At 74.4% G+C, this 48014-nt stretch carries 47 protein-coding genes and 1 tRNA gene (1 of these 48 running past the window's edge); 30 read left to right on the forward strand and 18 right to left on the reverse strand.

Annotated elements, in window-relative coordinates:
• The 3 genes from ACWDBE_RS29475 to ACWDBE_RS29485 form a co-directional block, all read left to right on the forward strand.
• Positions 1 to 1637, forward strand: the 3' portion of a protein-coding gene (locus tag ACWDBE_RS29475) for a threonine/serine exporter family protein (protein WP_449788345.1). 118 nt of this gene lie to the left of the window's left edge; the window shows 1637 of its 1755 coding nt (coding positions 119–1755); the start codon falls outside the window, past its left edge; the stop codon is at positions 1635 to 1637.
• 88 nt (positions 1638 to 1725) lie between these two features.
• On the forward strand, positions 1726 to 2808 hold the full coding sequence (locus tag ACWDBE_RS29480) for a hypothetical protein (protein WP_449788344.1): 1083 nt from the start codon (positions 1726 to 1728) through the stop codon (positions 2806 to 2808).
• A 309-nt stretch (positions 2809 to 3117) separates the two neighbouring features.
• Positions 3118 to 4392, forward strand: a complete 1275-nt coding sequence (locus tag ACWDBE_RS29485) for a C40 family peptidase (RefSeq protein WP_449809543.1) — start codon at positions 3118 to 3120, stop codon at positions 4390 to 4392.
• An 89-nt stretch (positions 4393 to 4481) separates the two neighbouring features.
• On the opposite strand, the gene ACWDBE_RS29490 is transcribed toward ACWDBE_RS29485, so the two are convergent.
• Positions 4482 to 4808: a hypothetical protein gene (locus ACWDBE_RS29490; protein ID WP_449788342.1), complete on the reverse strand. Its 327-nt coding sequence runs from the start codon at positions 4806 to 4808 to the stop codon at positions 4482 to 4484.
• Between the two features lie 127 nt (positions 4809 to 4935).
• Here ACWDBE_RS29490 and ACWDBE_RS29495 point away from each other — a divergent pair, with 127 nt between their 5' ends.
• On the forward strand, positions 4936 to 5457 hold the full coding sequence (locus ACWDBE_RS29495) for a GNAT family N-acetyltransferase (RefSeq protein ID WP_449788341.1): 522 nt from the start codon (positions 4936 to 4938) through the stop codon (positions 5455 to 5457).
• Positions 5458 to 5498: 41 nt separating this feature from the next.
• Positions 5499 to 6779, forward strand: a complete 1281-nt coding sequence (locus ACWDBE_RS29500) for a GNAT family N-acetyltransferase (RefSeq protein WP_449809544.1) — start codon at positions 5499 to 5501, stop codon at positions 6777 to 6779.
• 62 nt (positions 6780 to 6841) lie between these two features.
• Here the strand turns inward: ACWDBE_RS29500 and ACWDBE_RS29505 are convergent, their stop codons facing one another.
• A complete protein-coding gene (locus ACWDBE_RS29505; RefSeq protein ID WP_449788339.1) occupies positions 6842 to 7654 on the reverse strand; it encodes a TetR family transcriptional regulator in 813 nt (270 codons plus the stop codon).
• A 180-nt stretch (positions 7655 to 7834) separates the two neighbouring features.
• On the opposite strand from ACWDBE_RS29505, the gene ACWDBE_RS29510 reads away from it, so the two are divergent.
• Entirely contained in the window at positions 7835 to 8407 is a 573-nt protein-coding gene (locus ACWDBE_RS29510) for an N-acetyltransferase family protein (RefSeq protein WP_449809545.1), read from the forward strand.
• Between the two features lie 21 nt (positions 8408 to 8428).
• Here ACWDBE_RS29510 and ACWDBE_RS29515 read toward each other — a convergent pair whose 3' ends face one another.
• A complete protein-coding gene (locus ACWDBE_RS29515; RefSeq protein WP_449788336.1) occupies positions 8429 to 8908 on the reverse strand; it encodes a macro domain-containing protein in 480 nt (159 codons plus the stop codon).
• Positions 8909 to 8917: 9 nt separating this feature from the next.
• A complete protein-coding gene (locus tag ACWDBE_RS29520) occupies positions 8918 to 10201 on the reverse strand; it encodes an MFS transporter (protein ID WP_449809546.1) in 1284 nt (427 codons plus the stop codon).
• 115 nt (positions 10202 to 10316) lie between these two features.
• Between ACWDBE_RS29520 and ACWDBE_RS29525 the strand changes: the two genes are divergently transcribed.
• Positions 10317 to 11306, forward strand: a complete 990-nt coding sequence (locus ACWDBE_RS29525) for a LysR family transcriptional regulator (RefSeq protein WP_449788334.1) — start codon at positions 10317 to 10319, stop codon at positions 11304 to 11306.
• 103 nt (positions 11307 to 11409) lie between these two features.
• Here ACWDBE_RS29525 and ACWDBE_RS29530 read toward each other — a convergent pair whose 3' ends face one another.
• The gene (locus ACWDBE_RS29530) at positions 11410 to 12024 is read right to left on the reverse strand and encodes a YceI family protein (protein ID WP_449788333.1); all 615 of its coding nucleotides are present in this window, start codon (positions 12022 to 12024) and stop codon (positions 11410 to 11412) included.
• A 182-nt stretch (positions 12025 to 12206) separates the two neighbouring features.
• On the opposite strand from ACWDBE_RS29530, the gene ACWDBE_RS29535 reads away from it, so the two are divergent.
• From ACWDBE_RS29535 to ACWDBE_RS29570, 8 genes are all read left to right on the forward strand, one after another.
• Positions 12207 to 15383 carry an SNF2-related protein gene (locus tag ACWDBE_RS29535; RefSeq protein ID WP_449809547.1) on the forward strand — a complete coding sequence of 1059 codons (3177 nt, stop codon included), beginning with the start codon at positions 12207 to 12209 and terminating at the stop codon, positions 15381 to 15383.
• Positions 15380 to 15586, forward strand: a complete 207-nt coding sequence (locus tag ACWDBE_RS29540; RefSeq protein ID WP_449788331.1) for a hypothetical protein — start codon at positions 15380 to 15382, stop codon at positions 15584 to 15586. Before ACWDBE_RS29535 ends, ACWDBE_RS29540 begins: the two co-directional genes overlap by 4 nt.
• 41 nt (positions 15587 to 15627) lie before the next feature.
• The gene (locus ACWDBE_RS29545) at positions 15628 to 16575 is read left to right on the forward strand and encodes an RNA polymerase sigma-70 factor (RefSeq protein ID WP_449788330.1); all 948 of its coding nucleotides are present in this window, start codon (positions 15628 to 15630) and stop codon (positions 16573 to 16575) included.
• Positions 16572 to 17726, forward strand: a complete 1155-nt coding sequence (locus ACWDBE_RS29550; protein ID WP_449809548.1) for a DNA polymerase III subunit beta family protein — start codon at positions 16572 to 16574, stop codon at positions 17724 to 17726. The genes ACWDBE_RS29545 and ACWDBE_RS29550 overlap by 4 nt, the downstream gene beginning before the upstream one ends.
• Positions 17727 to 17787: 61 nt before the next feature.
• On the forward strand, positions 17788 to 18591 hold the full coding sequence (locus ACWDBE_RS29555; protein WP_449788328.1) for an alpha/beta fold hydrolase: 804 nt from the start codon (positions 17788 to 17790) through the stop codon (positions 18589 to 18591).
• 138 nt (positions 18592 to 18729) lie between these two features.
• Positions 18730 to 19137 (forward strand): helix-turn-helix domain-containing protein, encoded by a 408-nt coding sequence (locus ACWDBE_RS29560; RefSeq protein WP_449788327.1) that lies wholly within the window; start codon positions 18730 to 18732, stop codon positions 19135 to 19137.
• Between the two features lie 2 nt (positions 19138 to 19139).
• A complete protein-coding gene (locus ACWDBE_RS29565; RefSeq protein WP_449788326.1) occupies positions 19140 to 19655 on the forward strand; it encodes a hypothetical protein in 516 nt (171 codons plus the stop codon).
• A gap of 199 nt (positions 19656 to 19854) precedes the next feature.
• Complete coding sequence (locus ACWDBE_RS29570) at positions 19855 to 20124, forward strand: DUF2516 family protein (RefSeq protein WP_392868765.1); 270 nt, start codon at positions 19855 to 19857, stop codon at positions 20122 to 20124.
• A gap of 127 nt (positions 20125 to 20251) precedes the next feature.
• Here ACWDBE_RS29570 and ACWDBE_RS29575 read toward each other — a convergent pair whose 3' ends face one another.
• Positions 20252 to 21748, reverse strand: coding sequence for a PP2C family protein-serine/threonine phosphatase (locus tag ACWDBE_RS29575; RefSeq protein ID WP_449809549.1), 1497 nt, complete (start codon positions 21746 to 21748; stop codon positions 20252 to 20254).
• A 234-nt stretch (positions 21749 to 21982) separates the two neighbouring features.
• Between ACWDBE_RS29575 and ACWDBE_RS29580 the strand changes: the two genes are divergently transcribed.
• Positions 21983 to 22546, forward strand: a complete 564-nt coding sequence (locus tag ACWDBE_RS29580) for an O-acetyl-ADP-ribose deacetylase (protein WP_449788324.1) — start codon at positions 21983 to 21985, stop codon at positions 22544 to 22546.
• A gap of 259 nt (positions 22547 to 22805) precedes the next feature.
• On the opposite strand, the gene ACWDBE_RS29585 is transcribed toward ACWDBE_RS29580, so the two are convergent.
• Positions 22806 to 23639, reverse strand: coding sequence for a class I SAM-dependent methyltransferase (locus ACWDBE_RS29585; RefSeq protein ID WP_449788323.1), 834 nt, complete (start codon positions 23637 to 23639; stop codon positions 22806 to 22808).
• A 214-nt stretch (positions 23640 to 23853) separates the two neighbouring features.
• Between ACWDBE_RS29585 and mshA the strand changes: the two genes are divergently transcribed.
• Together mshA and ACWDBE_RS29595 are read left to right on the forward strand one after the other, a co-directional pair.
• Positions 23854 to 25227, forward strand: a complete 1374-nt coding sequence (gene mshA, locus ACWDBE_RS29590) for a D-inositol-3-phosphate glycosyltransferase (RefSeq protein ID WP_449788322.1) — start codon at positions 23854 to 23856, stop codon at positions 25225 to 25227.
• Positions 25228 to 25298: 71 nt separating this feature from the next.
• Complete coding sequence (locus ACWDBE_RS29595; protein WP_449809550.1) at positions 25299 to 25832, forward strand: YbjN domain-containing protein; 534 nt, start codon at positions 25299 to 25301, stop codon at positions 25830 to 25832.
• Positions 25833 to 25841: 9 nt separating this feature from the next.
• Here the strand turns inward: ACWDBE_RS29595 and ACWDBE_RS29600 are convergent, their stop codons facing one another.
• Positions 25842 to 27131: an MDR family MFS transporter gene (locus tag ACWDBE_RS29600; RefSeq protein ID WP_449788320.1), complete on the reverse strand. Its 1290-nt coding sequence runs from the start codon at positions 27129 to 27131 to the stop codon at positions 25842 to 25844.
• Between the two features lie 148 nt (positions 27132 to 27279).
• On the opposite strand from ACWDBE_RS29600, the gene ACWDBE_RS29605 reads away from it, so the two are divergent.
• Both ACWDBE_RS29605 and ACWDBE_RS29610 read left to right on the forward strand, forming a co-directional pair.
• Entirely contained in the window at positions 27280 to 28038 is a 759-nt protein-coding gene (locus ACWDBE_RS29605) for a phosphoglyceromutase (RefSeq protein WP_392867897.1), read from the forward strand.
• A gap of 276 nt (positions 28039 to 28314) precedes the next feature.
• Entirely contained in the window at positions 28315 to 28911 is a 597-nt protein-coding gene (locus tag ACWDBE_RS29610; protein WP_449809551.1) for a lytic polysaccharide monooxygenase, read from the forward strand.
• Between the two features lie 84 nt (positions 28912 to 28995).
• Here ACWDBE_RS29610 and ACWDBE_RS29615 read toward each other — a convergent pair whose 3' ends face one another.
• The gene (locus tag ACWDBE_RS29615) at positions 28996 to 29175 is read right to left on the reverse strand and encodes a hypothetical protein (protein ID WP_030288526.1); all 180 of its coding nucleotides are present in this window, start codon (positions 29173 to 29175) and stop codon (positions 28996 to 28998) included.
• A 237-nt stretch (positions 29176 to 29412) separates the two neighbouring features.
• Positions 29413 to 30102: a phosphate signaling complex protein PhoU gene (phoU, locus tag ACWDBE_RS29620; protein ID WP_449788317.1), complete on the reverse strand. Its 690-nt coding sequence runs from the start codon at positions 30100 to 30102 to the stop codon at positions 29413 to 29415.
• A 306-nt stretch (positions 30103 to 30408) separates the two neighbouring features.
• On the opposite strand from phoU, the gene ACWDBE_RS29625 reads away from it, so the two are divergent.
• Together ACWDBE_RS29625 and ACWDBE_RS29630 are read left to right on the forward strand one after the other, a co-directional pair.
• Positions 30409 to 31794, forward strand: coding sequence for a sensor histidine kinase (locus ACWDBE_RS29625; protein ID WP_449788316.1), 1386 nt, complete (start codon positions 30409 to 30411; stop codon positions 31792 to 31794).
• A 2-nt stretch (positions 31795 to 31796) separates the two neighbouring features.
• The gene (locus tag ACWDBE_RS29630) at positions 31797 to 32492 is read left to right on the forward strand and encodes a response regulator (RefSeq protein WP_392867887.1); all 696 of its coding nucleotides are present in this window, start codon (positions 31797 to 31799) and stop codon (positions 32490 to 32492) included.
• 101 nt (positions 32493 to 32593) lie between these two features.
• Here the strand turns inward: ACWDBE_RS29630 and ACWDBE_RS29635 are convergent, their stop codons facing one another.
• Positions 32594 to 33250 (reverse strand): DUF461 domain-containing protein, encoded by a 657-nt coding sequence (locus ACWDBE_RS29635; protein WP_449788315.1) that lies wholly within the window; start codon positions 33248 to 33250, stop codon positions 32594 to 32596.
• A gap of 427 nt (positions 33251 to 33677) precedes the next feature.
• Between ACWDBE_RS29635 and ACWDBE_RS29640 the strand changes: the two genes are divergently transcribed.
• From ACWDBE_RS29640 to ACWDBE_RS29670, 7 genes are all read left to right on the forward strand, one after another.
• Positions 33678 to 34160 carry a CarD family transcriptional regulator gene (locus ACWDBE_RS29640; protein WP_014136563.1) on the forward strand — a complete coding sequence of 161 codons (483 nt, stop codon included), beginning with the start codon at positions 33678 to 33680 and terminating at the stop codon, positions 34158 to 34160.
• Between the two features lie 297 nt (positions 34161 to 34457).
• Entirely contained in the window at positions 34458 to 35213 is a 756-nt protein-coding gene (gene ispD, locus ACWDBE_RS29645) for a 2-C-methyl-D-erythritol 4-phosphate cytidylyltransferase (protein ID WP_449809559.1), read from the forward strand.
• A complete protein-coding gene (gene ispF, locus ACWDBE_RS29650; protein ID WP_449788314.1) occupies positions 35203 to 35733 on the forward strand; it encodes a 2-C-methyl-D-erythritol 2,4-cyclodiphosphate synthase in 531 nt (176 codons plus the stop codon). The genes ispD and ispF overlap by 11 nt, the downstream gene beginning before the upstream one ends.
• A gap of 141 nt (positions 35734 to 35874) precedes the next feature.
• Positions 35875 to 36270, forward strand: coding sequence for a PPOX class F420-dependent oxidoreductase (locus ACWDBE_RS29655; RefSeq protein WP_449788313.1), 396 nt, complete (start codon positions 35875 to 35877; stop codon positions 36268 to 36270).
• 94 nt (positions 36271 to 36364) lie between these two features.
• The gene (gene cysS / locus ACWDBE_RS29660; RefSeq protein WP_449809552.1) at positions 36365 to 37759 is read left to right on the forward strand and encodes a cysteine--tRNA ligase; all 1395 of its coding nucleotides are present in this window, start codon (positions 36365 to 36367) and stop codon (positions 37757 to 37759) included.
• Between the two features lie 137 nt (positions 37760 to 37896).
• A complete protein-coding gene (gene rlmB / locus ACWDBE_RS29665; protein ID WP_449788311.1) occupies positions 37897 to 38889 on the forward strand; it encodes a 23S rRNA (guanosine(2251)-2'-O)-methyltransferase RlmB in 993 nt (330 codons plus the stop codon).
• A gap of 204 nt (positions 38890 to 39093) precedes the next feature.
• Positions 39094 to 40755 (forward strand): DoxX family membrane protein, encoded by a 1662-nt coding sequence (locus ACWDBE_RS29670; RefSeq protein ID WP_449809553.1) that lies wholly within the window; start codon positions 39094 to 39096, stop codon positions 40753 to 40755.
• 169 nt (positions 40756 to 40924) lie between these two features.
• Here ACWDBE_RS29670 and ACWDBE_RS29675 read toward each other — a convergent pair whose 3' ends face one another.
• The 3 genes from ACWDBE_RS29675 to ACWDBE_RS29685 all read right to left on the reverse strand — a co-directional run bounded on the left by ACWDBE_RS29675 (position 40925) and on the right by ACWDBE_RS29685 (position 43613).
• Positions 40925 to 41716 carry a nucleotidyltransferase family protein gene (locus ACWDBE_RS29675; RefSeq protein WP_449790973.1) on the reverse strand — a complete coding sequence of 264 codons (792 nt, stop codon included), beginning with the start codon at positions 41714 to 41716 and terminating at the stop codon, positions 40925 to 40927.
• 139 nt (positions 41717 to 41855) lie between these two features.
• Positions 41856 to 42311, reverse strand: a complete 456-nt coding sequence (locus ACWDBE_RS29680; protein ID WP_392867866.1) for a hypothetical protein — start codon at positions 42309 to 42311, stop codon at positions 41856 to 41858.
• 210 nt (positions 42312 to 42521) lie between these two features.
• On the reverse strand, positions 42522 to 43613 hold the full coding sequence (locus tag ACWDBE_RS29685; RefSeq protein ID WP_449790974.1) for an ABC transporter ATP-binding protein: 1092 nt from the start codon (positions 43611 to 43613) through the stop codon (positions 42522 to 42524).
• A 283-nt stretch (positions 43614 to 43896) separates the two neighbouring features.
• On the opposite strand from ACWDBE_RS29685, the gene ACWDBE_RS29690 reads away from it, so the two are divergent.
• A tRNA-Thr gene (locus tag ACWDBE_RS29690) sits at positions 43897 to 43970 on the forward strand.
• A gap of 63 nt (positions 43971 to 44033) precedes the next feature.
• Here ACWDBE_RS29690 and ACWDBE_RS29695 read toward each other — a convergent pair.
• The 4 genes from ACWDBE_RS29695 to ACWDBE_RS29710 all read right to left on the reverse strand — a co-directional run bounded on the left by ACWDBE_RS29695 (position 44034) and on the right by ACWDBE_RS29710 (position 47888).
• Positions 44034 to 45239: a sensor histidine kinase gene (locus ACWDBE_RS29695; protein ID WP_449809554.1), complete on the reverse strand. Its 1206-nt coding sequence runs from the start codon at positions 45237 to 45239 to the stop codon at positions 44034 to 44036.
• Complete coding sequence (locus tag ACWDBE_RS29700) at positions 45236 to 46060, reverse strand: response regulator (RefSeq protein WP_449809555.1); 825 nt, start codon at positions 46058 to 46060, stop codon at positions 45236 to 45238. The genes ACWDBE_RS29695 and ACWDBE_RS29700 overlap by 4 nt, the downstream gene beginning before the upstream one ends.
• Positions 46057 to 46944 (reverse strand): hypothetical protein, encoded by an 888-nt coding sequence (locus tag ACWDBE_RS29705; protein ID WP_449809556.1) that lies wholly within the window; start codon positions 46942 to 46944, stop codon positions 46057 to 46059. The genes ACWDBE_RS29700 and ACWDBE_RS29705 overlap by 4 nt, the downstream gene beginning before the upstream one ends.
• A 212-nt stretch (positions 46945 to 47156) precedes the next feature.
• Entirely contained in the window at positions 47157 to 47888 is a 732-nt protein-coding gene (locus ACWDBE_RS29710; protein WP_449809557.1) for a class F sortase, read from the reverse strand.
• Positions 47889 to 48014 lie beyond the last annotated feature (126 nt).

Raw genomic sequence — 48014 nt, forward strand, 5'->3', positions numbered from 1 at the left:
CCCCCGAGCCCGAACCGGTGCCCGCGTCGGCGGCCCGCCCCGAGACCGGCCGGACCGAGACCGGGCGGGCCGAGGCCGGACGGACCGAGGCCGAGCGCCCGGTCCGCCGCCGCTCGGTCGCCGAGGACACCCTCACCCCCGAGGAGTGGCGGGCGGCCGGCTACACCCCGCCCACCGGCATCCCCATACCGGAGCTGACCGCCGGCGCTCCCGGCGAGGCGCCCTGGCCGGACCGGATGCGCACCCTGCTGCGCACCCCGATGTCCGAGCGGCCCGCCTTCGAGCGCACCGCCCGCGAGATGCACCCCTCCTCGGGCGTCACCCGCAACGTCCCGCGCATCCTCGACCTCACGCTGCGCATCGGCGAGCTGCTGCTGGCCAGCGGCGAGGCCGCCGAGGACGTCGAGGCGGCCATGCTCGGCATCGCGCACGCCTACCGGCTGGACCGCTGCGAGCCGCAGGTCACCTTCACCCTGATCGGCATCTCGTACCAGCCCTCGCTGGTCGAGCCGCCGGTCACCGCCGACCGCGTGGTGCGCCGCCGCACCTCCGACTACACCCGGCTCGACGCGGTGTACGAGCTGGTCGCGGACATCACCGCGGAGAAGGTGACGGTCAACGACGCCTACCGCCGGCTCGCGGTGATCCGCCGCAACCGGCACCCGTACCCGGCCTGGTTCCTGGCCCTGACCACCGGCCTGCTGGCCGGTGCGGCGACCTTCCTGGTCGGCGGGAAGATGGACGACAAGGGCTGGCTGGTGTTCGCGAGCGCCTTCGTCGCCGCCGTCCTCGGCGACCGGCTGGCCTCCGCGCTGGCCAAGCGCCGGCTGCCGGAGTTCTACCAGTTCGTGGCGGCCGCGATGCCGGCCGCCGCCTCCGGGATCATCCTCTCGCTCAACGACTGGGGCCTGCGCGGCTCGGTCGTGATCACCGGCGGCCTGTTCGCCCTGCTGCCCGGGCGCGCCCTGGTCGCCGCCGTGCAGGACGGCCTGACCGGCTTCTACATCACCGCCGCCGCACGCCTGTTGGAAGTGGTCTACCTGGTCGCGGGCATCGTGATCGGCGTGATGGTGATCCTCTACCTGGGCGTCGGCTTCGAGGCGAACCTGCGCCCGGACGAGAGCCTGGTGGGCGTCAACTACCCGCCGGTCCAGATGGTCGCGGCGATGGTGCTGACCCTGGCCTTCGCGACACTGCTCCAGACCGACCGCCGCGCCCTGGCCCTGGTCACCGTCAACAGCGGCATCGGCTGGGCCAGCTACGGCGCGCTGGTGTACAACGCGGGCGTCAACCCGATCGCGGCGACCGGCGTGGCGGCCGGCCTGGTCGGCCTCTTCGGCCAGCTGATGGCGCGCTACCGCAACGGTTCGGCGCTGCCGTACGTGACCGCCGCGATCGGCCCGCTGATGCCCGGTTCGGCGCTCTACCTCGGGATGCTCGCCTTCGCCCAGGGCCACTCCAGCGCCGGCCTGGTGTCGGTCTTCCGGGCGGCGGCGATCGCGATGGCGCTGGCGGTCGGGGTGAACCTGGGCGGGGAGATCGCCCGGCTGTTCATGAAGCTGCCGGTCGGCGCCGAGCTCCCGTCGCTCTACCCGGCCATGCCGCGCCGGGCGGCCAAGCGCACCCGAGGATTCTGACCTGACGTCGGCCGGTGTCGGGGGCGGGTCGGGCCCCGGGCCACGTCACGTCAGGCAGGACGCAGGACCAGGAACGAAGGTAAGACCCATGACGACACTGCTGGACGGCTACCGCGAGCACATCGTCGCCGCGCACAAGCAACCGCTGTTCCTGCTGTTGGTCGGATTCATCACCTCCTTCGTCTGCATCCGGTTCAGCGTCCGGATGATCCGCGCCCAGGTGCGCTGGTGGCCGGGCAACGTGACCCCGGGCGGCCTGCACATCCACCACATGGTGTTCGGCCTGGGCTTCCTGCTGCTCGGCGGCATCGGGGTGTTCGCCACCTACGGCGGGCACCCGTGGATCAACTGGTTCGGGCTGGCCTTCGGCATCGGCTGCGGCCTGGTGCTGGACGAGTTCGCGCTGATCCTGCACCTGGACGACGTGTACTGGAGCGAGCAGGGCCGCAAGTCGGTGGACGCGGTGATCTTCGGCATCCTGTTCACCTCCCTGCTGCTGGTCGGGTACGTGCCGCTGGGCGTGGTGCCCGGCGAGGAGACCAGATGGGGCCTGGTCACGATCCTCTCGGTGAACGCGCTGGCCTCGGTGATCACCCTGATCAAGGGGAAGGTGTGGACCGGCCTGCTCGGGATCATGGTCCCCGGCCTGTCCTGGATCGGGGCGATCCGGCTGGCCCGCCCGAGTAGCCCGTGGGCCCGCTGGCGGTATGCCACGCGCCCCCGCCGACGGGCGCGCGCGCTCCGGCGCGAGCGCCTGCTGCACCGGCGCGCGGACCTGGCCCGCACCTGGCTCTTCGACCTGATCGCCGGGGCTCCCGACAAGGTGCCGGCCAACCACCCGGCCGCGCACCGGGTGGCCGAGCGGATGGCCGCCCGGGCCACCGCCCACCTCGACGCGCACGCCGCCCGGGCGCTGGCCCGCCGACAGGCCCGGCTGGTCGACCGCCGCTCGGCGGCCGCGGCGGGGGCGGGGGACCGGCGCCCGGGCGCGGTGGACCCGGCGCCCGGGGTGGCCGAGGCCGGTCCGGCCCGCTCCCGCCAGGCGCAGCAGCGCCGCCGTACCGTCCGGGCCGGGCGCAGCCGGGCCTTCGCCGTCGCGCCGGCCGGGCCGGAGAGCCGGCCCGAGCGGCAGCCCCGGCTGCGGAAGCACACCCGACGGATCGGCCGGTAGCCCGCGGCGCTCCGCGCGCGCCGGGTGCCGGTGCGACGGCCCGGCGTGCCCGGCTGTTCGCTCGGTTGTCGCGCTGGGCCTGTTCGCTCAGCCAATGGCGAGATTAGTCAGATCATCTGATAGTCACCCGACCCGCCGAGCATTTTCCAGGTGTGAAGGCCGCCGGAATTGAGAACATGAGCGCCATGTGACCGTTCTGTCACGTGATGGGATGATTCATCGGACCTCCCGCCGCCCCGGCCGCCGTCCACCCGCGGGCCGCGCACCGTCCGACGCCGTCCCCTCCGGACCCGTCAGAAGGGATGCCGCGTGGCGCGCAGGATCCTGCCGGCCCTCCTGTTGTCCCTCACCGCCCTGCTCGGGCTGCTCCCCGCCGCCCAGGCCGCCCCCGCGGCCCCCGCGGCCCCCGCGGCCCCCGCGCCGACGGTCGGCCGGGCCGCGGACGAGGACCCGTACCCGACCACCGAGGAGATCGACCGGGCCGGGGCCGAGGCCGAGGGCAAGGCCTCCTCGGCCGCCGCCCTGGAGGCCGCGCTCACCGCCGCCCGGGCCGACCTGGACCGGGCCGGACGCGCCGCCGAGCAGGCCGTCGAGGCCTACAACGGCGCCCAGCTCGCACTCGCCCGGGCCCGCGCCGAGGAGGCGGCCGCCGTACGGCGCGCCGCCACCGCCGAGACCGAGCGGGCGGCCGCCGCCGATGACGCGGCCCGGCTCGCGGCCGAGACGTACCGGCAGGGCGCGGGCGCCGAACTCTCCGCGCTCAACGCGCTGCTCGGCTCCCACGGTCCGCGCGAGGCGGGCGACCGCGCCGCCGCGATCGGCCAGGTCAGCGAACGCACCCGGCACGTCCTGGACGCCGCCACCTCCACGGCCGCCGCCGCCCGCAGTGCGTCCGCCGCCGCCGGGGCCGCCACCGAGGCCGCCGGGCGGGCCGCCGCCGAGGTCGGCGCGGCCGAGGTCCGGGCGGAACAGCGGCTGGCGGCCCAGCAGGCCGAGGTGACGGCCGCGGCGCAGCGCCGCGAGCAGCTGCTCGTCGAGCTGGCCGCCGCCCGGGACACCACCGTCGAGCTGGAGCGCCAACGCCGCGAGGCCCTGGAGGCGATCGCCGCCCGCGAGGCCGAGGCCGCCGCCCGGGCCGCCGCCGAGCAGGCCGCCCGGGAGGCGGAGGCCGCCTCGGCCGGCACCAGGACCCAGACGCCGCCCTCCCGTCCGTGGTCCGCCGAGGGCGCGGCCGCCGCCGTCGCCTTCGCCAGGTCCAAGATCGGCCTGCCCTACGTCTGGGGCGGTGAGGGCCCGGGCGGCTACGACTGCTCCGGGCTGACGATGATGGCCTGGCGCGAGGGCGGCCGGCAGCTCAACCACTTCGCCGCCGACCAGTACGCCCAGAGCACCCCGATCGGCTACCGCCAACTGCGCCCCGGCGACCTGGTCTTCTGGACCGACACCGGGCGCGCCGCCGACATCCACCACGTCGGGCTCTACATCGGCGACGACCAGATGATCGAGGCCCCGCGGGCCGGCATGCCGATCAAGCAGGCCAGCCTCTGGATCATGGGCACCCCGAACTTCTACGCCAGGCCGTAGCGCCTGTCCTCGAACTCGCGTCCGCGGGGCGCCGCCGGGCCCCGCGGCGTCGGGTCCGCGGTGTCGGGTGCCGCGGCGGCGCGGGACGGTCAGCGGCCGTTCAGGGCGGCGGCCAGCTCCTTGCGGCTGTCGCGCAGCCGCAGGACGGCCCAGCCCCAGGCGGCGGCGAGCGGGAGCGACACCAGCAGGACGGCGACCGCGCCGCCGATCCGGCCGATCATCTCGGAGTCGCAGGCCTCCTGCATGTGGAAGCCGGTCGGCTCGTAGAAGGCCGGCGAGCCGCAGAGCCCGTTGCCGGGGACGAAGACCAGCCAGAGCGCCCAGAGCCAGCAGGCGACGGCCAGCGCGCCGACGAGCTTCGCGGTCGACGACCGGCCCTCGTACTCCTTCAGCTTGCGGAAGTACTCGTCCTCCATGGATTCCCCCCGGGATGCGGATCGTCTGTGCCTGAACCGGCACGAGGATGCCAGCCCGGGCCGTCCGGACGCCACTGTCGGTGGGCCGCGCTAGCGTGGCCGCTCGGACCGGTGCTGAGGAGGCGTCATGCGGTTGCGGGATGTTCGGGCGGGGGACGTCGAGGCGTACGTCCGGATGCGCTGCGACCCGGTGATGATGGCCGAACTGGGCGGACCGCTGCCCCGGGAGCGGGTGGAGGCGCGGCTGTGCAAGGACCTCTCCCTGGTGGCCGCGGACGTCTCCTGGATCAGGATGATCGTGCCGGACGGCGCCGCGGACGACGAGGCGGTGGGCACGGTCACGCTCTGGTCGGACCAGGACGGCGGTGTGACGGTCTCCGAGATCGGCTGGATGGTGCTGCCCGGGTACCAGGGCCGCGGCCTCGCCAAGGCGGCCGTGCGCCAGGTGCTGGACGCCGCCGCCGAGGACGGCCGCTGGGGCGAGGTGCACGCCAACCCGGGGGCGGGCAACGGGCCGTCCAACGGGATCTGCCGGGCGCTCGGCTTCCGGCTGCTCGGTGAACGGGACCTGGACTTCGCGGACCGCGTCCTGCGCACCAACCACTGGGTGGTGGTGCCGGGTGAGCACCTGGGATCGGGTACGGATTAATTCGGATGCCGCCCCGGGAGGGCCGCCGTACGGTGGCCCGCATGGGCAACAGCATCGATCACGCGGCCGTCGACACCGTGAACGGGATCCTGGTCCGAGCCGTCTCCCAGGACGAGGTGGAGGCCTGGGACAAGGCGCTCGCCTTCGGGTTCCTGCGCCCGCACCTGCCCCCGGCGACGGACATCCGCCGTCGGCAGTGGCAGCCGGGTCGGCTGCTGGCCGGTTTCGACGGCGAGCGCCAGATCGCCACCTTCCGCAGCTTCGACACCGAACTGACCGTCCCCGGTGGGGTCGCCGTCCCGGCCGACGCCATCACCAACGTCACGGTGAGTGCCACCCACCGCCGCCGCGGCCTGCTCAGCGCGATGATGCGCCGGGACCTCGCGGCCGCCGCCGAGCGCGGCAGGGCGGTCGCCGTCCTGATGGCCGCCGAGTACAACATCTACGGCCGGTTCGGCTTCGGCCCGGCGACGTGGGGCGGGGGCCTGCACGTCAACCTGCGCCGCACCCGGGGCCTGCGCGACGGCCTGCCGGGGGTCCCCGGTGGCCGGATCGACTTCGTGGGCGTGACGGAGCTGCGCGAGCTGGGCGCGGACCTGTACGAGCGCTGGCGGCGCACCCAGCCGGGCGCGATCGAGCGCGACGAGCTGTGGTGGCTGCGCACCACCGGCGAGGTCCGGACGCCGGGCGTCGACTTCAAGGAGCCGTTCGCCGCCGTCCACCGGGACGCCGACGGGACGGTCACCGGCCTGGTGCTCTACCGGGTCGAGAGCAAGTGGGACGGCGCCTACCCCGACTGCACGCTCGAGGTGAGCGAGTTCATCGCGCTGGACCTGCCCACCGCGGTCGAGCTGTGGCGCTTCGTGCTGTCCGTCGACTGGGTGGGCCGGGTCACGGTGCCCAGGCTCGGCCCGGACGACCCGCTGCCGCTGCTGCTCCAGGATCCGCGCGCGGCCACCCCGTACGAGGGCAACGGCGACGAGCTGTGGCTGCGGGTGCTGGACGTCGAGGCGGCGTTCGGCGCCCGGACGTACAACACCTCCGGCCGGGTGGTGCTGGAGGTCGACGACAAGCTCGGCTACGCGTCGGGGCGTTGGGCCCTGGAGGTGGCGCAGGACGGCACCGGTCGCTGCGCCAGGACCACCGACGAGGCCGATCTGGCGCTCGGCGCCTCGGAGTTGGGCTCGCTCTACCTGGGCGGGCAGACCGCGTCCGGGCTGGCCGCGGCCGCCCTGGTCGCCGAGCTGCGCCCGGGCGCGGCGGCCGCCGTCGACCTGCTGCTGCGCACCCCGGTCCAGGCCTGGACGCCGACCGAGTTCTGAGCCCCGCTGCGACGGGAAGGGCCGGCCCGTCCGCGGGCCGGCCGTTCCCGTCCGCCCGGGCGCTACTTGACCGCGGTCTTGCCGATGGTGGGCAGGATGAAGTCCTGGATCAGGCCCTTGGCGTCACGGACGATCGGGCGGAAGACCCGGTAGCGGGACAGGTTGATCACCCGGGCCGCGAGCGGCGTCGAGCGCCGCACGAACTCCCTGGTGCGCTCGGTGTCCGGGGTGCGGTCGAAGACCCAGTAGAGCACCACGATCATCAGGTACAGCCAGAGCACGTCGGGCAGCAGCTCGACGAGTTCGGCGTCCAGCTTGGGCGCCAGCTCCGAGCCCTGGAGCACGTCGCGGAACAGCTCGACCGCCGTGGCCCGGGCCGGGTGGGACTCGTTGGAGAACGGGCTCAGCGAGCTGGTCGGGTCGGCGGCGGTGCGGAAGAACTGCGCGGAGAACTCGTGGTACGGCGCGGCCGTGTCGAGCCAGGAGGTCAGCGCGATCTGCAGCCGCTCGGAGAAGTCCCGGGTGTGGGCCATGCGGCGCTTGGCGTCGGCCGCGTGCTCGTAGGTCATCCGGTCGTAGAACCCCTGGATCAGGAATTCCTTCGCCGAGAAGTAGTAGTACGCGTTGCCCACCGACACGCCCGCCTCGGTGGCGATGGCGCGCATGGTGGTCTTCTCGTAGCCCCGTTCCTGGAACAGCCGCATGGCCGTTTCGAGGATCAGGGCCCGGGTGGCCTCACTCTTGTCGGTCTTCGGCTTGGCCCGGCCACCGGGCAGGGCCTCCGGCCCGGGCCCGCTCTCCGGCCCGGGCACGGCCGAAGCCTCGGCCGTGCCGTTCCCGCCGTCCGTTCGGTTCGTCGCTGCCAGGTCGTCCACGGGCACGAGCCTAGCCGGAGACGACGTTCCATCCGGTGTCGGTGTTCGTGGTACCGGATGACCCCTCCGCACCCGGTGCCACGATGACCGCCATCGTTTCGAACGCGTTCAAAAGCTGGACAGCACTGTAGACGTATCGGTTGAACATGTTCAACTCCATCTCTGTGGGAGGCTGGTCACATGATCAGTTCAGGGCGGACCGTCATCCGGCGCGGCGGAGTGCAGGACGCCGAGTCCATCGCCGAACTGCACGCCGCCAGTTGGCGCACCACCTACCGGGGGATCGTCCCGGCGGAGGGGCTGGGCGACGGGATGGTCGCCCAGCGGCGTGAGCTGTGGAAACTGCGGTTGGAAGTCGACTACGGGGAGCCGGAGAACACGCCCGAGCTCCTGGTGGCCGAACAGGCCGGGGCGATGGCCGGGTTCATCTATCTCGTCCCGCAGGCGGACGGCGGGGTACTGATCGACAACCTGCACGTGCGCCCCGGCCTGAACGGGGGCGGCATCGGCCGCGAGCTGCTGACCGCCGGCCGTGCCCATGTCGCCGAGCGGCACCCCGGGGCCGGACTCTCCCTGGAGGTGCTGCGGGACAACGCCCGGGCGATCGCCTTCTACGAGCGCGAGGGCGCCGAGCGGGTCCGGGCGCAGGAGGGTGAGTTCCCCGGCGGATTCCTGCTGCCCGAGTACGTGTACGCCTGGCCGGCCGGGCGCGTGGCGCCCGGTCCCGACCGGCCGGAGCCGGTGGATCGGTGAAGTGGAAGTGGTCGGGTCGGGTCAGTCGACGTCGTAGACCGTCACCGGTACGCCCCGGGCCGTCAGCCGGGCGGTGACCAGCGGCTCGACCCGCTCCCAGCGCCCGCCCGCCAGGCCGCAGCCGATCCGCGGCATGTGGACGGAGGCGCCGAGCCGGAGAGCGTGCTCGCCGAGTGCGGCCAGCCCGGTGTCGATCGCCTCGTACCGCACCGGCACCCCGGTGGAGCGCCCCGTGCGGATGCCCCGCTGGCCGACCAGGTTGGCCACCCAGAGGTGCGGATCGACCGGGACCAGTTGGACGGCCCCGAGGCCGAAGTCGTTCTTCGCCCGCTCCCGGTGCCAGCGCCGGTACGCCGCCTCGGGCTCGGGCCAGCGTCTGGAGAGCGCGAGCACGAAGCCCCTGCCCCAGCCGCCGAGATCGTTGCAGACGTGCGCGATCACCTTCACGCCCTTGCCCTGGGGCGTGGTGGCATCGCCTCGGACGTAGGTGATTTCCCCCATGCCTCGACGTTAGAGGGTGCCACTGACAATCTGCTCGGCATTTTCCGCCGCGCTGTCGCCCGGCGAACCCGCCGCCGCCTTCCGCACCGTCAGGTGCCGCCGCCCGGCCAGCGCGATCAGCAGCGCGAGCCCGGCGGCCGCGGCGGGCAGGGCGTAGCCGGTGCCCGGAGCGGCCTGCTCGGCGACCGTCCCGGCGAGCGCCGCCCCGGCCGAGATGCCGACCACGATGCCGGACACCGCCATCGCCATGCCCTCGTTGAACTGCCGCTGCGGCAGCAGCTCCTGGACCAACGTCATCCCGGTCACCATGGTCGGCGCGGTGGCGGTGCCGGCCGCGAACAGCGCCACGCCGAGTGCCCCGAGCCCGGCCCCGCCCAGTCCGGCGGCGAGCGGCGGCAGCAGCACCGCGGCCATCGCCGCGGCGCAGAGCAGGAAGCGGGGGCCCGGAGCCCGGCGCGGCGTCAGCAGGCCGAACAGCAGCCCGGCCGCGCAGGAGCCGCCCGCGACCAGGGCCAGCAGCAGACCGGCCGTCGCCTTGTGGCCGAGCGCGTCGGCGTACGCCACGGTGGTGATCTCGGTCGCGCCGAAGACCATGCCGGTCGCCAGGAAGGTCAGCACCAGCACCCGCAGCCCGGGTGCCCGCAGCGGCGAGCCGTGCCGCCGCTCGGTGGATCCCCGGACGGCTAGCGGGGGTTCGGTGCGGCGCTGGGCGGCGAAGAGCAGGGCGCCGACGGTGCCGAGGGCGCCGGTGGCGATCATCCCGGCCTCCGGGGCGAGCGTCGTGCAGAGCAGCATCGCGAGCACCGGCCCGGCCATGAAGCAGAGCTCGTCCAGCGCCTGCTCGAAGGAGTTGGCCAGGTGTCGCGCGGCCGGGTCGTCCCGGTAGAGGTGCGCCCAGCGGGAGCGGGCCATGCCGCCGAGGTTGGGCGTGGCCGAGCAGGCCGCGGAGCTGAGGAACAGCGTCCAGTCGGGCGCGCCGAGGTGCACGCAGAGCAGCAGGGCGGCCATCGGAACGGCGCTGTACAGCGCGGCCGGCACCGTCACCCGCGCCTGCCCGTAGCGGTCCACCAGCCGTCCGATCAGCGGCATCCCGATCGCGCCGAAGACCAGCCCGGCCGCCGAGACCGCCCCGGCCAGCCCGTACGAGCCGCGCCGCTCGGAGAGCAGCACCACCAGCGAGACGCCGTACATCGACAGCGCCAGCCGGCCCAGCAGCCCGGCCAGGGTGAAGGCGACGGCGCCGGGGGCCGCGAACAGCCGCCGGTAGGAGGCGAGGAGGGCGGGCGAGGGCATGGTGCTCCTGTGAGCGGGGGAGGGCGGGGGTTCCCACAGCCTGGCGCCGTCGGCGGGCGGGCGTCCAACACCTGTTTCGCCGCACTCACGACACGCCGTTGTTAATCTGCCGCCCATGCCCCGTGACCTGCACCCCCGACTGCTGCGCGGCTTCGTCGCGACCGCCGAGACCCTGCACTTCGGCCGGGCCGCCGAGAGGCTGCACATCGCCCAGCAGGCGCTCAGCCGGGACGTCCGGAGCCTGGAGGGGCTGCTCGGCGACGCGCTGTTCGCCCGCACCACCCGCAGCGTCGAACTCACCCCGGCCGGGCGGCGCCTGCTGCCCCGGGCGCGCCGGTTCCTGGCCCTGCACGACGAGATCCTCGCGGAGGCGGCGACCGGAACCGGGGCCGGTGCCCGGCCGCTGCTGATCGACCTCAACAGCGACGTCACCGGTCCGGACCTGACCACCGACCGGGTGCTCGAACGGGCCCGCGCGGCCTGGCCGGAGGGCGAACTGCTGGCCCGCTTCCACGGCGGCCTGGCCGCGGCCGCCGCCGAGCTGCTGGCCCACCGGCTGGACGCCTCCTTCGGCCGCTTCGCCGGGCTGCCCGCCGGGGTGCGCGGCCAACTCGTCCAACTGCCGGTGCGGTTGGAGCGGATCTCGGTGATGATGGCGGACACCCATCCGCTGGCCGACCGCCGCGCGCTGCGCCTGGCCGATCTGACCGGGCACCCCGTGGACGTCTGCGCGGGCAACCCGGCCACCACCGAGTGGGCCGACCTCGGCGCCCGGCTGCTGCGCGAGCACGGCCTGACGGCGGCGGCGCCGTACGTGCCGCCGGTGGGTGTGGACGAGACCGCCCGTTACCTCGCCCGGCACGGGGACCCGATGCTGACCACGGTCGGCGGCCCGCGGATCCCGGGGACGGTGAACGTGCCGCTGGTGGAGCCGGTGCCGCTGAGCCTGGTCAGCCTGGTGCACCGGCCCGGCGACCGTCATCCGGGGCTGCGGGCGCTGGCCGCCGCGGCGGGCGCGCTCGGCGCGGCCGAGGGCTGGCTGCGCCGCCCGGCGGGCTGCTGGCTGCCCGCGGCGGACGCGGCGCTGCTGCCGCCGCCGGGGTAGGCGGCCGGAGGCCGTCGGGGTGCGGTGCGGCGGGGGGAAACGTTGGAAACCGCCCCTGCCCCGGGGGGAAGGGCAGGGACGGTGCTCCTGGGGGTCAGGCGGCTCAGGCCGCCTTGACGGCGGAGATGTCGAAGCTGAGCTTGACCTTCTCGCCGATCAGCACGCCGCCGGTCTCCAGCGCCGCGTTGTAGGTCAGACCGAAGTCGGTGCGGTCGACGACGGCCTTGCCCTCGAAGCCGACCCGGTTGGCGCCGTACGCGTCGGTGGCGCTGCCGGTGTACTCCAGGTCCAGCACGACCGGGCGGGTGGTGCCCTTGATGGTGAGGTCGCCGGTCATCCGGTACGAGTCGCCGTGGACCAGCTGGGCGGAGGTGCTGCGGAAGTGGATCTCCGGGTGGGTGTCGACGGAGAAGAAGTCACCGGTGCGCAGGTGCTCGTCGCGCTGGGCCTGGTTGGTGTCGATGCTCCCGACCTTGATCACCAGCTCGGCCGAGGAGTTGCCCGGGTGGGTCCCGTCCAGGTGCAGCTTGCCGTCGTACTCGGTGAAGCGGCCCTTGACGTTGGTGACCATCGCGTGGCGGACGGAGAAGCCGATCTCGCTGTGGGTGTTGTCGATGGTCCAGTCGCCGGTCAGGTGGGCGAGGTCCGGGCCGGCCGGGGTCTGGACGGCGGTCGCGGCGGGGGCGGTGACGGTCTTGGTGCGGTTGAACAGGCCCATGGCTTCCTCCTTGGTTCGAAGCCAGTTGTTTAGGCTTCAACTTGTTGGGTCCACCATAGGGCAATGTCGTTCAACTTTCAACCACAACTTCCCGGCTTCCCCCGAACGGCTCGACGGACCGGTCTGTCGGCCCTCCCGGTTAGGCTGCGAAGGACGGTCCCAGTACGCCCGGAAGGCCCCCGATGTTCGTCCTCCACGCGCTCTGGCGGGCGGACGGGCGGCTGGCGCTCTGGGCCGAGGACGCCCGCGCCCACCCGGGCGCCGCCGCCCCGCGTCCCGACCGCCCCGCGCCGCGCGCCCACCCCTACGTCTGCCCGGCCGCCGAACTGGCCGCCGTGCTCGGCGGCATCGGCCCGGGCCTCGGCTGGCTCGCCGGGCAGGCCCCCGAACGCTGGGCCACCCTGCTGCTGCCCACCGTCGGGGTCGTCCCCGCGCCCTCGCCCGACCTGCCGGTCACCCCGCCGCGCGGCGGTGCCGTGCTCGCCCCCTGGCGGGTGCCGGCGCTGCTGTTCGACGCCGGGGCCGCCGCCCAGCTGCTCGGCGAGGTCTTCGACCCGGTCTGGGCCGTCACCGGCACCGACCTGCCCGGAGCCGGGCGGGTCGAGGTGGTCCACGGCCCCTCGCTGCGCTGGCTCACCGGGGTGCACGACCTCGCCTGGCGGACGGTCGGCCGGGGCCGGGTGCTGCCGGTGCCCGTGGCCGCCGCCGACGGCCGGCCGCAGGCCCGGTGGCTGCCCGACCTCACCCCCGCCGGGCGCCACGAGGCCGCCGCCCTGGCCGCCGGCTGCCCGCCCGTCCTGCTGGGGGAGTGGCCGCACGGGCCCGGCAGCGGCGAGGCGCTGCTGGACGCCGCCCTGGGCGCGCTGGTGGACGCCGAGGCCCGCGCCGCGCTGGCCGACACGCCCTTCCCGCCGCCCGGTGGGGCCGGGGCCGCCGCCGAGCGGTGGCTGCACGCCCTCACCGCCCCCGACGCCGGGCTCGACGGCGCCCAGCCCGAGGAGTTCGCCGAACTGCGCCGCCGGCTCGGCGCCTGGTACGCCGCCGCCGAGCCCGTCGATCCGGCGCTGCGGCTCTGCTTCCGGCTGGTCGAGCCGCTCGGCCCCGACCCGGACGACCCCGAGGGCAGCCCCTCCGACGACGCCTGGCGGCTGGAGTTCCTGCTCCAGGCCGTGGACGAGCCCTCCCTGCTGGTCCGCGCCGCCGACCTGCTCGAAGGCGGCGCCGCCGAGGCCGCGCTCGCCCGCAAGGCCGCCGACCCGGTCGACGTCCTGGTCGCCGAACTCGCCCGCGCCGCCCACCGCTGGCCCGCCCTGGACGGGCTGCGCCACCGCTCCCGCCCGTCCGCCCTGCCGCTCGACCGGGCCGGCGCACTGGACTTCCTGCGCACCGCCGCGCCCGCCCTCGCCGAGGGCGGCTTCGGGGTGCTGCTGCCCGCCTGGTGGCGCCGCCGCCCCAGGCTCGGACTCGCCCTGCGCGCCACCACCCCGCCCGCGCCCGGCTCGCTCGCCGTCACCAGTCAGGTGGACCGGGACGCCGTGGTCGCCTTCCGCTGGCAGGCCGCGCTCGGCCCGGAGGAGAGCCCGCTCACCGAGCAGGAGCTGGCCGAACTCGCCTCCGCCAAGCAGGGGTTGGTCCGGCTGCGGGGCACCTGGCTGGAGGCCGACCCGGCCCAGATCGCCGCCGCCCTCGCCTTCCTCGCCGACCGGCGCGAGGGCGTGCTCGCCACCGGCGAACTGCTGCGGCTCGCCCTGGACCCGGCGGCGACGGTCGCCGGGCTGCCGGTCACCTCGGTGTGCGCGGACGGCCCGCTCGGCGAACTGCTCGCGGGGCGGGCCGGTGCCGCCCCGGCGCCCGAGCTGCCACCGGACTTCCGGGCCGAGCTGCGCCCGTACCAGGAGCGCGGGCTGGCCTGGCTGAGGACCATGTCCGGGCTCGGCCTCGGCGCCGTGCTGGCCGACGACATGGGCCTCGGCAAGACCGTCCAGACCCTCGCCCTGCTCGCGTCCGAGAAGGCCTCCGAGAAAGCCCCCGAGGAGGACTCCGAGGAGGACTCCGAGCGGCCCGCCGGCCCGACCCTGCTGGTCTGCCCGATGTCCCTGGTCGGCAACTGGCAGCGCGAGGCCGAGCGCTTCGCCCCCGGCCTGCGGCAGTACGTCCACCACGGCGCCGGCCGCCTCGGCGCGGAGCGACTCGCCGCAGCCGTCAGGGGCGTGGACCTGGTCATCACCACCTACGGGCTGGTCCAGCGCGACCTCGCGGCGCTGCGCGCGATCCGCTGGCGCCGGGTGGTCGCCGACGAGGCCCAGCACATCAAGAACACCGGCACCGCGCAGTCCAGGGCGATCCGCTCGCTGCCCGTCACCCGGCACCGGATCGCCCTCACCGGCACCCCGGTGGAGAACCGGCTCTCCGAACTGCACGCCGTCCTGGACTTCGCCAACCCCGGCCTGCTCGGCCCGGCCGAGCGCTTCAAGGAGCGCTACGCGATCCCGGTCGAGCTGCACCGCAGCCCCGAACGCACCGCCGAACTCCGGCGCCGCACCGCCCCGTTCGTGCTCCGCCGGGTCAAGTCCGACCCAGCCGTGGCGGCCGAGCTGCCGGCCAAGCAGGAGATGACCGTCTGGTGCAACCTCACCGCCGAGCAGGCCGGCCTCTACCAGGCCGTGGTCGCCGACCTGCTGCGGCGGGTCGAGGGCATCCGGGGCGTCGAGCGGCGCGGCACCGTGCTGGCAGCGATCGGCAAGCTCAAGCAGGTCTGCAACCACCCGGCCCAACTGCTGCACGACGGCTCGGCGGTGGGCGGGCGCTCGGGCAAGGTCGCCCGGCTGGCCGAACTGCTGGAGGAGGCACTGGCCGAGGGCGACCGGACGCTGGTCTTCACCCAGTACGCCGAGTTCGGCGCGATGCTCCGCCCGTACCTGCGGCGCCGGCTCGGCGAGGAGGTGCTCTACCTGCACGGCGGACTGTCGCGGGCGCGCCGCGAGGAGCTGGTCGAGCGCTTCCAGTCCCCGGACGGGCCGAGGGTGTTCCTGCTCTCGCTGCGGGCCGGCGGCACCGGACTCAACCTGACCGCCGCCAACCAGGTGATCCACCTGGACCGTTGGTGGAACCCTGCGGTCGAGGAGCAGGCCACCGACCGCGCCTTCCGGATCGGCCAGCGCCGGGACGTCCAGGTACGCCGGCTGGTCTGCGTCGGCACCGTCGAGGAACGGATCGACGAACTGCTCACCGCCAAGCGCTCGTTGGCCGAGACGGTAGTGGGGGAGGGGGAGCGCTGGCTCACCGACCTGCCGGTCGAGGCGCTGCGCGAACTGGTCGCCCTCACCCGGGAGGACGCCGTGGCCGAGGAGGACGCGTGACCGACGAACCCAGACCGCCCGTGGTCAACGTCGCCGCCTACTGGCGCGGCGACTTCACCCTGCGGCCCGCCCCGGCGGAGGACGAGGACGAGAACGGTCCGGACGAGCCCTCGCTGCGCCGTCTCGGCCGCTCCGGCATCACCGTGCACGGCCGCGACCTCGCCACCGTGCTCGGCCCCGCCTACGAGGCCTTCCGGAGCTGAGCACCCGAGCGCCGTGGCTACCATGCGGTAACGTCGCGAGGGTGACCGACACCCACGAGACCGGCACCCGGCTGGCCGACTTCGAGCAGCACCGGCGGATGGTCTTCGGCATCGCCTACCGGATGCTCGGCAGCGTCGCCGACGCCGAGGACCTGGTCCAGGACACCTGGCTGCGCTGGAGCGGCGTCACCGGCCCGGTCGCCAGCCCAGGCGGCTTCCTGGCCCGTACGGTCACCAACCTCGCGCTCAACAAGCTGGACTCGGCCGCCGTCCGCCGCGAGTCCTACGTCGGCCCCTGGCTGCCCGAGCCGCTGGTCGCCGAGCCGGACGCGACCGACGGCGTCGAGCGGGCCGAGACCGTCTCGCTGGCCCTGCTGGTGGTGCTGGAGAGCCTGTCCCCGCTGGAGCGGGCGGTGTTCGTGCTCAAGGAGGCCTTCGGCTTCTCCTACCAGGAGATCGCCGAGGCCGTGGGCCGCACCGAGGCCGCCTGCCGCCAGATCGGCAGCCGGGCCCGGGCGCACGTGCGCGCCGGCCGGCCGCGCTACGACGCGCCGCCCGAGCTGCGCCGCCGCGCCACCGACGAGTTCCTGGCGGCCTGCGTCGGCGGCGACCTCAACCGGATGCTGGAACTGCTCGCCCCCGACGTCACCGGCTGGACGGACGGCGGTGGGGTGATCCGCGCCGCGCTGCGGCCGATCAACGGTGCCGAGAACATCGCCCGCTTCGTCCTCGGGGTGCTCAGCCGGCTCGGCGAGGGGGCCGGTGCCCGGCCGGTCCTGGTCAACGGGGATCCCGGCGTGCTGATCACCGTGGACGGCGCCGTCGACTCCGTCTCGGTGTTCGAGTTCGCCGAGCAGCCGGACGGCACCGTGCGGATCGCCGAGATCCGCAGCGTCCGCAACCCGGACAAGCTGGCCCACCTCGCCGACCCCGACCCCCGCCCCGACCCCGCCTCCACGTCCGCCCCCGGCCGGACCGGCCCGGCTTGACCCTCGACCAGGTCGAGGGCGCAGAGTCACCGGGCATGGAGAGCGAGCTGCACAGCATCGGCGAACTGGCCCGCGCCAGCGGCCTGGGCGTCGGCACCCTGCGCTACTACGACGGCGCCGAGGTGCTCACCCCGGCCTGGGTCGATCCGCAGACCGGCTACCGCTGGTACCGGCCCGGCCAGCTCGCCGACGCCCGGCTGCTGGCCCGGCTGCGCAGGGTCGGCCTGCCGCTGGCCGGCATCCGCGCCGTGCTCGGCGCCGCACCCGGCGGCGGCGAGGCCCGGCAGGTGCTCGACGCACACCTGCGACGGCTGGAGGACGGCCTCGCCGACGCCCGCCGCGAACTCTCCCTGATCCACGCGATGATCGACCAGAGGGAGCAGCCGATGACCACCACCCCCGCCGCACTCCGGCTCACCGTCCCGGCCGAGGACCTCGCGGCCGCCCTGGACGCAGTCCGCTTCGCGGTCTGCGGGGACCCGGAGCTGCCCGCGCTCGCCGGGGTGCTCTTCGAGCCGGACGGCCCGGTGCTGCGCCTGGTCGCCACCGACCGCTACCGGATGGCCCTCGCCGAGGTGCCCGCCACCGGCGGGACGCCCGAGCGGCCGGTGGCCGGCACGATCGTCCCGACCGCGCTGGTGGACGCGCTGCGCGCGCTGCTCGTCGCCGGACCGGCGGACGTGGTGCTCACCCTCGGCGGGGGACCGGTCCGGGCCGAGGTCGGGGAGCACCGGATCGAGGGCGTCGCGCCGGACCTCGACTACCCCGACCACCGGGCCGTCACCCGGCTCGAACCGGAGCACCGGATCACCCAGTCCGCCGCCGGACTGCGCGCCGCCGTCGAGGCCGGCGCCACCCGCACCCTGCCCTCCGGCCCGGACGGCGCCGACTGCCAGGTCACCGTCCTGACCCTGACCGGGGACGGCCGCCTGACCGTCGCCGACGACCCGGCGCCCGAGGGCTACCGGCTGGCCGTCAACCGGGACTTCCTGCTCGACGCCCTCGACGCCCTCGACGCCCTGGACGCCGGGCGGCCCGAACAGCTGCTCCTCGAACTCGGCGGCCCGATCGCCCCGTTGGCCGTCCGCACCCCGGGCCGGGCGGGCACCTTCTCCGTCCTGATGCCCATCCGGCTGCCCGAGACGCCCTGACCGTCCTGCGCCCGGGCCGCCTGGCCGAACGGCCTGACAGCGGCTCTGGAATGATCACCGCATGAGCCGGAACATCGAACCCCCCGTCACCGAGGTCCACGTCCCCGCCCCCGGCGGCGGCCTGCTGTGGGCGGAGCGCCGCGGCTCCGGCAGCCCGGTGGTGCTGCTGCACGGTTCCGGCATGGACTCCCGACTGTGGGACGCCGTCGTCCCGGAGCTGTCCCGGCACCACGACGTGATCCGCTACGACGCCCGCGGCCTCGGCCGCTCCAGCGCGCCGGAGCAGGTCTTCGACGACATCGCGGACCTGGGCGCCGTCCTGGACCACTTCGGTCTGCGCAGTGCCGCGCTGGTCGGCCTGAGCATGGGCGGGGAGACCGCGCTGGACTTCGCCCTGGCCCACCCGGACAGGGTCGCCGCGCTCGGCCTGGTCGGTGCCTCGGTGAGCGGTCACGACTGGCCGCCGTCCCCGGAGACCACCGCCTACGCCGAGGCCCGGCGGCGCGGAGACGCGGCCGCGCTGGCCGAGCTGGAACTCTCCGTCTGGGCGGCCATGGGCCGCACCGCACCGGGCGGCGAGCTGATCGCGAGGATGGTCGAGGAAAACGCGGCCCGCCGGATCGTCAGCGAGCACCACCTCGCCGGCGCCCCGGCCCGGGCGGCCGAGCCGGTCCTCGGCACCGTCACCGCGCCCACCCTGGTCGTCCACGGCGACCGCGACCACCCGGAGATCGCGGCGATCGCCCGGCGGCTCGCCGCCGACATCCCCGGCGCCCGCGGCCACCTCGTCCCGGACGCCGACCACTACCTCCCGCTGCGCACCCCCGAACGGCTCACCGAACTCCTCCTCAGCCACCTGGCCTGACGCCCCCACCCACGGGCCGGTCCGAGGGCCCGGTCCCCGCCCAGGCGGCCGGACACGAGGGCCCGGCCCCACCCCGGCGCGTTTGCTGTCGCTAGCACCCTGCTTGCATCTGCAAGCAGGGTGCTGCAGGCTGTCCGCATGGCCTCACTGAACGTCGGCTCGCTGGGCGAGTACATCCGGGAGCAGCGCCGCAACGCCCAGTACTCGCTGCGGCAGCTGGCGGAGGCCGCCGGCGTGTCCAACCCGTACCTCAGCCAGATCGAGCGCGGGCTGCGCAAGCCGAGCGCGGAGATCCTCCAGCAGATCGCCAAGGCGCTGCGGATCTCCGCGGAGACGCTGTACGTCCAGGCCGGGATCCTGGAGGAGCGGCGGGGCGAGGGCCTGGAGCTCAGGGCCTCGATCCTGGCCGATCCGCTGATCAACGAGCAGCAGAAGCAGGCGCTGCTCGCGGTCTACGACGCCTTCCTCAAGGAGAACGCCGCGGCGGTTCCCACCCCGACGGCCGACGGCGCCGCCACCCAGAACACCCACCGGGAGGATCGGTAACGATGCCCATCACCGATGAGATCAAGAAGACCCTCGGCGACCCGACCCCGCTGTACGCCCTGGCCGGCGCGGGGGACCTCGCCTACGAGAAGCTGCGCGAGGTGCCCGGCCGGGTCGAGGCGCTGGCGGCGGACCGCAAGGGCGCGCAGGGGATGGCCACCGCCAGGCTCCAGGAGGCGCAGTCGCTGCTGACCGGGGCACAGGCCAGGGTCACCGAGACCGTCGCCGCCCTGCCGACGGACCTCAGGGCGCTGCAGGAGCGGGCCCAGGGTTTCGCCCTGCAGCAGGTGGCCCGCGCGGTGGAGCTGGCCGTGAAGGCCAAGGAGACGTACGACGAGCTCGCCGAGCGCGGCAAGGTCGTGGTGGACAAGGCCCGCCCTGGCGCGGCGGACGAGGCCGAGCGGGTCGAGCTGACCGTCGAGCGGGTCGAGGCCGAGCCGGTGGGGGAGAACGACGACGCGCCCACCCCGAAGAAGTCCGCCCGGGCCCGCAAGGACGCCGCCGACGCCGCGCAGTGACCTCGTGGCCCCGCGGGGCACAACCGGTGACCGTGGGACGTTGACCCCGTTGCGGACGGTCGTCGTGCCAGGATGGACGGCGGTCGCATCGCCGGAGTCGAGAGCAGAGGAGATCGAAATGGTCGGAGTGTTTCAGATTCTGGCCTTTTCCTACCTGAACCCGATCTGGTGGGCGACCATCGCCATCCTGGCCTACAAGATGTTCGCGCTGGTCGACGCGGCCACCCGCCGGGAGGATGCCTACCGGGCTGCCGACAAGAAGACCAAGGGCTTCTGGGTGGCGATCCTGGCGATCTCCTTCGGCTGGGACTTCCTGTTCGGGGTGAACTTCTTCACCGGCATCGGCACCCTGGCCGGTCTGGTCGCCTCGATCGTCTACGTGGTGGACGTCCGCCCGGCGATCCGGGCGCTGACCGGGGGCGGTGGCCGGGGCGGCCGGAGCAACACCGGCCCGTACGGCCCCTGGTAGGCCCTGCGCCGGACAACGCGGCGGCCCGGGCGGTGAGTTCACCCGCCCGGGCCGCCGCGTTCGCGCGCCCGCGCCTTCGCACCCGGGCCTTCGCACCCAGGCGTCCGCGCTCGCGCCGCCGAGCCCGTCAGCCGAGGATCAGCTGCACCGGGTTGCGCTCCAGCAGCAGCACCGCGACGTCGTCGGTCAGCGCGCCGCCGTTCAGCTCCTCGACCTCGGCGATGGCGCTGTCGACCAGCCGCCCCCGGGTCAGCCCGGCGGCCTGGTGGTCGCCGACCAGGTCCGCCAGCCCGTCCTGGCCCAGGCGGCGCGACCCGGCCCCGACCCGTCCCTCGATCAGCCCGTCCGTGTAGAGCAACAGCCGCCAGCCGGGCCGCAGTTCGAGCTCGTGGGCGGGCCAGGCGGCGTGCCCGTCGTGGCACGGAAGCAGGCCGAGCGCAGGCCCGGCGAGGTCGGCGGGCAGGGTGATCGGGGCGTGGTCCCGGCCGAGCAGCAGCGGCGCCGGGTGCCCGGCGAGGTAGAGCCGGGCCCGTTCGGCGGCGCCGAGCGAGTCGAGGTCGCTGCCGACCCCGCCGGGCTCGATGACCAGCATGCAGAGCGTCGCGAAGATCTCGTCGCTGCGCCGCTCGTGCTCCAGCACGTGCTGGAGGGTGGTGAGCAGGGCCTCGCCGGTGAGGCCGGCGAAGACCAGGGTGCGCCACGCTATCCGGAGCGCGACGCCGAGCGCGGCCTCGTCCGGGCCGTGGCCGCAGACGTCGCCGATCACGACGTGGACGGCGCCGTCGTCGGTGCGCACGGCGTCGTAGAAGTCGCCGCCGAGCAGCGCGCGGCGGCGGCCGGGGCGGTAGCGCCGGGTGAAGGAGAGCCCGGCGCCGTCGAGCAGCGGGGTGGGCAGCAGGTGGCGCTGGAGGCGGGCGTTCTCCTGGCCGCGCAACTCGGCCTCGACCAGGCGGCGCTGGGACTCGTCGGCGCGCTTGCGCTCGACGGCGTAGCGCAGGGCGCGGGCGAGCAGCGGGCCGTCCGTCTCGTGCTTGAGCAGGAAGTCCTGGGCGCCGGCCGCGACGGCGGCGGCGCCGAGTTCGGCCCCGGCGGCGTCGGTGAGCACCACGACCGGGGTGTGCGGGGCCCGGCGGAGCAGTTCGTGCAGGCCCTCCAGCCCGTCCGAGGAGTCGGACGGGTGCGGCAGGTCGGCGGCCGCGGCGAGGTCGAGCAGCACGCAGCCGAACTCGGGGGTGCGGGAGCGGCCGCGCCGGGCCCAGGGCGCGGGCGGGGCGAGCAGTTCGGTGGCCTGGTCCAGGCCGCGGGCCCAGTGGATCTCGATCGAGGTGCCGCTGTCGGCCACCGCGGCCTTGATCAGCTGGGCGTCCGAGTCGTCGTCCTCGATGACCAGCAGCCGCAGCGGCGCGCCGTCGGCCGGTCCGTCCGCGGCCGGCGGGCCGGCCGGGTCGGAGACGTGGGACGGGTGGGAGGCGTGCGCGGCCCGTGAGCGGGGGTGGGGTATCGGAGGAGCCGTCGTGGCCGGTCCGGTCGTGGCGCGGCTGCGGGCATGACCGACGGGGGCGCCGTCATGGGCGCCCGACAGGTCCGCGGCACCAGGTGCCCGCCCGTCTCCCGTTGCGGGCATCGGTGGTTCCTCCCTTTCCCTGACTGCGTAACGGTCGGCGTCCGCCCGCAGTGCCCGCCTGGCACCGCGCGTCGGGGAACTTCTCGCGACCATAACGTGATCTCCGGGGATTTCTCTGGCCGACCGGCGCCGTTGTGGTTATTGCCACGCCGGTGGCGGTGTGGTGACTGGACGAGGACGGCGAATCGGCCCCGGCCCGGCGGGAGCCGGGCGGCCGGGGGAGAGGAACGGGCGATGACGACACGGATCACTCTGGCGGAGGGTGACATCACGGAACAGTCGGTGGACGTGGTGGTGAACGCCGCCAACTCGTCCCTGCTGGGCGGTGGCGGGGTGGACGGAGCGATCCACCGCAAGGGCGGGCCGCAGATCCTGGAGGAGTGCCGCAAGCTGCGGGCCTCGCACTGGGGCAAGGGGCTGGCCACCGGTCGGGCGGTGGCGACGACGGCCGGGCGGCTGCCGGCCCGGTGGGTGGTGCACACCGTCGGGCCGGTGTACCGGGCGGAGGAGTACGAGGAGCGGGCGGGGCTGCTGGCCTCCTGCTATCGGGAGTCGCTGCGCACCGCGGCGGCGCTGGGCGCGCGCACGGTGGCCTTCCCGGCGGTGTCGGCCGGGATCTACGGCTGGCCGCCGGCGGACGCGGCCCGGATCGCGCTCGGCACCGTCGCGGAGGTGCTGGACGGCGGTGACGCGCAGGCGGGGGCGGAGCTGGCGGAGGTGCGGTTCGTGCTGTTCGGGTCGGAGATGTACGAGGTGTTCGAGCGGGCTCGGGGGGAGCTGTCCGAGCAGGACGGCTGACGGTGGGGCGTGGGGCGTGTTGCGTGGGGCGTGGTGCCGACCGAGCGGCGTGTGGTGTCACCGCTCGGTCGGCACCATCGTGGCGTGCCGGGGCGTCAACACGCCATAGGTATTCGATAACTCGTTCGAGTGAATGCGTCGGATCGCTCACCAGATCCGGCGTGCACCAACCTTCCGCGCGCTCCCGGGCCTGTCGCGAACTCCCGTGCGTCCCCGCGCTCGCAGGCTCCCCGGTCGGTCCGGTCCGGTCGGCCGCCCGCTACGGCGCGAGCGCCGACCAGGGCACCGTGACCTCGCCCTGCCGCCACCGGCCGCGCGCGTCCACCAGCGGCCAGCTGCCCGAGAGCGCCGCGCAGGCCGCCGCCCAGCGCTGCCGCGCCCCGAACGCCCCGTACGGCGCGGCCGCCGCCCAGGCCCGGTCGAAGTCGGCCAGGAAGGCGTGCACCGGCCGCCCCGGCACGTTGTGGTGGATCAGCGCCTTCGGCAGCCGCTCGGCCAGGTCGGAGGGCTGGCCGAGGCCGCCCAACCGGGCCGCGAAGGTCACCGTCCGGGGCCCTTCCGGGCCGAGCGCGACCCAGACGTGCCGCCGTCCGACCTCGTCGCAGGTGCCCTCGACCAGCAGCCCGTCCGGGGCGAGCCGCGCGCACAGGCGCTCCCACACCCCGGCCACCGCCGACTCGTCGTACTGCCGCAGTACGTTGGCGGCCCGGATCAGCTGGGCCGGCGCGCCCCCGTCCAGCGGCACCTCGAAGCCCCCGCGCCGGAAGGTGAGCAGCGGCGGCTCGGCGTACGGCAGCGCGGCGGCGACCCGCTCCGGTTCGATCTCGATCCCGACCACCCGGACGTCCGGCCGCACCGTGCGCAGGCGCCCGGCCAGCTCGACGGCGGTCCACGGCGCGGCCCCGTAACCGAGGTCCACCGCGACCGGCGGGCGGTCGGCGGCGCGCAGCGCGCGCCCCAGGGTGTGGGCGATCCAGCGGTCCATCCGGCGCAGCCGGTTGGTGTTGGTGGTGCCCCGGGTGACCGTTCCCACCGGGCGTCCGGTCCGTCCGCGGGCGGGCGCGGCGGGAGCGGGGTCGAAGGAGGCAGCCATGCCCAGAAGGGTAGTCGGGCCGCCGGGCCGACCGCGCTGACCTGGGGCGATGGTCCTCGGTCCGGCCGGTGGGCGGCGGCGGGAATGCCCCGGGCGGTCCGTGTGGTTGGCACACTGGTGGTGATGTGTGCCCAGGACGGGGCAGCGCACACCGGACAACGGGCGGCCCGGCGCGGGCGGCCTAGACGGGCCGCACAGAGGAGGCTTCAGCCAGGTGATCCAGCACCCCGTCCGTTCGGTACGCCGTGCTCAGTCCGCCGCCCCCGCGCGCGGCCGGCTCCAGTCGCTCGTCCCCGGCCGCCGCCGCCCGCGCCGGATAGCCATGCTGAGCGTCCACACCTCGCCGCTGCACCAGCCCGGCACCGGGGACGCCGGCGGGATGAACGTCTACATCGTCGAGCTGGCCAAGCGCCTGGCCGACCTCGACATCGAGGTCGAGGTGTTCACCCGGTCGATCTGCTCGGACGACGCGCCGACGGTCGAGCTGGCCCCGGGCGTGCTGGTGCGGCACGTCACCGCCGGGCCGTACGAGGGCCTGGTCAAGGAGGACCTGCCGGCCCAGCTGTGCGCCTTCACCCACGGGGTGCTGCGGACGGAGGCGGGCCACCGCCCCGGCCACTACGACCTGGTGCACTCGCACTACTGGCTCTCCGGGCAGGTCGGCTGGCTGGCCGCGCAGCGCTGGGGGGTGCCGCTGGTGCACACCATGCACACCATGGCGAAGGTCAAGAACGCCGCGCTGGCCGTGGGCGACACGCCCGAGCCCGCGGCCCGGGTGATCGGGGAGACCCAGGTGGTGGAGGCGGCCGACCGGCTGATCGCCAACACCACCGAGGAGGCCGCCGAGCTGGCCCGACACTACGGCGCCCGGCCGGACCAGCTGGCCGTCGTCCACCCGGGGGTCAACCTGGACGTCTTCCGCCCCGGCGGGCCGCGGACGTCCGCCGCCGCGCGGGCCCGGCTGGGCCTGCCGCAGGACGCCGCGGTGCTGCTGTTCGCCGGCCGGATCCAGCCGCTGAAGGCCCCGGACGTGCTGCTGCGGGCCGTCGCCGCGCTGCTGGCCCGCCGTCCGGAGCTGCGCGAGCGCCTGGTGGTGCCGGTGGTCGGCGGTCCGTCCGGCACCGGGCTGGCCCGGCCGGAGAGCCTGCACAAGCTCGCCGCCCAGCTGGGCATCTGCGACGTGGTGCGGTTCCACCCGCCGGTCGGCCAGCCGCAGCTCGCGGACTGGTACCGCGCGGCGACGGCGCTGGTGATGCCCTCGTACAGCGAGTCCTTCGGGCTGGTCGCGCTGGAGGCGCAGGCCTGCGGCACCCCGGTGGTGGCGGCCGCGGTCGGCGGCCTGCCGGTCGCGGTGCGGGACGGCGAGACCGGCTCCCTGGTGCAGGGCCACGACCCGCTGGACTGGTCGTACGCGCTGGAGCCGTACGTCACCGACCGGGGCCTGGTGGCCCGGCGCGGCGAGGCGGCGGCCCGGCACGCGGCCGCCTTCGGCTGGGACACCGCCGCGGCGACCACCGCCGAGGTGTACGCCGGCAGCATGGCCCGCCCTGGCGGCCGGTTCGCCGGGGCCAGGCAGCGCCTGGCCTGAGGCCGCGAGCGGGTGAGGTCGGGGGGCGTCGGGGCTGCGCCCGCCCGGTACCGGCGAGTAACGTCACCCCCATGGCAATCCGCACCAAGGACGAGGCCCTGACCCTCCTGCGCACCGCCCTGGACGACGCCGGGGTGGCCTGGGAGCCGGCCGCCGCCGACCCGTACACGCTGGTGGCGGCCCTCCCCGGCACCCGGAAGCTGAGCACCGCCTGCGCCCTGCGGGTCGGCGACCACACCCTCTCGGTGAACGCCTTCGTGATCCGCCGCCCGGACGAGAACCACGAGGCCGTCTACCGCTGGCTGCTGGAACGCAACACCCGGATGTACGGCGTCGGGTACGCGATCGACGCGCTCGGCGACGTCTACCTGGCCGGCCGGCTGCCGCTGGAGGCGCTCACCCCGCAGGTCGTGGACCGGCTGCTCGGGACGGTGCTGGAGAACGCCGACGAGCCGTTCGACACCCTGCTGGAGCTGGGCTTCGCCACGGCGATCCGGCGGGAGTGGGAATGGCGGACCAAGCGCGGGGAGTCCACCCGCAACCTGGCCGCCTTCGCCCACCTAGCCGCCCCCGCCCCCGGGGCCGACGCCCCGGACGCCGGCTGACCCGTCCGCTCAGGCGCCCGCCGGGGCCTTCTCCGGCTCCGCCGCGGGCGCCGCGATCTCCGTCGCCACGGGCCGGGGGCGCCCCACCGCGCCCGTCCGGCGGGCCAGCACCAGGTACCCGGCCGCGGTGGCGGTTCCGACCGCCCCGCAGGTCGTCCAGAGCACCACCGGCCCGGCGTGCTGGAGCAGCAGCCCGCCGCCCGCCGGGCCGAGGAACGAGGCGAGCGACCAGGAGAGGCTGAACACGCCCTGGTAGCGACCGCGCCCGTGGGCCGGCGCCAGCTCGGCGACCAGTCCCATCATCACCGGCGTGTTGAGGATCTCGCCGACCGTCCAGACCGCCACCGAGAGCGCGAACAGCCAGGCCGAGGACCCGGCCACCGCCGCCAGCCCGAAGCCCCAGCCGGTGAGCAGACAGCTGGCGATCAGCAGCCCGGTCCGCGAACGGCCCTGCATCCACCGGGTGAGCGGGATCTGGAGGACCACGATCAGCAGCCCGTTCAGGCCGATGACCAGGCCGTACTCGGTGGAGGTGATCCCGGCCGCGCCCATGTCCACGGCCAGCGTGGTGCTGCCCTGCTGGAAGACCAGCGCGAGCATCAGGGTCAGCCCGACCAGCGCCATGAACGGGGCGTCCCGGAACACCGAGAGCAGGCTGATCCGGGGTTCGGCGGAGTCCGCCGACTGGTCGGGGGCGACCTGCGGCCTGGTCTCCGGGATCCGGACGAAGATCACCAGCGCGCAGACCAGGGTGGAGAACGCGTCCAGCAGGAAGAGCGTGAGGTACCCGTGGGTGGCGATCAGACCGGCCAGGGCGGCCGAGAGGCCGAAGCCGATGTTGACCGCCCAGTAGTTCAGCGAGTACGCGCGGACCCGGTCCTCGGGCGGCACCAGGTCGGCGATGACGGCCGAGGTGGGCGGCCGGGTGGCGTTGTTGAACAGGCCCACCAGGAAGGCCACCACGGCGATCGCCACCTGGCCGTCCGTGAAGCCGAGCACGGTGGTGAACAGCGCGGTGCCGAGCTGGGCGCCCAGCAGCGTGGGGCGTCGCCCGATCCGGTCGGTCAGCACGCCCGCGAGGAGTGCCGCGGCGGCCGAGCCGAGGCCGAACAGCGAGGCCACCAGGCCCGCGTAGGAGGCCGAGTACCCCCGGTCCTTGGTCAGGTACATCGCCAGGAACGGAACGACGAACGCGCCCAGCTTGTTCACCAGGGTGCTCACCCAGAGCCACCAGAACTGGCGCGGCAGCCCGCCCGCCGTCTCCTGGAGCACTCTTCGGAACCGGGCGGTGACGAGCATGTGGGGGCTCCCGAGGGCAGGCGTCCGCTGAGCGGCGCGGGCAGGCCCGGTCAGCCGACGGATGTAAGTGTCAGATGCGCTGGGCACACATTACACAGCGGTCGTAGGTCCCCACCAGGGGTTTTCCGGCCCCCACTAAGCTGGGGCCATGGCTGACACGACGTACCGACTCATCCTGCTCCGCCACGGCGAGAGCCAGTGGAACCAGAAGAACCTGTTCACCGGTTGGGTCGATGTCGACCTCAACGAGAAGGGCGAGAAGGAGGCCGCCCGCGGTGGCGAGCTCCTGGCCGCCGAGGGCCTGCTTCCCGACGTGCTGCACACCTCGCTGCTGCGCCGCGCCATCCGCACCTCGCAGATCGCCCTGGACAAGGCCGACCGGCACTGGATCCCGGTCAGCCGCAGCTGGCGGCTGAACGAGCGCCACTACGGCGCGCTCCAGGGCAAGGACAAGGCCCAGACCCTGGCCGAGTTCGGCGAGGAGCAGTTCCAGCTGTGGCGCCGCTCGTACGACACCCCGCCGCCGGTGCTGGCCGACGACGCCGAGTACTCCCAGGCCGGTGACGCCCGCTACGCCGAGATCCCGAGCGAGCTGCGTCCGCGCACCGAGTGCCTGAAGGACGTCGTCGAGCGGATGCTCCCGTACTGGTACGACGCCATCGTCCCGGACCTCGCCGCCGGCAAGACCGTCCTGGTCACCGCCCACGGCAACAGCCTGCGCGCGCTGGTCAAGCACCTCGACGGCATCTCCGACGAGGCCATCGCCGGCCTGAACATCCCGACCGGCATCCCGCTGGTGTACGAGCTGGACGCCGACTTCAAGCCCGTCACCCCGGGCGGCCGCTACCTCGACCCGGACGCCGCCGCGGCCGCGATCGAGGCGGTCAAGAACCAGGGCAAGAAGTAGGCCACTTGCCGCTACGGCCCCGCCGCCCGGGTAGACCGGGCGGCGGGGCCTTCGTTCGTTTTCGGTCGGTTCGAGGCCAACTCGATTGCTTGGCAAGGGAGTTGGGAAGGCGGCAAAGTGGTTCAGACCATTGACGGGCTCGGCCGGCGGCTCCTACCGTGAGGGCACCGGACCGGCGCAGGCATGCCACGATCTCCCCCCGTCCGGGCCGCCGCACCCCCAACGCGCGCGTCTGCGCCCCGGCGCACACTCCATCCACCCCCACGGAGGAGCACCATGCGCACACGCCACATCGTCGGGGCGGCCGTCGCCGCGCTGGCGATCCCGTTGACCCTCGCCTTCCCGGCCTCGTCCCACGGCTGGATCTCGACCCCGCCCAGCCGCGCCGCGCTCTGCGACACCCACGTCGACGGCGTCCCGTGGGACTGCGGCGACATCCAGTGGGAGCCGCAGAGCGTCGAGGGCCCCAAGGGCTTCCCGGCCCTCGGCCCCTCGGACGGCGCCATCTGTGCCGGCGGCAACGCGCGCTTCGCCGAGCTGGACGACCCCCACGCGGGCGCCTGGCCGACCACCCCGGTGACGGCGGGCCGGCAGCTCACCTTCACCTGGACGTTCACCGCCCGGCACGCGACCACGGACTTCCGGTACTACATGACCAAGCCGGGCTACGACGCGAGCCAGCCCGTCACCCGGGCCAACCTGGACCTGACGCCCTTCCTGACCGTCCCGTACGGCGGGGTGCAGGTGCCGAGCACGCTCAGCCACACCGCGACCATCCCGAGCGGGCGCACCGGGCACCAGGTGGTCGTCGCGGTCTGGACGATCGCCGACACCGGGAACGCCTTCTACTCCTGCACCGACGTCAGGTTCTGACCCCGCGAGGGGGCGGCGACACGAGCGAGGTGCACGGCCGCAGAAAGACCGTGCACCTCGGGGACTCCGCGGTCGGCGGGCCGCTCAGTGGCCACCGCAGCAGCCGCCGTCGGCTCCGCCGCACTGGCAGGGAGCGCCGGACTGGCAGCCGCAGCCGCAGCCCGGGCCGCAGCCGCAGCCGGCGGCGAGGACGGGGAGCAGCTTCGGGGCGGGCGGCTCGACGGTGTCGTGGGCGGTTGCCGGTCGGGTCGGGTTGGCCTTCATCGAGCTTCCCTCCTAAGGACGGGCGCACTCCTGTGCCCCCACCGTCGAGTGAAACCGCCGAACGGAGGGGGCGTCAACGGGCGCGCAGTGGTGGGGCGCACGGAGGACCGTGCGCCCGCACCACCCTCGTCACGGGTTTACACACCCCTCGGGGGGAGCCGGGGCGGCCACGGCGCCCGCCGGTACCGCCCCCGCCCCCGCCGGTACCGTGCCCGCCGCCGGTGCCGGGACCGGCGGTCAGTCGACCGGCGCGGCCTCGGCGGCCTCGGTGGCGGCCACGAACTCGGCCACGTGCTCGCCCGTCACCAGGTACACCACGCGCTTGGCGACCGACACCGCGTGGTCCGCGAAGCGCTCGTAGTAGCGGCCGACCAGGGTGATGTCGACGGCGGTCTCGATGCCGTGGTGCCAGCGCTCGTCGATCAGGTGCGACAGCAGCTCGCGGTGCAGCGAGTCGATCGCGTCGTCGTCCTGCTCCATCTCCAGGGCCTTGTCGACGTCCTTGGTGGCTATGACCAGGCCGGCCTTGGCCACCAGGCGCTGGGCGAGCTGGCCCATCTCCAGGACGGTGGACTGCAGGTCGCCCGGCACCGCGGTGTCGGGGTAGCGCATCCGCGCGACCTTGGCGACGTGCCGGGCGAGGTCGCCGCAGCGCTCCAGGTCGGCGCTCATCCGCAGCGAGGTGACGACGATGCGCAGGTCGGTGGCGACCGGCTGCTGGCGGGCGAGGAGGTCGATGGCCCGGTTCTCCAGCTCGTGGTGGAGGTCGTTGACCTTCTCGTCGGCGGCGATCACGCTCTCCGCCAGCGCCAGGTCCGCGTCGAGGAGGGCGGTGGTGGCCCGGCCCATCGCCGATCCGACCAGCCGGGCCATCTCGACCAGGCTGTCGCCGATCGCATCGAGTTCCTCGTGGTACGCGTCGCGCATGTTCTCTCCTCAGTAGCTGTGTCGGTGGCGGTGCCGACCGGTCAACCCGTCCGACCGTCGTTCCGGCGTCCGGGAGACCGCTGCTGGTGGCGCGCATCGTACGCGCACACCCGAGCCGGTGGCCGCTGTTCGGCACACCGATCTGTCCCACACGGGCTGCCTGGCCAACTTTCCGCCGTCAGGGCGACGGTGCACGGCCGCTCCGGTGAATCGGCAGCTACCTGAAGGTGAATTCTCGGCAACGCGTGGTCGATGCCTTGATCCCAGGCTTGGGGAGTGCCCTGGCCGTGCGCTTACGCTGGCCACATGGACGTGAACGTGGCCGCCGCCGCTGCCTGTGCCATAGCCGGGCTCGGCGTCGGCCTCACCGCCTCCATCGCCTTCCGCTGGAGCGAGCGCGAGCAGGCCAAGGGCCGGTACAGCGGAACCGGCGGCAGGAACCCCGGCCGGTACCAGTCCCTGGGCACCGGCCACCCCGAGCCGCCGCTGCCGCCCGGGGTCGACACCGTACTCTCCGTGCTCCGCTCCTGCGCGATCGTCCTGGGCGAGGGCGACGAGGTGGTCAAGGCCAGCTCGGCGGCGTACGCGATGGGCCTGGTGCGCGGTGGCGCCGTCGCCGTGGACCAGATGCTCTCGCTGGCCCGCTCCACCCGCCGGGACGGCGAGATCCGCCAGGTCGAACTGGAGGTGCCCCGGCCGGGCGCGGCCCGCGCGGCGGAGCCGCTCGCGGTCTCCGTCCGGGTGGCCCCGCTGGGCTCCCGACTGGTGCTGGTGCTGGTCGAGGACCAGACCGAGCGGCGCCGGGTGGAGGCCGTCCGCCGGGACTTCGTGGCCAACGTCAGCCACGAGCTCAAGACGCCGGTCGGTGCCCTGTCGCTGCTCTCCGAGGCGGTCGTCGACGCGTCCGACGATCCGGAGGCGGTGCAGCGCTTCGCCGGCCGCATGCAGGTCGAGGCGGCCCGACTGGCCAGCCTGGTCCAGGAGATCATCGACCTCTCCCGGGTCCAGGACGACCGGCTGATGGTCGACCCGGAGCCGGTCGCGGTGGACGAGCTGATCGTCGAGGCGATCGACCGCTGCCGCCAGCAGGCCGCCGCCAAGCAGATCCTGATCGCGGCGGGCGGCATCGCCGGCCTCTACCTGCACGGCAACCGCGGCCAGCTCGCCGCCGCGCTCGGCAACCTGGTCGAGAACGCCGTCAACTACAGCCCGCCCCGCACCCGGGTGGCCATCGCCACCCGCCGGATCTCCAGCGCCGCGGCGCTCGGGGAGGCGGACGGCGAGCTGATCGAGATCTCGGTCACCGACCAGGGCATCGGCATCTCCGAGAAGGACCGCGAGCGGGTCTTCGAGCGGTTCTACCGCGTCGACCCCGCCCGCTCCCGGGCGACCGGCGGCACCGGTCTGGGCCTGTCCATCGTCAAGCACGTCGCGGCCTCGCACGGCGGCACCGTCTCGGTGTGGAGCGTCGAGGGCCAGGGTTCGACCTTCACCGTCCGCCTGCCCGCCGGGCGGGCCCCGGTGGAGGACGAGCCCGACGACGAGTTCGACGACGGGACGGACCACGCGCCGGGCGGCGACCCCGCCGCACCCCCGACCCTCACCACGGACCGCAAGGCCCGTTCGCTCCCCGCCGGGGAGCGGGAACAACACCTGTCAGACACAACCCCTCAGCTTGCCCCGGAGGCCTGATCGTGACCCGAGTACTGGTGGTCGAGGACGAGGAGTCGTTCAGTGACGCCCTCTCGTACATGCTCCGCAAGGAGGGCTTCGAGGTGGCCGTCGCCGCCACCGGCCCCGACGCCCTGGAGCAGTTCGAACGCAATGGTGCCGACCTCGTCCTGCTCGACCTGATGCTGCCGGGCCTGCCCGGCACGGAGGTCTGCCGCCAGCTCCGGGTGCGTTCCAACGTCCCGGTGATCATGGTGACCGCCAAGGACAGCGAGATCGACAAGGTCGTCGGTCTGGAGATAGGCGCTGACGACTACGTCACCAAGCCGTACTCCACCCGCGAGCTGGTCGCGCGGATCCGCGCGGTGCTGCGCCGCCGCGGCGAGGACGGCGGCGCGGGGGACAACGGCAACGGCCCGGGCGCCCTCGAGGCGGGCCCGGTCCGGATGGACGTCGACCGCCACGTGGTGACGGTGGACGGCGCCAAGGTCGACCTGCCGCTCAAGGAGTTCGACCTGCTGGAGATGCTGCTGCGCAACGCGGGCCGGGTGCTCACCCGGATGCAGCTGATCGACCGGGTGTGGGGCGCGGACTACGTCGGCGACACCAAGACCCTGGACGTCCACGTGAAGCGCCTGCGGGCCAAGATCGAGCCGGACCCGGGCGCGCCGCGCTACCTGGTCACCGTCCGCGGCCTGGGCTACAAGTTCGAGCCGTAAACCGCCCCGACCACGCGGAAGGCCCCCGCCGGCAGCAGCCGGAGGGGGCCTTCGCGTCGCTCAGGCGGGCCAGGGCGGGCCCACCGGAGCGGAGTGCGGCGTCAGTGCGCGGCCGGGGCGGTGGTGCCGGCCGGGACGGCGCCACCGGTGGTCGGCGCGCCCGGGGTGGTGCCGGCGGCCGGGGCGGTGGCACCGGGGGTGGTGGTCTTGGCGGGGGTGGCGGTCGGCGACGGGGTCGGACCGTAACCCTGGTAGAGGCCGTGGCCGTGCTCGCCCGAGTCCGGGCTCACGGCGGCCTGGGCCTCGACCTTCTGGCCGTCCTTGAAGGTGAAGACGGTCGGGGCGAAGCCGCCGACGTGGACGGTCGCGGAGGAGGCGGTGGCGGTCGGGTTGCCCTGACCGCCGATCGCCACGGCTCCGCCGGCCGGGACGACGATGCCGGACAGCGGCGCGCCGGCGGCGTCCGCGAAGGTGGTGGCGGCACCGCCGACGGTGACGGACTGGAGCTCGGCCGGGGTGTCCGCGGTGTTCGCGATGTTCACGACCACGTTCGCGGGACCGGTGTGGTCGCCGACGGCGCCCTGACCGGTGACGACCACGATGTTGTTCAGTCGGAGGTGCGTTCCGATGGTCGCCGCTGCGTTGTCCGGCTTGATCTGCAGGGTGTCCGGCGTGTTGCCGGCGGCGCAGGAGGACAGCGAGGCGATGGCGATGGCGGCGATGGCGGCGATGCTGCCGCGTCGAAGGCTGCGGCTCACGGCGGCGGCTTCTCCTAGGTCACGTGTCGGTAGGTCAGGTCTCAGATTATCGACCTCGTTTATGCGCTCCTCACGGGGTGGTCCCCGTGTCGCGCTCCCGGGGCCCGCCGGGGGCCGTCCGGCGGTACGGTCGGCATGTTCGGGTCACGTGACGGACAAGCTTCGACCAAGATCGAATAACGATTCGGCCGCGACCCGGAAAGGGGTGAAAGCTCAAGATCCAATCACGGTTGCGGGGGTGTTGCGCAAGGGTTTCGCCGAACCCCGGAACCGCCTCCGACCTGCGGGAAGCCCCTCTCGAACACTGGTCGCAGCACGTCATGGGGGTCCTTGTCAAGCCCCGAGACCGGCCCTGACCTGCGAAAACGCCCTTCGGGTGGGCCGAGAAGCGTGTTATTCTGGAAAGCCACGGAAGGGGTCCTGTCACATGACGTTCAAGGTTGGCGACACGGTGGTCTACCCCCATCACGGGGCCGCGCTGATCGAGGCCATCGAAACTCGCCAGATCAAAGGTGTGGACAAGACCTACCTGGTGCTCAAGGTGCAGCAGGGAGACCTGACGCTCCGCGTGCCCGCCGAGAACGCGGAGTTCGTCGGCGTGCGCGATGTAGTCGGCCAGGAGGGTCTGGACCGGGTCTTCGAGGTGCTGCGGGCGCCGTACACGGAAGAGCCGACCAACTGGTCCCGTCGCTACAAGGCGAACCTGGAGAAGCTCGCCTCGGGCGACGTCATCAAGGTCGCCGAGGTCGTCCGCGACCTGTGGCGCCGCGAGCGCGAGCGCGGCCTCTCGGCCGGCGAGAAGCGGATGCTCGCGAAGGCGCGCCAGATCCTCGTCAGCGAGCTCGCGCTGGCGGAGAACACCAACGAGGACAAGGCGGAGACGCTGCTCGACGAGGTCCTCGCCTCGTAGCGCACGCCACCGCAGTGCGGTCGGGCTGCCGCCCAACGCTCACAGCGCCCGGTGCCGACGCACCACTCCGCGGACGAACCGTTCGCGAGTGGTGCAGTGGCACTTCGGGCGCTGAGGCATGTCCGGACCACGCCACCCGCCCCAGCCGGCCCAGGCCTGCAAGAGCGTTTCTGCACCCGTTGTCGTGCGGAGCTTGCGGAGCTGTGCGGCGGGCGGTGGACCGTGGTTCTTCGGAAGGGGCCCGGTGCGCCCGCCGGGCACGCCATGGCCATACCCACTTCGCCGAAGGAGTGAAACCTGAACGCGTCAGGAGCAGTCGCAGCAGCAGTGGTGCCCGCCGCCGGACGCGGTGAGCGGCTGGGGCCGGGGGCCCCGAAGGCCCTGCGGGAGCTCGGGGGCGTGCCGCTCCTGGTGCACGCCGTCCGGGCCCTGGCCCGCAGCCGGGCGGTCGGCCTGGTCGTGGTCGCCGCGCCCGCCGACGGGGTGGCCGAGGTGGTCGCCCTGCTGGACAGCCACGGGCTGGACGACAAGGACATCCGGGTGGTGGCCGGCGGGGCGACCCGCCAGGAGTCGGTCCGGCTGGGCCTGGCCGCGATCCCGGACGAGGTCGGGATCGTGCTGGTGCACGACGCGGCCCGCCCGCTGGTCCCGGTCGAGGTGGTGGACGCCGTCGCGGCCGCCGTCCGGGCCGGGGCGCGGGCGGTGGTGCCGGCGGTGCCGCTGGCCGACACGGTGAAGCGGGTCGAGCCGAACCCGGGTGGCCCCGAGCCGGTGCTCGACACGCCCGAGCGCGCCACCCTTCGCGCGGTGCAGACCCCGCAGGGCTTCGACCGGGCCACCCTGGTCGAGGTACACGCCAAGGCGCTGGCCGAGGAGGGCGCGGGCACCGCCGACGCGCCCGCGGTCACCGACGACGCCGGCCTGGTCGAGCGCTACGGCGGCCGGGTCGTCGTGGTGCCCGGCCACGAGGAGGCGTTCAAGGTCACCCGTCCGCTGGACCTCGTGCTCGCCGAGGCCGTACTCGCCCGCAGGAGGGCCGCCGATGCCTACTGACCCGACGACCGCCGCTCCGGTGCCCGCCGCCCCGCAGGCCCCGGTGATCCCCCGCGTCGGGATCGGCACCGACGTGCACGCCTTCGAGGCCGGCCGCCCGCTCTGGGTGGCCGGGCTGGAGTGGCCGGACGCCGGGATCGGGCTCTCCGGCCACTCGGACGCCGACGTCGCCGCGCACGCCGCCTGCGACGCGCTGTTCTCGGCCGCCGGGATCGGCGACCTGGGCGCCCACTTCGGCACCGACCGCCCGGAGTGGGCCGGCGCGTCCGGGGTGAAGCTGCTCGGCGAGGCGGCCCGGCTGGTCCGCGCGGCGGGCTTCGAGATCGGCAACGTCTCGGTCCAGGTGATCGGCGTGCGGCCGAAGATCGGCAGGCGCCGGGCCGAGGCGCAGGCCGCGCTGTCCGAGGCGGCCGGTGCCCCGGTGTCCGTCTCCGGCACCACCACCGACGGGCTGGGGCTGACCGGCCGGGCCGAGGGTCTGGCCGCGATCGCCACCGCCCTGGTGTACGAGCGGCGTTGAGCCGGCCGCGCCGAGCGGCGGGAAGAAACCGTCCCTGAGGGGTGTTCACCCGGTGTCCGCGGGGCCCGAGTCGCTACTGTTCGGCTCGGGCCCGTACGGGACTTCCGCTCGGGCCGCACCGCCGACGAGAAGAGGTAAACCGTGTCCGCCCAGCTCTCCGACCGCGCCAAGGCCCTGCTCGACACCAAGAGCTTCGCCGTGGTCTCCACGATCCAGCCCGACGGCAGCCCCCAGTCCACCGTGGTCTGGGTCAAGCGGGAGGGCGACGACATCCTGTTCTCCACCGTCCAGGGCCGTCGCAAGCACCTCAACCTGGTGCGGGACCCGCGGGTCTCGATCCTGATCAACCCGGCGGACAGCCCGTACGAGTACCTGGAGGCGCGCGGGGAGGTCTCGATGACCACCGAGGGCGGCCGGGAGCTGATCGACGAGCTGGCCGGCAAGTACATGGGCCAGGACAAGTACACGATGGACGGCCCGGACGACGTCCGGGTGACCGTCCGGCTCGCCCCGAGCAAGGTGCTCGGCAACATCTGAGCCGCGTCCGCGGCAGCGTCCGACCCCGCCACAGCCCACCGTTTCCCGGGGGAATGTGGCGGGGCACCCCCTGCTGCCCACTACGCTTGACGCTGTGAGCATTCGTCTGTACGACACCAGCACCCGCCAGGTACGCGACTTCGTCCCGCTTGTACCGGGTTGTGTCTCGATCTACCTGTGCGGCGCTACCGTCCAGTCGGCGCCACACATCGGGCACATCCGGTCCGGGCTCAACTTCGACATCATGCAGCGGTGGTTCGCCTACCGCGGCTACCAGGTGACCTTCGTCCGGAACGTCACCGACATCGACGACAAGATCATCGCCAAGGAGCGCGAGCTCGGCACGCCGTGGTGGCAGATCGGCTACCAGAACGAGCGCGCCTTCAACGACGGCTACGACGCGCTGGGCTGCCTGCCGCCGACCGTCGAGCCGCGGGCCACCGGGCACATCCCCGAGATGATCGAGATGATGCGCGGGCTCATCGAGACGGGCCACGCCTACGCGGCCGACGGCAACGTCTACTTCGACGTCCGCTCGTACCCGGACTACCTGGCACTCTCCAACCAGAAGCTGGACGACCTGCGCCAGCCCGAGGGCGAGGGCGAGACCGGCAAGCGGGACCAGCGCGACTTCGCGATGTGGAAGGCCGCCAAGCCGGGCGAGCCGAGCTGGGAGACCCCGTGGGGCCGCGGGCGGCCGGGCTGGCACCTGGAGTGCTCGGCGATGGCCCACAAGTACCTGGGCGCCGCCTTCGACATCCACGGCGGCGGGCTGGACCTGATCTTCCCGCACCACGAGAACGAGATCGCCCAGTCCAAGGCCTACGGCGACGACTTCGCCAACTTCTGGGTGCACAACGCCTGGGTCACCATGGCCGGCGAGAAGATGAGCAAGTCGCTGGGCAACTCGGTGCTGGTCTCCGAGATGGTCCGGGCGTGGCGGCCGATCGTGCTCCGCTACTACCTGGCGGGCCCGCACTACCGCTCGATGATCGAGTACAGCGAGGAGTCGCTGCGCGAGGCCGAGGCCGGCTTCGGCCGGATCGAGGGCTTCGTCCAGCGCGCCGTCGAGCGCTGCGGGACGGTCGACGCGGCGCCCGAGGTGCCGCCGGCCTTCGCCGAGGCGATGGACGACGACTTCGGCGTGCCGCAGGCGCTGGCCGTCGTGCACACCGCCGTCCGCCAGGGCAACAGCGCCCTGAACGCGGACGACAAGGAGAGCGTGGTGGCGCGACTCGCCGAGGTCCGTGCGATGCTCGGTGTACTGGGCCTCGACCCGCTCGACCCGCAGTGGGCCGGGGCGGAGCGCGGCGAGGACCTCCACGGTGTGGTCGACTCGCTGGTCCGCCTGGTCCTGGACCAGCGGCAGGCGGCGCGCGAGCGCAAGGACTTCGCCACCGCGGATGCCATCCGCGACCAGCTCGGCCTGGCCGGGCTGGCGATCGAGGACACCCCGTCCGGCCCGCGCTGGACGATCAACAGCCAGTAACCCCATCCGACGATCGGGGTGATGGGTGGGCCGTACCGGACCGGTACGGCCCTCCCGCATGACGTAGCGCATGCCGTCGACCGCCACCGGGCAGACCGGGGCGGCCGGGGCATGCCGGACAGACAGGAAGTACAGCCATGGCCGGCAACAGCCAGCGCAGGAACCGCCGCAACCCCGGATCGAAGAAGGGCGCGTCTGTCGGTACCGGCGGGCACAGCCGGAAGGCCCTCCAGGGCAAGGGCCCGACCCCTCCCGGCGAGGAGCGCAAGGGCCACCCGAAGCAGCGCGCCGCCAACGCCGCGCTCAAGCGCGAGCGGGACGCCAAGGCCCGGGCCGGCATGCGCCGGGCCGGCGGCGGCGGTCGCGGCGGCCGCGGCGGTGCGGGCAGCGCCGAGCTGGTCTTCGGCCGCAACTCCGTGGTCGAGGCCCTGCAGGGCGACGTGCCGGCCAACGCGCTGTACGTCCAGCAGTTCATCGACACCGACGACCGGGTCCGCGACGCCTTCCAGGCCGCCAACGACCGCGGCATCCCGCTGATGGAGGCCCCGCGGCCCCAGCTGGACCAGATGACCGGCGGGATGAACCACCAGGGCCTGGTGCTCCAGGTGCCCCCGTACGAGTACGCGCACCCCGAGGACCTGCTGGCGGACGCCGCCGACGCCGGCCAGGACCCGCTGATCATCGCGCTGGACGGCGTGACCGACTCGCGCAACCTGGGCGCGGTGGTCCGCTCCGCAGCCGCCTTCGGCGCGCACGGCGTGGTCATCCCCGAGCGCCGCGCGGCCGGCATGACCGCCGGTGCGTGGAAGACCTCCTCCGGCGCCGCGGCCCGGCTGCCCGTCGCCCGGGCCACCAACATGACCCGCACCCTGGAGGCCTACCAGAAGGCCGGCCTGATGGTGGTCGGCCTGGCCGCCGACGGCGAGGCCGAGATCGGCGACCTGGACCTGCTGAACGGGCCGGTCGTGATCGTCGCGGGCAGCGAGGGCAAGGGCCTGTCCCGCCTGGTCTCGGAGACCTGCGACATGCGGGTCCGGATCCCGATGTCCGGCCTGACCGAGTCGCTGAACGCCGGTGTCGCGGCGGGCATCGTGCTATACGAGGCCGCGCGGCTGCGGGCCAAGCGCTGAGCGCCGTCGGGCGCCGCTGAGCGGCGTCCGGGGCCCAGCACGGCCGGGGTCCGGAACGCAGGCGATCTTCCGAATTCCCCGCAAACAGAGTGAAGGCGATCGGGCCCGACCGGGCCCGATCGCTTTTTTCATGATCACTTCAAGTGTGTGCCGTCCATCCACTCGGGAGAGTGTCCTAAGCGGCCGTCACCCGGTTAGACGGGCGTGGACACCAGAACACCTCGGCGCCCCCTGTTCGGCGACGGCAGCACCGGGATAGACGCGGGCCCCGGCCTCAACACCGTCAAGGTGGAGTCGGACCCTTCGCGGCTCAGCAGCACCCAGGCGAGCTTCCGGCTCCGGCTCGGCGCCCCGGTGGCGCCGCTGATCGAGGCCCCGGCCGGACTGCTGTCCACCGGCGCCGCGTTCGGCGACCCGTACGCCAACCAGGGCCTGATCCGCCGTCCGCTGGTCACCCCGCAGGTCGTCGTGCCCGCCTCCGCCGTCCCGGCGCTGGCCGGGGCCGGGGCCGGCGGCGCGCCGCGCCGCAAGGGCCGGGTCACCGCCGTCACCTGGACCGGCCAGGCGCCCCCCGGGGACATGGCGGCCACCCGGCTGCTGGAGGCCGTGCGCGGCACCCCGGCCGGCGGCGTCCGCCTGGCCGAGGCGGACACCCAGGTGCTCCCCTCCCTCGCGGGCGTCAGGACCCTCCCGCGCCAGCCCCGCGAGGGCGCCGGCACCGCCACCCACGCGGGCGTCGGACCGGTCGGCGAGCCGCACGGCTGGGCCCCGAGCGGCGAGCTGCCCGAGGTCTCCGCCGCCGACGCCGAGGGCAGGCAGCCCTGGTACCCGGGCCGCCGGGTCGACCTCGGCCTGGTGCTGCTGCCGCTGCGCGCCGTCCTCGGCTCGCTCTCGGTCTACGCCGGGTTCAGCAAGCTCTGCGACCCGGTGTACTTCGACGGCGGCGAACGCGGCTCGATGATGCGCTGGCTCTCCTCGCTGCACCCCTGGAAGGTCGCCGAGCCGCTGCTGGCCTTCGCCATGGCGCACCCGGTGGGCGCCGGCCTGGTGGTGTCGTTCACCCAGATCGTGGTCGGCGTGCTGACCGTCCTCGGCCTCTGGCAGCGGTTCGCCGCCGGTGCGGCGATGGCGCTCTCCGCCGCGCTGCTGTTCACCGTCAGCTGGCGGGCCGTCCCGGTCTACGACACCCCGGACCTGATCTTCCTCGCGGCGTGGAGCCCGCTGCTGATCGCCGGGGCGCCGTTCGCCTCGCTGGACGGGCGGCTCAACCTGGAGGCCTGGCGCCGGTTCGGCGCGGACGCGCCCGGGGCGCTGCGCCGCCGGGTGCTGCGCCGCGGCGCCGTCGTCACCACGGTCGTGGTCGGGCTGACCCTGCTGCTCGGCTCGATGCTCGGCGCCGCCGTCCGCACCGGCGCCCGGGCGCACCAGGCGCCGGACCGCCCGGCCACCGACTACGGCACTCCGGTCTGGCCGTCCGGCAGCCCGTCCGGCGCCCCCGGCGGCAAGGGTACGTCCACCACGCCCCCGCCCGCCGCGCCGCGCCCCGCCACCCCCACCCCGAGCGCGACCACCCCGCCGCCCGGCACGCCGTCCGCCAAGCCGGCCACCCCCACGCCCAGCGGCAAGGGGCACCCGGGCAAGGCGGACGCCGGGTCGGGCACCTCCCCGGCCGCGTCGCCCCCGGCGGGCGGCTCGGGCGGCACCGCTCCCGCGTCGCGCGGCACCCCGGGCGCCGGCGGCGCGGGGTCGGGCTCCAAGGCCAGCCCGAACCCCGGCGGGCTGCTCGGCGGGGTGCTGGGCAGCGCGCCGCTGGCCGACCTGTCCGGCGGTCGGGCCTCCCACCCGGGGGCGCCGACCGCGACCTGAGGGACCTGTGACGGCGATCGGCCGGGCGCTCCGTGGGGGAGCGCCCGGCCGATCGCCGTTCGCGGGCGGTGCCGCGGCGGTGCCGCGGCACCGAGGCCGCGTGGTGTGGCGGCCCGGGCCTACCGGAGGCTCCGGGCTAGCGGAGGGTCCGGGCTAGCGGGGGTCCGGGCTAGCGGAGGGTCCGGCCGGCGCCGGAGGCGAGCTCCTTCGCCGCCTCGGTGAGGTCCTTGGCGGTGTCGATCGCCCGCCAGTACACGCCCTGCGGCAACTGGTAGCCCGCCAGCCGCTTGCCGCGGGCGAGTTGGGGGAAGGCGGTGCGCTCGTGGTCGCCCACGTCCGGCAGCAGCTCGGCGAACTCCGGGCTGAACACGTACAGGCCGGCGTTGATCAGGAAGGGCGAGGGCGGGGCCTCGATGAAGTCCAGCACGTTGCCGAACTGGTCGGTCTCCACGGCGCCCCAGGGGATCCGCGGCCGGGCCAGCGCGAGCGTCGCGACGGCGTCCCGCTCGTGGTGGAAGGCGGCCATCTCGCGCAGGCTGAAGCGGGTCCAGATGTCGCCGTTGGTGGCGTACCAGGGCTCGTCCGGGCGGGGCAGCGCCTTGGCCGCGTACTTGAGCCCGCCGCCGCGCCCGAGCGGCTCCGCCTCGACCACGGTGCGCACCCGCAGCGGCAGGTCCGCCTTGTCCAGCCACTCCTCCAGCACGTCGGCGAGGTGCCCGCAGGAGACGACGACGTCGGTGACGCCCTCCTCGGCCAGCCAGGCCAGCTGGTGGCCCAGGATCGGCGTGCCCGTCCCGGGGATCTCGACCAGCGGCTTCGGGCGGTCGTCCGTGTAGGGGCGCAGCCGGGAGCCCTGGCCGCCGGCCAGGATGACGGCCTGGGTCACGGGCGTCGTGGTCGGCCGGGGCTGCGGGTGCGGGGCGGACGGGAGGTCGGCGGCGGGGCGGGAGTCAGCGCTCATGCCTGAACGATAAGGCGGCGGACGGGGGCGTCCGCCGCCTCGGTGGCCTCGGGTTCCGGGCCTTGGGACTTCGAGGCCTTGAGGCCTTCGATGTCCTCGGCGTGCTCGCGTGCTCGCGTGCTCGGTGTGCTCGGCGTCCTCAGCCGACGACGCCGGCCGCGAACGAACCGTCGCAGACCGGACGGGCGAAGGAGCGCGCCCGCTGGACGTCGCCCTGGTACTTGCGCACCGCCGCCTTGCCCAACTCGGTGGACAGCGAGGTGCAGTAGGGCGTCAGCGAGGGCTGCTCGCGCATCGAGCGCTCCAGCAGGTCCAGCGCGGCGGAAGGGTTCTTGGCGCGCAGCTCGTCCAGCAGGGCCACCCGCAGCGACTCCTGCGGGGCGAGCCCGTCCGCGGCCTTGGCCACGGCGCCGGCCGCGTTGTTGGAGCGCCCGATCCCGGCGCCGTCGCCGCTGGACGCCGCCACGACCTGCTGGTCGAGCCCGGTCGGCGGGGCCCACGGGACCCGGGTCACGGCGAGGGTGCCGGTGGTCACCAGGACGACCGGCAGGGTCAGGGCGACGGTCTGGCCGATACGGCGCAACAGCTGCTTCACCCTCAGGAGAGTAGCGGTGGGTACGGGTCGGATCGCCCTCCGTTACACCATCGAGTGACACGGTGTCCGGTTTCGTCCCCTTGCCGTGTTGACGCGGGGGCGTACGGGCGGAGCCCGCCGGACCGCGAGGGTCCGACGGGCTCCGGGGCGTGCCGTGACGTGTCGTGACACGTCGTGAAACTGGTGACGCTTGGTGACGCGCGGTCCGCGTCAGCTGCTCAGACGCAGGCCGGAGCTGGTGGAGAAGACGTGGGTCTCGTTGGCGATCGGCACGACGTGGATGGTCTCGCCGCGTGCCGGGATCTGGCGGCCGGGGACGCGGACGACCAGGTCGTGGTCCTCGCCGCCGATCTGGGTGGTGCCGTAGACGAAGCCGTCCGAGCCGAGCTCCTCCACCACGTTGACCGTCACCGCGACGCCCTCGATGCCGCCCGCCGGGACGATCTCGAAGTGCTCGGGACGGATGCCGACGGTCACCGTCTTGTCGGCGCCGGCGCCGGCCAGGTTCTCGCGGGAGATGTTGACGACCGAGCCGCCGAACTTCACGCCGCCGTCCACCAGCGGCACCTTGACCAGGTTCATGGCCGGCGAGCCGATGAAGCCGGCCACGAAGAGGTTGGCGGGCTTGTCGTACATGTTGCGCGGGGTGTCGACCTGCTGGAGCAGACCGTCCTTGAGCACCGCGACCCGGTCGCCCATGGTGAGCGCCTCGGTCTGGTCGTGGGTGACGTACACCGTGGTGATGCCCAGGCGGCGCTGCAGACCGGCGATCTGGGTGCGGGTCGAGACGCGGAGCTTGGCATCCAGGTTCGACAGCGGCTCGTCCATCAGGAAGACCTGCGGCTGGCGGACGATCGCACGGCCCATCGCGACGCGCTGGCGCTGGCCACCGGAGAGCGCCTTCGGCTTGCGGTCCAGCAGCTCGGTGAGGTCGAGGATCTTCGCGGCCTCCTCGACCTTGGTGCGGATCTCCGCCTTGTTCACGCCGGCGATCTTGAGCGCGAAGCCCATGTTGTCGGCGACGGTCATGTGCGGGTAGAGCGCGTAGTTCTGGAACACCATGGCGATGTCCCGGTCCTTCGGCGGCAGGTGGGTGACGTCCCGGTCGCCGATCCGGATCGCACCGGCGTTGACGTCCTCAAGACCGGCCAGCATGCGCAGGCTGGTCGACTTGCCGCAGCCCGAGGGGCCGACCAGCACGAGGAACTCGCCGTCCGCGATCTCCAGGTCCAGCGCGTCCACCGAGGGCTTGTCCGCCCCGGGGTAGACGCGGGTCGCCTTGTCGTACGTGACAGAAGCCATGGTCGTTGCTCTCCTTCACCGGCAGGAACGTGCCGGACGATCCGAGTAAAGGGGGTGGGTTCGTGCTCCGCCGGCCCACCAGTGGTCTGAACCACTACACGAGCCGACTCCCGGCGACGCTACCTGCGCTTCCGCCGCTTGTCAGCCCCCACCCGACCCGATTTCGGCATCGGTTCCATCACGTCCACCCATCCCACCAACCCCTGGATATCCCCCCATCCCGTCCCCCGCGCCCGGTAGACTGCCCCCGGTGCCGCCGTGATCCCTCGCGGACGGCCACCGTGCCTCCTTAGCTCAGCTGGCCAGAGCACCGCTCTTGTAAAGCGGGGGTCGTCGGTTCGAACCCGACAGGGGGCTCTGCGGCAGGTGGGAAGGGCCGGTCCGGCGGGTGTCGGGCCGGCCCTTTCGTCGTGGGTGGGGTCAGTCCGGGGGGAGGGTGAGGGTGGCCAGCGCGCCGCCGTCGGGGTGGTTGGCGAAGGTCAGGGTGGCGCCGATGACGCGGGCGTGGCCGGTGGCGATGGTGAGGCCGAGGCCGTGGCCGCGGCCGCGTTCGGGGGCGTTGGTGCGGAAACGTTGCGGGCCGTGGCGAAGGAGGTCCTCGGGGTAGCCGGGGCCGTGGTCGCGGACGGTGATCCGCAGGCCGTCGACGGTCAGGTGGACGGGTCCGGCGCCGTGGCGGTGGGCGTTGAGGATCAGGTTCCCGAGGATGCGGTCCAGTCGGCGCAGGTCGGTGCGGACCTGCCGGTCGGCGGTGATCTCGACGGCGACGTCCAGGCCGGTGAGGGAGACGGTGCGGCGCGCCGCGCGTTCCAGCGGGACGGCGGAGAGGTCGGGGGACTCGGCGTCCGCGTCCAGGCGGGAGACCTCCAGCAGGTCCTCGACCAGACCGCGCAGCGCCTGGACCCGGTTCTGCACGAGTTGGGTGGGGCGCCCCGGCGGCAGCAGTTCGGCGGCGGTGACCAGTCCGGTGAGCGGGGTGCGCAGCTCGTGGGCGACGTCCGCGGTGAAGCGCTGCTCGTCCTCCAACCGCCGGTGCAGGGTGCGGGACATCAGGTCGACGGCGGCGGCGAGGTCGGCCACCTCGTCCTTGCCGTCGACGAGTTCGCCGATCCGGGTGTCCGTGCCGCCGGCGGCGATGCCCCGGGCGGCGGTGGCGGCGGTGCGCAGTCGGCGGCTGATCCGGTCGGCGACGAGCACGCCGGCCAGCACGGTGGTGAAGACCGCGGCGACGACGGTGAGCAGGATGATCCGGTCCAGGTCGGCGATGGCCTGCCGGTCCTGGGTGAAGTCGACCCGGACGGACAGCACCCCGGTCTGCACCGGCCCGGCCGCCCACATCGACTCGCCGGCGCCGTCGCCGGCGAGCAGTGAGCCGTGCCGGCCGCCGGCGGCGAGGGCGCGCAGCCGTTCGGGCAGGGCCGGGTCGTTCACGGCGCCGCCGCGGGCGGCCGGCTCGATGTCGCGGCCGTAGGCGTCCAGCGCGGAGTCGAGGGCGGCGAGCGCGGAGGTGCGCGCCTGGTCGACGTGCTGACGGATCATCGCCTGGTGGACCAGCAGGCCGACGGCCACCGCCACCAGGACGGCGATGGCGGCGACGGCGGTGGCGATCTGGCGGCGCAGGGTCATGCCGGGCGCCGCAGCTTGTAGCCGAAGCCGCGGACGGTCTCGATCCGACCGGAGCCGATCTTGGCGCGCAGCCGCTGCACGTGGACGTCCACGACCCGGCTGTCGGCGCCCCACTCGTAGTCCCAGACGCGTTCGAGCAGGGTGGAGCGCTCCAGCACGATCCCGGGCGCGGCGGTGAACTCCAGCAGCAGCCGCAGTTCGGTGGGGGTGAGCGGGACGAGGCGGCCGTCCACCCGGACCTCCATGCTGTCGGTGTCCACCTGGAGGCCGTCGAAGCTGCGGAGGGCCGGGGAAGGGGCGGGCTCCGGCGCCTGCGGCGGCTGCGACGTCCCGGGGGTGTCCGAGGGCGCGACGGGGGCATCGGCGACGGGGGCACCGGACAGGGCACCGGGCAGGGCGCCGGGCAGGGCGCCGGGCAGGGCGTCGGCCGCCGGGACGGCGCGGACGCGGCGCAGCACGGTACGGATCCGGGCGACCAGAACGGCACTCTCGAAGGGCTTGACCACGTAGTCGTCGGCCCCGGCCTCCAGCCCGGAGACCACGTCCACCGGGTCGGTCCGGGCGGACATCATCAGGATCGGCAGCTGGCTCTCCTCCCGGATCCGGCGGCAGAGGCCGACCCCGTCGAGCAGCGGCAGCATGACGTCCAGCAGGAGCAGGTCGGGCCGGACGGCGTGGAAGGCCTCCAGTCCCTCCAGGCCGTCGGCGGCCGTGGTGACCGGGAAGCCGTAGCGCTCCAGGGCCATCCGGGTGGCCTCGCGGATCACCTCGTCGTCCTCGACCAGGAGGATGTGCGGAGGGGCGGTGGTGGTGGGGCTCATCGCTTGGCCTCCGGGAACACGAGGGGCGGGGACGGCGCGGACGGCGCGGAGGCCGCGGACGGGACGGGGGGCGGGAGGGGCGCCGAGGTCGGCCGGGCGGCGCGCGGGGACGGGACGGCGGCCTCGGGGGCGGCCTGTTTCGTCGGCTGCGGAACCGGGCGTACCGCCGGGCCGGTGTCGGGCGTGGGGGTGGCCGTCAGGCGGTTGTCCGGGCGGGTCGGCGGGAGCAGGCCGACGCCTTCGTCCCGGCGTTCCTTCAGGACGAGCCGCTTGCCGTCCCACGCGTAGTGGCTGCTGGTCCGGGCGTCGACGCTGGTCGGCTCGTACAGCCACAGGTCGGTGCCGATGGTGGCGGCGTTGAACGTCGGCAGCACCGGCACCTGGAGGATCGGCAGCAGGCGGTCCTCGACGAGGGTGTAGACGTGCAGCACGACCTGACGGGGGGTGGTGACGACGGCGAGCAGCTCGGGCCGCCCGTCCTCGGTGAGGTCGCGGAACTCGGGGGTGCGGATCGAGCAGCCCGTGCAGGAGCCGAGCGCCTGGCGCTCCTCCGCGCCGACCTTCGGGTCCTTGGCGAGGACGGCGCGGATGTCGACGGCGGTGATGTCGCGCCCTGGGACGGTCAGGTCGGGTACGGGCTGCGGCGGTTCCTGGGTGACGTCGGCCGCGGTCGTGTCCGGCGGCGGGTAGGTGGGCAGGTCGGGCCAGAGCGGTTGGCGCACCGCCGGCGGCGTGACGACCTGGCCGGGACCCTGGTCGCGCAGGCCGCCGGGGGTGGCCCGGCCGAAGGCCAGGGCGGCGAGGGCGAGGACGGCGGCCAGGCCGGCCAGGGCGGCCGCCGGAACGGCGGCGGGTCGGCGGCGGGGTGGTGGTGTTGCTGCCACGGTCGGTGCTCGTCCTCCTGCTCTCTCCTGCGCTCTCCTGCTCTGCGGCGGCGCTTCGGCCGGTCGCCCGTCGGCGCCCCCCGGCGGCGCCACTCGTCACCGCCCCCGTCGGCGCCCCCGGCGGCGCCACTCGTCACCGCCCCCGGCACCGCCCCGTTCGTAGGTCGCGCGGGCGGCGGCCGGTGGTTCCGCGACGGTGGCGCGGGCGGCCGTCAAGCCGGGTCCGCCAGCACGATGATGTTGTCCGTCCAGTGGCCGTCGACGCCGATCCGGCCGCCGCAGGTGATCAACCGGAGCGCGGGTGCGGGCGTGTCGCCGTACACCTGGGCGGTCGGGAAGTCGTCCTTGGCGGCCTGGAGCAGCGTACGGACCTTGAAGTCCACGGTGCCGCCGTCCGCGCGCCGGATCCGGATCAGCTCGCCGGGCCGCAGCTTCGGCAGCTGCTTGAAGACCGCCGGGCCGTGCACGGTGTCGTAGTGCCCGATGAGCACGGCGGGGCCGGTCTCGCCGGGGGTGGGGCCGTTGCGGTACCAGCCGACCTCGTCGCCCCGGTCGGCCGACGGCACCTCGACGGTGCCGTCGGGGTTCAGGCCGAGGCCGGTCACGGGCGCGTCGACTCCGACGGAGGGGATCAGCAGGCGGGTCGGCGGAGAGGCCGGGTACGGCTTCAGGGCGGGCGTGTTCCCGGGTGCTGACCCGGGCGGGGTGCCGACGGTGCCCGCGGCCGCCGCCGGGGTGTCGGTGACGGCGCCGTGTCCGGAGCTCTCGATCCGTACGACCGGGGTCTCCCGGCCGGACAGTGCGAGCGAGGCGCCGAGCACCAGGCAGAGCAGACCCGCGGTGCCGAAGGCGGTGCGGCGCAGTGGGCCCGGGCCGGGGCCGGGGGCGCGTCGGCGGCCCCGGCGGTGGTCCTTGGCACGTCGGTGGCTGGCGGTCCCCGCCACCGGGGCGGCCCCGGCGCCCGGGCGCCCCCGGGGCGGGGCCGGGAGGACGTCCCCCGGGCCGACCGCTACGTGCAGTTCGCGATGGTCGCGGCCGACGAGGCGATCGCCGACGCCGGCCTGGACCTG

Source organism: Kitasatospora sp. NPDC001132 (assembly GCF_053598415.1).

Bases quoted from the DNA above. Each gene is read 5' to 3' on its own strand.
- ACWDBE_RS29480 (WP_449788344.1), top strand. From the start codon at position 1,726: ATGACGACACTGCTGGACGGCTACCGCGAGCACATCGTCGCCGCGCAC.
- ACWDBE_RS29490 (WP_449788342.1), bottom strand. From the start codon at position 4,808: ATGGAGGACGAGTACTTCCGCAAGCTGAAGGAGTACGAGGGCCGGTCG.
- ACWDBE_RS29495 (WP_449788341.1), top strand. From the start codon at position 4,936: ATGCGGTTGCGGGATGTTCGGGCGGGGGACGTCGAGGCGTACGTCCGG.
- ACWDBE_RS29500 (WP_449809544.1), top strand. From the start codon at position 5,499: ATGGGCAACAGCATCGATCACGCGGCCGTCGACACCGTGAACGGGATC.
- ACWDBE_RS29510 (WP_449809545.1), top strand. From the start codon at position 7,835: ATGATCAGTTCAGGGCGGACCGTCATCCGGCGCGGCGGAGTGCAGGAC.
- ACWDBE_RS29515 (WP_449788336.1), bottom strand. From the start codon at position 8,908: ATGGGGGAAATCACCTACGTCCGAGGCGATGCCACCACGCCCCAGGGC.
- ACWDBE_RS29520 (WP_449809546.1), bottom strand. From the start codon at position 10,201: ATGCCCTCGCCCGCCCTCCTCGCCTCCTACCGGCGGCTGTTCGCGGCC.
- ACWDBE_RS29525 (WP_449788334.1), top strand. From the start codon at position 10,317: ATGCCCCGTGACCTGCACCCCCGACTGCTGCGCGGCTTCGTCGCGACC.
- ACWDBE_RS29530 (WP_449788333.1), bottom strand. From the start codon at position 12,024: ATGGGCCTGTTCAACCGCACCAAGACCGTCACCGCCCCCGCCGCGACC.
- ACWDBE_RS29535 (WP_449809547.1), top strand. From the start codon at position 12,207: ATGTTCGTCCTCCACGCGCTCTGGCGGGCGGACGGGCGGCTGGCGCTC.
- ACWDBE_RS29555 (WP_449788328.1), top strand. From the start codon at position 17,788: ATGAGCCGGAACATCGAACCCCCCGTCACCGAGGTCCACGTCCCCGCC.
- ACWDBE_RS29560 (WP_449788327.1), top strand. From the start codon at position 18,730: ATGGCCTCACTGAACGTCGGCTCGCTGGGCGAGTACATCCGGGAGCAG.
- ACWDBE_RS29565 (WP_449788326.1), top strand. From the start codon at position 19,140: ATGCCCATCACCGATGAGATCAAGAAGACCCTCGGCGACCCGACCCCG.
- ACWDBE_RS29570 (WP_392868765.1), top strand. From the start codon at position 19,855: ATGTTCGCGCTGGTCGACGCGGCCACCCGCCGGGAGGATGCCTACCGG.
- ACWDBE_RS29575 (WP_449809549.1), bottom strand. From the start codon at position 21,748: ATGCCCGCAACGGGAGACGGGCGGGCACCTGGTGCCGCGGACCTGTCG.
- ACWDBE_RS29580 (WP_449788324.1), top strand. From the start codon at position 21,983: ATGACGACACGGATCACTCTGGCGGAGGGTGACATCACGGAACAGTCG.
- ACWDBE_RS29585 (WP_449788323.1), bottom strand. From the start codon at position 23,639: ATGGCTGCCTCCTTCGACCCCGCTCCCGCCGCGCCCGCCCGCGGACGG.
- ACWDBE_RS29595 (WP_449809550.1), top strand. From the start codon at position 25,299: ATGGCAATCCGCACCAAGGACGAGGCCCTGACCCTCCTGCGCACCGCC.
- ACWDBE_RS29600 (WP_449788320.1), bottom strand. From the start codon at position 27,131: ATGCTCGTCACCGCCCGGTTCCGAAGAGTGCTCCAGGAGACGGCGGGC.
- ACWDBE_RS29605 (WP_392867897.1), top strand. From the start codon at position 27,280: ATGGCTGACACGACGTACCGACTCATCCTGCTCCGCCACGGCGAGAGC.
- ACWDBE_RS29610 (WP_449809551.1), top strand. From the start codon at position 28,315: ATGCGCACACGCCACATCGTCGGGGCGGCCGTCGCCGCGCTGGCGATC.
- ACWDBE_RS29615 (WP_030288526.1), bottom strand. From the start codon at position 29,175: ATGAAGGCCAACCCGACCCGACCGGCAACCGCCCACGACACCGTCGAG.
- phoU (WP_449788317.1), bottom strand. From the start codon at position 30,102: ATGCGCGACGCGTACCACGAGGAACTCGATGCGATCGGCGACAGCCTG.
- ACWDBE_RS29625 (WP_449788316.1), top strand. From the start codon at position 30,409: ATGGACGTGAACGTGGCCGCCGCCGCTGCCTGTGCCATAGCCGGGCTC.
- ACWDBE_RS29640 (WP_014136563.1), top strand. From the start codon at position 33,678: ATGACGTTCAAGGTTGGCGACACGGTGGTCTACCCCCATCACGGGGCC.
- ispF (WP_449788314.1), top strand. From the start codon at position 35,203: ATGCCTACTGACCCGACGACCGCCGCTCCGGTGCCCGCCGCCCCGCAG.
- rlmB (WP_449788311.1), top strand. From the start codon at position 37,897: ATGGCCGGCAACAGCCAGCGCAGGAACCGCCGCAACCCCGGATCGAAG.
- ACWDBE_RS29675 (WP_449790973.1), bottom strand. From the start codon at position 41,716: ATGAGCGCTGACTCCCGCCCCGCCGCCGACCTCCCGTCCGCCCCGCAC.
- ACWDBE_RS29685 (WP_449790974.1), bottom strand. From the start codon at position 43,613: ATGGCTTCTGTCACGTACGACAAGGCGACCCGCGTCTACCCCGGGGCG.
- ACWDBE_RS29695 (WP_449809554.1), bottom strand. From the start codon at position 45,239: ATGACCCTGCGCCGCCAGATCGCCACCGCCGTCGCCGCCATCGCCGTC.
- ACWDBE_RS29700 (WP_449809555.1), bottom strand. From the start codon at position 46,060: ATGAGCCCCACCACCACCGCCCCTCCGCACATCCTCCTGGTCGAGGAC.